Below are 56909 nucleotides of genomic sequence, written 5' to 3' on the forward strand. Positions count from 1 at the left end.
GTCGCTGTCCGAGCGCATGGGATCGCTGTCCGAGCGCATGGGATCGCTGTCCGAGCGCATGGGATCGCCGTCCGAGCGCATGGGATCGCCGTCCCGGCGTCCGGGGTCGCCGGCGGGGCGGGCGCGGGCGAGGGCCGCGGCGACCGGGCGCCCGGCGGGGAGCGACAGCAGCGCGGGCGGGGGCGGCGCGTCCCGGTGGCGGTCGCGTTCGGCGCGCCGCACCGCCACGATGCCGCGCAGCCCGCACGGGCCGGAGCCGGGCAGGGTGCCGTCGAACGCGCCGATGGCCTCCTCCACGGTGAGGTCGAGGACGTCCATCGGGTCGTCGAGCGCGCCCGCCTCGGCGAGGTCGGCGCCGAGCCGCCACAGGACCGTGCGGGACAGCCCGAACAGCTGGGTGCGGCAGAACCGGGTGTCCTCGCGCGTCCGGACGAGCCAGCGCATCATGGCCAGCAGCACGTGCAGGACGGCGCGGCGGGCCGGGTCGCGGCAGGCCGACCGGAGCCGCCGCCGGGCGCCGGCCGCCGCGCGCGCCTCGTCGGCGCGGTTGCCGGCGACGGTGGCGCCCTGCCGGACGAACGGCGCGAGCGTCCCGGCGAGCATCCAGGGCCGCTGCCGGGGCGTCGGCGCTTCGAGCTTGAGGTCGTGCACGGCGCGGTCGCCGTAGCGGCGCAGGTAGGCGCGGGCCTCGGCGGCCACGTGCGAGCCGTGCCGGCCGGTCGCGATGCCGTCCCACACGGCGCGCAGGCTCTCCTCGTCGGCCGGGTCGGCGGCGAGGAGCCCGGCCTTCAGGTCCGGGCTCTGCGCGGCGCGCTCGGCGAGGGCGATGGCGGCGCGCGCGGCGGCGAGCGAGCGGTTCTCGCGGCCCCCGCACAGCAGCCCGACGAGCAGTTCGGGCCCGGCGTCCGCCCAGCGGCGCAGCAGTGCCGTCCCGGCGCGCATGACGAGGAGTCCGTAGACGCCGTTCGCGAGCGTGACGCCCCAGCGCGCCGACGCCTCCGCCCACACCCGCCGGTACAGGGCGATCAGCTCGTCCGGGGGCCGCTCGGCGAGCGGGCGGGCCGCCGGGTCGTGGACGTCCGCCATCACGCCGTCCCACCAGCGCAGGAACCGCACGGTCGCGCGGCGGTGCCCGGCCGCGCGCCACGCGGTCGCGGGGAGGGCGGCGGCGGCCCGGACCCGCGACCGCGCACGCGGCATGCGCACCTCGCCGGTGATGCCCATGGCGTCCTCCCATCCGGCGCGGATCAGGTCGAACACGGGCAGCTGCCCGTGCAGCTCCTGCCAGTCGTCCAGCCGGTAGTGGACGCGGCCGTCGAGGTGCCCGACCATGCGCGGCAGCCGGTGCGCGTTCGCGCGGAGCCGCCGCGCGGGCACGCCCATCCGCCGGTACAGGTCGGTGAAGGCCAGCTCGTAGAACATGCGCGCCTGGGAGTAGGTGAGCGCGCCCGAGACCCCCGGGAAGCTCTCGGTGATGTTGTGGTCGCCCCAGTGGACGCGGGGGCCGTCGTCCCGCGCGCTCTTCGCGAGCGGCCGTGCCTGGACGAGGTGGACGGCGCCGTCGGGGGTGAACGTCCCCTCGATGTCCTGCGGGCAGCCGAAGTGGTCTTCCACGCGGGCGGCGAGGCCGGCCACCTGCTGCGCCTCCTCGTCGGTCAGCACGGGGGCGACCCTGAGCTCCTCCGGTACCTCGACCACTCGCGGATCCGTCTCGCCGTCGGCGGGCGGCCCGACCATGCGCCGCTTGGACACGACCTCGGTCCGGACGGTGCCCGTCACCGGGTCGACGAAGAAATGGTCGATGTCGGCCTTCTCCTGGACGACGCCCTCACCGATCCCGTACGCGGCGGCGATGATGTGGTGCCGCGTCCCGTCACGGGGATCGCGGGTGAACGCGACGAACGAGCGCGTCCCCGGCACCATGCGCTGGACGCCCACGGCGACCCTGGCGCTCGCCGGATCGACGCCCCTGTGCACCCGGTAGCGGACGGCCTCGGCCTTGAACGCCGACGCCCAGCAGCGCGCCACCGCCTCCAGCAGCCCGTCCCGCCGGACGTACAGGAAGCTGTCGCTCATCCCGGCGAACGGGTCGTCCGCGGAGTCCTCTCCCCCGCCGCCCGGGCCCGGCACGACGCAGCCGCGCACGGCCGCCATGCCGCCCTCGCCGATGCGCTCGTCGAAGGCGTCCAGCAGCCCGGCGGCGAGGTCACCGTCCGGGAGGGTCTTGGCCAGCGCCGAGGCCGCCGAGGCGCACCAGTCCACGGCCGGCGCCGGCGGGACGGGCGGGAGCCGCAGCGCGCCGAGCGCCCGGTCGAACTCGCCCGCCGGCAGGCAGAAGAAGCCCGGCACGGGGAACCCCGCCGCGCGCAGCGCCTCCAGCCGCGCGAACTTGTGCCCGATCTCGCTCATCGTCACCACACTCCCGGCAGCACGCGCGGCCTCCCGGCGGCGTACCGCGCATAGCCCTGGACACGGTCGAGCGCCCGCTCCTCCACCCGGATCCGGCGCACCACGGCGCCGATCAGCAGGACCAGCGCCGCCCCGGTCACCGGGCCGGGGAAGAACGCCGTGAAGCCGACGTTGGCGAGCAGCATCCCCGCGTACGCCGGATGCCGGACGATCCCGTACGGCCCGTCCGTGACGACCCGGTGGCCGTCCTGCCGCACCACGTGGTGCGAGTAGAGCCGGCCGAGCGCGCGGATCGCGGCCTGCCGCAGCGCCACCCCGGCCGCGAACACGGCGGCGGGGACGAGCAGCCACGGCGTCCAGCGGTCCCAGGGCACCGGGCGCAGCGACGCGCCGGCGACGAGCAGGAGGCGGGCCAGCGCGTACGGCACGAGGGTCCGGGTGTCGGCGGGCGGGGCGGCGGAGCGCCGGAAGGTCACCGGGACCTCCAGCAGCAGCCAGCCGAGGTAGGCCGCCAGCAGCCCCGCCGCGGCCGTCCCCGGCGCGTCGCCCCGCCCCGCGTGCAGGACGATCCCGCAGCTCAGCACCCCCGCGCCCGCAGCGAACAGCAGGCGCGGCGCGAAGGTCACGAATCCCATCGGGGTCACCGCGCCCGCGTGCGGGCGTACTGCTCCGGGTCCACCGCGTACGCCTCGTAGGTGAGCGACCCGAGGTCGGCGCCGGTGGAGGCGTCCGCCAGCCTGGCCGCGCAGCGGGACCGGCGCCCGGAGGCGCGGGCGACCGGCCAGCGCAGCTTGAGCGGGACGTCGCGGCCGACCCGGTACGGGAGGTCCAGCCGCAGCATCACCCACAGCAGCGTCGCGTCCAGCGGGCGGCCGTGCTCCTCGTGCTCCAGCATCGTCGCGAACTGCCGGCCCGCCTCCACGATCTCCACGGGGCCGCGGAACGCGGGACGCGCGCCGGCCGGCTGCAGGACCTCGGACTCGACCAGCCCGCGGCCGCGCCGCACCGGCTCGCCGACCAGGATGTTCTCGGGGCGGCGCCGGTGCACGAGCCGGGCCGGGGCCCGCCGCGCGGGGGCCGGCGTCGCGGGCGGGTCGCCCGGGTCCGCCGGGTCCGCGTCGGCGAACGCGATGGACCCGCCGCACACCTCCCGGCCGGACTGCCGCGCGGCGACCGTCCAGGCGCGGTTCCGGCCGGGGACGGGGCGGCAGGCCAGCGTCGTGCCCCGGTCCAGCTCGCAGAACCGGGTGAAGTCGAGACCGGCGACGACCCGCCCCGGCCGCCGCCCGCGCGCCCGCAGCCCGTCGGCGCGGGCGGTGAGCTCCAGCAGGCCGCTGAACAGCAGCATGCCCGGCACATGGTCGAGCGGGTGGTCGAAGTAGAAGGAATCCGACTCGTCGACCACCAGCTCGCGGAATCGCTCGATAACGGACGCGGTCATGCGCGCTCCCTCCAATTACCGGCCCCGGGCTCCTCGGCCCACCTACCGAAAACGACACCGGAGGCCCTTCTCGGAAGGGCGGATAAGCCGAGCGGACGGCCGTCATCTTGCTACAGAAATGCGCATGGCTGAACTGCACCCCTGGGCAGTCCGGGCCTGGCCGGGCTGCCCAGTCCGGCAGTGCGGCGTCCCCCGGGCACGCAGCGTGCAAGGTCGTCCGGCCTGGAAACCGCATGTCAGCGTCCGCTTGCAGGGGGCGGCCCGGCGGCCGGCGGGGCAGACCGCGCACGTCATCCGCCCACAATGCGGATTGACAGCAGCGCGTTTCGCCGGACGCTCAGCAGCTTTTTACCGCACCGGTCGCACAAGATATATTTTCAAAAGATCGTTCAAATCAGGACGGATACATCCGAGGCTGTGAGGTTGCCCACAAATAATTGGCAGAATGCGGCCAGGCGGGCGGGGCCCGGTCCGTCCCCCGATCCGTCCCGCTTCCCGGCGGGCCGCCCGTGCGCCGTCAGGCGGGCACGTGCGCCTTGTCCCGCGTCCAGTGCCGGTGCGCCTTCACCGCCTCGATCAGCTCGGCGGGGAACTCCGCGGAGGGCCCCTCGCCGGTGACGACGCCGCTGTCGCTGACCGTGTTCCCGTCGGCGAACTCCACGGCGGTGATCCCGGCGCGCTCCAGCAGGCCGATGCCTGCGTCGAGTGCCCCGATCGCCTTGCAGTGGACGAACGCCTCGGCGACGAAGTGCACGGCGTCGCCGTCCTGCGCGAGCGTCCGCACGCTCTCCTCGCCGCCCGGCACGAAGACGGCGTCGTAGAGGACGGACGCCACGGTCGGCATGGCCCGGGTGACCTCGACCCGGCCGCCGTCCTCGGACTGGACGACGCCGTCCGCGGCGGCGAGGATGTCGCAGACCGCGCCCGCGCCGGTGAGCGCGTCCGCGACCGCCGCGACGGCGCCCGAGTCGACGCCGTCCGCGACCAGGATCGCGATCTTGCGGCCCTGCACGGAGTCCGCCGGCGAGTTCGCCTGGCTGAGCGCGGGCGAGGTCCGCCCGTGGTTGGCGGTCACCGGCCCCTGCGGCGGCTCCACGCCGATGCCCTCGGCGACCCGGACGGCGAGGTCGTGGTCGACGTGGTCGAGGTGCTCGACGACGCCCCGCCGGATGCGCATGTGATCGCACTTGCCGAGCTCGAACCGGAACGCGCCGACGATGTGCTCCTTCTCCCAGTCCGCCATGCTGTTCCAGAACAGCGTGGCCTGGGAGTAGTGGTCGGCGAAGCTCTCGCTCCGCTTGCGGATCTTGTCGCCGTCCACCCGCTCCCGGTAGTGCCTGAACGAGCCGGCGCCGCCGACCGCCGGGCAGCCGCCCGACAGCGAGTTCTTGTGGTAGCTCGCCTGCGCCGGGTGGACGTCCATCTGGTGGTAGCCGTCGCGGTGGTGGTTGCGCACCGGCGCGATCGGCCGGTTGACCGGGATCTGCGGGAAGTTCGGCCCGCCCAGCCGGATCAGCTGCGTGTCCAGGTAGGAGAACAGCCGCCCCTGCAGCAGCGGGTCGTCGGTGAAGTCGATGCCGGGCACGACGTTGCCGATGTGGAAGGCGACCTGCTCGGTCTCGGCGAAGAAGTTCTCCGGGTTGCGGTCCAGCACCATCGTGCCGACCGGCCGCACCGGGACCTCCTCCTCCGGGATGAGCTTGGTCGCGTCGAGCAGGTCGAACCCGAACTTGTGCTCGTCCTCCTCCGGCACCAGCTGGACCCCGAACTCGTACTCGGGGAAGTCCCCGTCGCTGATCCGGTCCCACAGGTCGCGCCGGTTGAAGTCGGGGTCCTTGCCGCCGATCTTCTGAGTCTCGTCCCAGGCGAGCGAATGGGTGCCGAGCTTCGGTCTCCAGTGGAACTTCACGAACGTTCCGCGGCCCTCCGCGTTGACGAGCCGGAACGTGTGGACGCCGAATCCCTGCATCATCGCGTAGCTGCGCGGGATCGCCCGGTCCGACATCAGCCACATCATCATGTGCATGGTCTCGGGCTGGAGCTGGACGAAGTCCCACAGCGTGTCGTGCGCCGACTGCGCCTGCGGTATCTCGTTCATCGGCTCCGGTTTCACCGCGTGCACGAAGTCGGGGAACTTGATGCCGTCCTGGATGAAGAACACCGGCATGTTGTTGCCGACGAGGTCGAAGTTGCCCTGCCGCGTGTAGAACTTCGTCGCGAAGCCGCGGACGTCCCGGACGGTGTCGGCCGAGCCGCGCGACCCGGCGACGGTGGAGAACCGCACGAACACCGGCGTCGACAGCGAAGTGTCGGTGAGGAACTCGGCGGTGGTGTACTCGGCGAGCGACTCGTGCAGCGTGAAATGGCCGTACGCGCCCGAGCCGCGCGCGTGCACGACCCGTTCCGGGATCCGCTCGTGGTCGAAATGCGTGATCTTCTCGCGAAGGTGGAAGTCCTCCAGCAGGGACGGGCCGCGCTCGCCCGCGGAAAGCGCGTTGTCCGTGTCATCGATCCGGAGCCCGTGATCGGTGGTGAGCTCCGTCCCCTCAGGGCTCACCCGCCGCTGGGCCATTTGCTCCTGTTTCGGATCCTCGCGTCCGGCGGCGTCGGCCATGGTCCAGCTCCCTCGACGATGAATGGGCGTTTCCGGGCGGCTACCCCCCGGCCCGAGCGGCATGCGCTGTTTGACCGGAACTTGAGTTCGGTCCGGGGCACCCGTTCCGCGGCGGCGCCCTCGCCTTGCGGCCCCGCGCTTGTCAGCGCGCTGACAAACGCAGGGCCGCGTGGTGAGGGCAGCTGAGTGTCGCGGATCACGCGCTCTGCCTAAATTGATACGACCGGACGCCTAGCCGCCCGGAAACGGCGTTTTCGGATCGGGCGATCGGAGGTGGCACCGTGACCGCTGCGTACGAGGACGCGCATTCCGCATCACAGGTCCTGGAAGGCCTGACGGAGGAGCCGTGGCGGGACGTCCCGGCGGAGGAGGCGCGCTGGATGCGCCCCCGCCTGCCGGACCTGCTCGGCGTGATGGTGAAGGGCGTGCTGCGGCACGTCCCCGAGTACGACCGGCCGGGCGACGCGGCCTACTGGCGGGTGGCCGAGGCCGCGGTCGCGCACGCGATGGAGCACTTCGTGCAGATGATCGCCGACCCAGACGCCTCGTGGAAGGAGGTGTACCAGGTCTTCTTCGACGTCGGCTACGGCGAGGCCGTCGAGGGCCGCAGCCTGGAGCACCTGCAGAACGCGATGCGCGTCGGGTCGCGGATCGCCTGGCGGCACCTCGCGGTCGAGGCCGAGCGGCTCGGCCGGCCCCGGGCGCTGATCAGCGTCCTCGCCGAGGCGAACTTCGCCTACCTGGACGCGCTGGCGTCCGCGGCGGCGCACGGCTACGCGCGGGCCAGGGAGAAGGCGGCCGGGGAGCGCGAGCAGCGCCGCGGCCGGCTGCTGGCGCTGCTGCTGTCGGACCCGCCGGCGCCGCCCGAGGTCGCCCGCGAGCAGTCCGCCCGGGCCGGCTGGCCGCTGCCGCGGCGGCTCGCGGTGATCGTGCTGCGGCCGCGGCCGGGCAGCGGCGGCGAGGGCCCGGCCGGACTGCCGCCGTCCCTGCTGACGGGCCTGGACCACGGCCGTCCCTGCCTGGTCATGCCCGATCCGGACGGCCCGGGGCGGATCGACGAGCTGACCGCGACGCTCGCCGGCTGGACCGGCGCCATCGGCCCGTCGGTGCCGGTGGAGGAGGCCGGGACGTCGCTGCTGTGGGCGCGGCGCGCGCTCGACCTCGCGCCCGCCGCGCCGGCCGGCCGGGGGGCGCGGCGCGGCGGCGTGCTCGTCCGGGCCGAGGAGCACCTGCCGGACCTGCTGCTGCGCGAGGGCGGGACGCTCGCCGCGATCGTGGCGTCCCGGCGGCTCGCGCCGCTGGACGAGGCGGGGCCGCGGCAGGGCCTGCGGCTCGCCGTGACCCTGCTGGAGTGCATGAAGCACGGCTTCAACGCCACCGGCGCCGCCGAGGTCCTGTGCGTGCACCCGCAGACCGTCCGCTACCGGCTGGCGCAGCTGCACGACATGTTCGGCTTCGACATCGAGGACCCGGAGATCCGGCTGGAGATGATGCTGCTCCTGCACACCTGGATCAAGCGCCACGGCGGCTGACCCCGGGGTCGCGTCCTTCCTCGTGAGCCCCCGGAATCCGCTACGGTCGGGGACGCCGCGTAGGCGAGGGGAAGGAAGACACAGAGCACATGGCCGAGAAGGTCATTCGCGTGGACGACATCGACGGCTCCGAAGGGGACGATGTCGTAAAGCGAGACTTCGAAGTCTTGGGTCGGACGTTCACGATCGACTTGAGCGATGACAACTACAAGCGGCTGAACGAGATGCTGGACGCGCTCGCGCCCTTCATCGAGAAGGCCGCGGAGGTGAAGCCCGCGGGGAAGGGCCGCAAGTCCCGCGTCGCGAAGATCAAGGGCTACACGAACGGCGATGTCCGCGAGTGGGCATTGCGTCAGGACATCGAAGTCTCCGAACGTGGCAAGATATCGGATGAGGTCTATGCTGCATTCATCGAGGCACATCCGGACGCCAAGCCGGACGCATAGCTAGAGGGAGTCCCCGCATGGCACAGAAGGTCGAAGTCCTTCTCGTGGACGACATCGACGGTGGAGAGGCTGACGAGACCGTCAGCTTTTCCCTCGATGGCACCACTTACGAGATCGACCTGAGCAAGAAGAACGCCGCCAAGCTGCGCAACGGCCTGGAGCCGTTCGTGGCGAGCGCCCGCAAGGCGCGCAAGACCCCGGGCCGCGCCGGCCGCGGGTCGCGCACCGCGGGCAGCCGCGAGCGCTCCGCCGAGATTCGCGAGTGGGCGAAGAACCGGGGCATCAAGGTCAATGAGCGGGGCCGTATCCCCGCCAATGTGATCGAGCAGTACGAGGCCGCGCACTAGCGGCCCCGCGGCCGGCGGCGTTCCGGCACGGCACCGAGGGGCCGGGGTGGAATTCTCACACCCCGGCCCCTTGCGTGCGCACTGGGCAAATCGCTTTAGTCGATATTGCCCGGAATGGTGTAAGACACGTAATAGGCGGGCTACGGCGGAGGGGGCGGACCGGTTGGCACCTGTGAGGCGACGGGACCGGGTCCGGTACTGGTTCGACCGGACGATGTCGAAAGGGACGCCCGCGCTCATCGGCTGGCTCGGGCTCGCCTCGGTGGCGCTGGTGCTCGTGGTGGCGTCCGCGGCGGTCGTCCTCGCGCCGCGCGACAGCGAGGAGAACGGGCACTGGCCCGGCATGGTGTGGCGCAGCCTGCTGCGCACCCTGGACCCCGGGACGATGGGCGACGACACCGGGACGGGACCGTTCCTGGCGCTGATGCTGCTGTCCACCATCGGCGGCATCTTCATCGTCAGCGCGCTGATCGGCGTGCTCACCACCGGACTGGAAGCGAAGATCAGCGAGCTGCGCAAGGGCCGGTCGCGGATCGTCGAGCAGGGCCACACGGTGCTGCTCGGCTGGTCGGAGCAGGTCTTCACCGTGGTCGCCGAGCTGGTGGAGGCCAACCAGAGCAAGCGCAGGTCGTGCGTGGCGATCCTCGCGAACCGCGACAAGGTCGAGATGGAGGAGGCGATCCGCGCCCGGGTCGGCGACCTCGGCCGCACCCGGATCGTGTGCCGCACCGGCGACCCGCTGAAGGTCGCCGACGTGGAGCTGGTCAGCCCCGGCACCGCGCGGTCCATCCTCATCGTCACGCCGGAGCTGGCGGACGCCGACACCCGCGTCATCAAGGTGCTGCTGTCGCTCGGCGCCCGGACGTGGGGACGGCACCGCCCGCACGTCGTCGCCGCCGTGCACGACTCGGCGAACCTGCCCGCCGCGCGGCTCGCCGGCGGCGACCGCGCGCACATCATCGACGCCGACGACGTCACGATCCGGCTGATCGTGCAGTCGCACCGCCAGTCCGGCCTGTCGCAGGTCTGCACCGAGCTGCTCGACTTCGCCGGGCACGAGTTCTACATGCGGCCCGAGCCGTCCCTCACGGGCGTGCCGTTCGGGGAGGCGCTGGCGGCCTACGACCTCGGCGTCCCGTCCGGGCTGCGGCGCGGGGACGGCACCGTGCTGCTCAACCCCCCGATGGACACCGTGATCAGCGCCGACGACGAGGTCATCATCCTGGCCGAGGACGACCTGCTGATCAGTCTCGCCGGCGGTTCCGGCCCGGCCGTCCGGGAGGCCGCGATCGGCACCGCCACCGTCCGGGAGCCGGTGCCCGAGCGGACCCTGATGCTCGGCTGGAACCACCGCGCTCCGAAGATCATCGAGCTGCTGGACGAGTTCCTCGCGCCCGCGTCCGAGCTCGTCGTGGCCGCGCCGCGCGAGGACCCGACCGGGGAGCTGGCCGCGCCCGCCAACCTCAAGATCGACTTCATCCGGGCGGAGCCGACCGAGCGGCCGTCCCTGGAGTCCCTGGACGTCGGCTCCTATCAGAAGGTCATCGTGCTGTCGGACGCCGGCCACGAGCCCGACCACGCCGACGCCCGCACCCTGGTCACGCTGCTGCACCTGCGCGACATGGAGGACGCGCTGGGCCCTCCGCCCCCTCCCGGAGGGACGCCGCCGCACGCCCCCCGGAACGACCCGTTCGCGATCGTCAGCGAGATCAACGACGACGCCAACCGGGAGATCGCGCAGGTCACCAAGGCCGACGACTTCGTGGTCAGCGAGAAGCTGATCAGCCTGATGCTGACCCAGCTGAGCGAGAACCGGCACCTGTACGACGTGTTCGTGGACCTGCTCGACCCGGCCGGGTCGGAGATCTACCTCAAGCCCGCCTGCGACTACCTGGTCCCGGCCGTGGAGGCGAACTTCGCGACGCTGATCGAGTCGGCGCGGCGGCGCGGCGAGGTCGCGCTCGGCTACCGGCTGACCGCGCGGTTCCACGAGCCGCCCGGCTACGGCGTGGTGCTCAACCCGGACAAGGCGGCGCCGCTGACGCTGTCGGCCGACGACCGCGTCATCGTGCTCGCCGAGAACTGACCCCCGGCCCGCCGGCCGGGCCCCCGCCGGGCGGGGTGAGGTCGCGGCCCGCGCGCACCGCGCTCGTGACCCGTGCGCGCAGCGCCAGCTCGGCCCGGTGGGCGTCCTCGGCCATGCCGCGGATCTCCGCGCCCGCCAGCTCGTCCCCGACGGTGCTCGCCAGCAGATCGCGGTACCGGGCGTTCTGCTCGGGGAGCCCCTGCAGCACCCGCGACTCGTGGTAGGCGTCGTCGGCCTCGCCGGCCCGGCGCGCGTACGCCTCCAGCGCCTCGATCCGCCCGGTGACCGAGCGGACCGACAGCTCCAGGGCGCGGTCCTGCGGGTCCAGCAGCGCCCGGACCCGCGCCGAGAGCCGCTCGGGCTGCTGGGCGAGGCGTTCCCGGCGCAGCCGGGTGTGCTCGGCGAGGGCGCCCGCGACGGCCCATTCCTGCCGCGGCAGGACGACCGTGTTGTTGATGTCGTCCAGCAGCCCGGCGCCGTGCGCCCGCGACCGCAGGACCGCGTCGATGGCGCCCTGGGCGCGGACGAGCAGCCCCGCCGCGGGCCCGTCGAAGTCGGCGGGCAGCAGGTAGGAGCCGTGGTGCTCGCGCGCGGCGCGGGCGGCGGCAGGCTCCCGCACGTGCCGCAGCGCGCCGATCACCCAGCCGGCGAAGCTCACCGCCGCGAGGACCGCGACGGCCGGCAGCTGGCCGAGCAGCAGCAGGAGGACCTGCAGGGCCGGGGTGAGCATCATCGCAAGGACGGGCAGCCGCCCCCAGCGCACCGCGCCGCCCAGCAGCTCGTCGTCGTCCAGCGAGGCGATGAAGCACATCCGCAGCCAGCCGCCGGGCAGGACGCCGTAGAAGACGGCGAACGCGGGGATCCACACCAGCCGCGCCAGGACCGTGGCCGCGCGCAGCCGCGGTGGCGGCGGCGCCGGCAGGCACGCCGCGACCAGCCGTTCCGGCGCCGCGGCGAGCAGCGCGCGGTCGTCGCCGCCGATGGCGGGATCGAACACCGGACGGGGACGGTTCTCGACGTTCATGGCGACTCCCGTACTCCCGGCGTCATGGCCGTGCTGGGGTTCATTCCACCCAGAGCGGTCGATAACCGTCCCCGAATCGGGAGAGACACCGTCCCGCCGGGGTAGGAGGATCTTGAGCGGAGGGCAGGCGGAGGCGCCGGCGGGAGGCGCGGGCGGAGGGAGGCCGGGTGAACGGCGCGCTCGGGCTGCTGGCCGTCCTGCTGCTGACGGCCGCGACCGGCTACTTCGTGGCGCAGGAGTTCGCGTTCGTCACCGCGGACCGGCCGGCCCTCGACCAGCGGGCGGCCGAGGGCGACCGGGCGGCGGCGCGGGCCGTGCGGGTGATGGGCCGGCTGTCGTTCATGCTCTCCGGCGCGCAGCTCGGCATCACGGTGACCGCGCTGGTCGTCGGGTTCATCGCCAAGCCTGCGCTCGCCGACCTGATGGACCCGCTGCTGCGCGCGGGCGGGGTCCCGGACGCGGCGGCCGGCGGCGTGGCGGTCGCGGCCGGGTTCGCCATCGCCACCGTGATCCAGATGGTGCTGGGCGAGCTGTTCCCCAAGAACCTGGCGCTGGCGAGGGCGGAATCGCTGGCCCGCGCGCTCGCCGCGTCCACCCTCGTGTACCTGATGGTCGCGGGGCCGCTGATCAGGCTGTTCGACGCGTCCGCGAACCGGCTCGTGCGCACGTTCGGCATCGAGCCGGTGGAGGAGCTGCACCACGGCGCGACGCTGGAGGAGCTCGGGCACATCATCGGCGAGTCCGGCGAGCAGCTGCCCGAGGGGCATGTCGACCTGCTGGAGCGCGCCCTCGCCTTCTCCGAGCGCGACGCCGAGGAGGTGATGGTGCCGCGGGTGGACGTGGTGACCGTCCCGGCGTCGGCGCACGCGGCCGAGCTGAGCGACATCATCTCCGCGAGCGGGCACACCCGCTACCCCGTGCTCGGCGCGGGCGTCGACGACGTCGTCGGCGTCGTCGGGCTGGAGGAGCTGATCACGCTCGGCCCGGCGGAGGCCGAGCGCACCGCGGTCGGGGCGATCGCCCGGCCGCCGCTGCTGGTGCCGGCCTCGCTGCCGCTGCCGGACGTGGTGCTGCGGCTGCAGGGCGCGGCCGAGCCGATGGCCTGCGTGGTGGACGAGTACGGCGGCTTCGCCGGCATCGTGACCTGGGAGGACGTCGCCGAGGAGCTGGTCGGGGAGATCGCCGACGAGAACGAGCCCGGCGAGGAGCTCGCGATCAGGTCCGGCGAGTGGTGGACGACCGACGCCGGGCTGCGGATGGACGAGGTCGCCCACGAGACCGGCATCGCGCTGCCGGAGGGCGACTACGAGACCGTGGCGGGGCTGCTGCTGAAGCTGCTCGGCCGGGTCGCGCGGCCCGGCGACGTGGTCAGCGTGGACATCCCGCCGGACCGGCTGGACGAGCCGCCCCGCACGGCCGTCGTGGAGGTCCTGACGATCCACCGGCACGTGCCGGAGCTGATCCGTGTCCGCACCGTCGAGACCACCCGGGGGGACCGGTGAACCTCGCCCTCGGCGTGCCCGTCACGCTGGCGCTGCTGGCCGGCAACGGGTTCTTCGTCGCCACCGAGTTCGCGCTGGTGGCGGCGCGGCGGCCGCGGCTGGAGCGCGCCGCGGCGCGCGGCGGGCGGGCCGCGGGCGCCGCCGTCGCCGGGATCGACGAGCTGTCGCTGACGCTCGCGGGCGCGCAGCTCGGCATCACGATGTGCTCCCTCGGCCTCGGCCTGGTGTCGGAGCCGGTGTTCGCGGGGGCGCTCAGCCCGCTGTTCCACTCCGCCGGGCTGCCCGGCGGGGCCGCGCACGCGGTCGCGTTCGTGCTGGCCCTGGCGCTGGTGACGTTCCTGCACATGGTCGTCGGCGAGATGGCGCCGAAGTCGTGGGCGATCGCCGACCCGGAGCGCTCCGCGACCGTGCTCGGGCTGCCGTTCCGCGCGTTCACGACCGTCGCCCGCCCGGTCCTGGCGGCGCTGAACGGCACGACGAACCTGCTGCTGCGCGCGGTGGGCGTCCGGCCCGCCGACTCCCGGGCGGTGGCGCGCACCCCGGAGCAGCTGCGCAGCATCGCGGAGGACTCGCGGCGGCTCGGGCTGATCGACGAGAACGAGCTGACGCTGCTCACCACCGCGCTGGACGCGCCGCGCGCCCCGCTGGCCGGCCTGGTCGTCCCGGTCTCCGGCATCGTGTCGGTGCCGCCGGAGGCGTCCCCGCAGGAGGTCGTCGACGCGGCCGCCCGCACCGGCCACACGCGGATCATGCTGCGCGGGTCCGGCCGGCCGGGCGCCGCCCGCATGGTGCACGTCCGCGACGCCTACCTGGCCCGCGCGCGGGGCGCCGCGACGCCGGCCGGGGAGCTGGCGCATCCCGTCCCGGCGATGCCGGTCGGGACCCCGGTGGGCGAGGCCGTCGCCATCCTGAAGTCCCACCACAGCCATCTGGGCCTGGCCATCGGCCCGGAGGGCGGCATCGCCGGCCTGGTCAGCCTGGACGACCTGCTCACCACCCTGCTGGCCGTCCGCTGAGGCGCAGCGCGTCAACGTTGGTTGACATCGCGTCTGTGTCAACCTACATTGACGTCATGAGCGATGGAGTGAAGCTCGCCGAGGAGGCGAGCAGCCGGGACCCGGCGGTGGGCCTGCGGGCCGTGCGGGCGCTGCGCGAGCTGGCCGAGCGGCTGGAGGCGCTGCAGGTGGCCAGCGCCCGCGACCAGGGCTGGTCCTGGCAGGAGATCGCGGTCTGCCTCGGCGTGAGCCGGCAGGCCGTCCACAAGAAGCACGGCGGCGGGCGCCGCCTTCTCAAGAAGGAGCAGTGAGGGGATGTTCGAGCGTTTCACCGACAGCGCACGGCGGGCGGTCACCGGCGCCCAGGCGGAGGCGCGGGCGCTGCACCACCACCACATCGGCACCGAACACCTTCTGCTCGCCCTCCTGGACGGCGGCGACGCCACGGCGCGGATGCTCGCCGGCCACGGGCTGGAAGCGTCCGCCGTCCGGGCGCTCATCGTCCGGAAGAGCCGGGATCCGCTCGACCCCGAGGCGCTGAGCATGCTCGGCATCGACCTGGAGGCCGTCCGGGAGGCCACCGAGCAGGTCTTCGGCGAGGGTGCCCTCGACGCTCCCGCCGCCCGGTGCCGGCGCCCGCCGAAGGGACACATCCCCTTCACGCCAAGGGCGAAGAAGTCACTGGAGCTGAGCCTGCGGCACGCGCTCCGGCTCAAGCACAAGCACATCGGAAGCGGTCACATCCTGCTCGGCGTCCTGCACGACAAGGAGTCCATGGCCGTGCGGCTGGTGATCGAGGCGGGGGTGGACGCCGGCGCACTGCGCGACCACATCGACCGGCTGCTCACCGCCGAGGCGGCCTGATCAGCGCCCGAACTGGTCGGTGAGGACGGCGACGCAGGCACGCCTGCGGAGCGGATCGTCCGGGAAGCGCCGCCCGCACTCCGCCGTGATCCACGACGGGGGCGCGGGGCGTCCGGTACGCGTCTTCTGCTGTGCGGGCGGGCGGGGACGCGGCCTGCGCGGTGCGGCGGGGCGGTGATGCGCGGGCTCCGGGACGGAATGCCCGCTGCGGGGAGCGCGCTTCCGCGGATGCGCGGCGGACGCCCTGTCCCCCGGCTCGGGCCGCGGTGGCGGTGGCGCGGACGTCTCCGCGGACGGTGACGGGGTGGCGGCATCCGGCGTCACCGTGCGAACGGGGGCCGGGCGCGTCGTCCCGTAGCCGATGGCGAGGACGAGACCGGCGCCGAGGACGAGCGCCAGCGCGGGCAGGAGCGGCGACCGGAGCGCGCGGGGCCCGGCGGGCGGGCTCGGCTCGGCACGGGTGAATCCGGCGGGCGGGAGGCTGGAGGAGAGGCGCACCCTCCGATGCTCACGCTGAGCGTCCGCCCGGACACGGAGAATCGCCGCGACCGTTGTCACCTTGATACACGGGTGTCACCTTGATACACGGGTCACCGCCCGGTGAGCAGTTCCACCACGGGCGCGAACTCCTCCACGAACGCCGACGCGACCGATACGTACGACACGCCCAGCTCGTCCCGCCGCCGGGCGAGCACGTCGGCCATCTCGCGGGGCGTCCCGGACAGTTTCGCGATCGCGTCGGAGTTCGCCATGGCGGCGGGGTCGACGCCCATCTGGCCCTGAAGCCATGCGGGCACCTCGTCGCCGACGACGTGCACCTGGGTGCACAGCTCCAGGTCGTCGAACCGCTCCCCCGCCGCCTTCCGGACGATGCCGACGTATCCGGCGAGTTCCGCTTCGCCGGTCAGCGGCGGGACGCCGAACGCGACCGTGCCGGCCCGCCGCGCGGCCAGCTCCAGCATCCGGGGCCGGGACGCGGCGACGAGCACCCGCGGCGGGCGTCCCGTCCCGGCGAACAGGCCCTCGGGCGGCCGCTCGACCGCGTCGATCACCCGCCCCACCGCGTCGATCCGCTCGGCGGGCGTGCCGTAGCGGACGCCGAGGAGCGCAGCGTCGTCCTCGCCGCCCGGCCGGCCCGCGCCGATGCCGAGCTCGAAGCGGTCGCCGGTGGCGAAGGCCATCGAGGCCGCCTCCCAGGCGATCATGTGCGCGGACCGGGTCGCCGCGGACAGCACGAACGTGCCGACCCGCAGCGTCGTCGTCGCACCGGCCGCGGCGGCGAGGGCCGCCGCGGGCATGGCCGTGCCGGACGTGTCGGGGGTCAGCAAGGTCGCGTACCCGAGCTCCTCGGCGCGGCGCGCCTGCGCCGCCCACTGCGCGCCGTCGCGCGCCCACGCCGCCATCACTCCGAACCGGAACAGCCGATCCGCCATCGTGCCTCCCGTGCCGCGGTCTCCTCGTCATCCCAGTTTGAGTGAGCACTCACTCAAACGTCAAGGGACGCTCTCCGAAGCTCGGGCCTCGCGTGTTCTCTAGCCGGCCTGGGTGACCGTGAAACGGCGCAGGCGGAGCGCCGGGTTCTTCTCCCGGACGGCGGCGACCCGCTCGGGCGAGACCTCCGCGGACGCGACGCCCGGCCCCTCCCCCAGCCCCGCGACCACCACGCCCATCGGGTCGACGATCATGCTGTTGCCGGCGCCCGCCGGCGCGCACTGGCCGGCGGCGGCCACGTAGATCGTGTTCTCGATCGCGCGGGCCCGGACCAGCGTCCGCCAGTGGTCCTCCTTGAGCGGGCCCGGCACCCAGTCGGCGGGCAGCGCCAGGACGTCGGCGCCCGCGTCCACGATCCGCCGCGTCACCTCCGGGAACCGGACGTCGTAGCAGGTCTGCATGCCGAACGCGACGCCGTCGACGAGGAACGTGTCCGGGACGCCGATCTCGCCGGGCCGGACGACGTCCGACTCCCGGTACCCGAACGCGTCGTACAGGTGGAGCTTGCGGTACTCGGCGACGATCTCCCCGCCGGGGCTCACGGCGACGAGCGTGTTGGAGATGCGGCACGGGTCGTCCAGCCGCTCGTTCAGGCCCGCGACCAGGTGCACGCCGTGGCGCCGGGCCAGGTCGCCGAGGCCGCCCGCGAACGGGCCGTCCAGCGGCTCGGCCGAGTCGACGAACCGGCCGTCCATCTTCGGCGCCGTGAACATGGCGAACTCGGGGAACACCACGACCTTCGCGCCGCGCCCCGCCGCGTCCCCGGCGAGCTCGCCGATCACCGCGAGGTTCGCGTCCTTGTTGACACCGGGCGCGAACTGCGCCACCGCGACCTGCACCATCCGCCGCCTCCCTCTACATCCGGTCGACGCCGGTCACCCGGATCACGGCCTCGCCCTCCTGGTCCGAGCCCGCGAGGTCGACCTCGGCGCTGACGCCCCAGTCGTGATGCCCCTCCGGGTCGTCGAACACCTGCCGGACCCGCCACAGCGCGTCCTCCGGAACCTCCTCGATCTGCAGCAGCTTCGGCCCCCGGGCGTCGGCTCCGGTGAGCAGCTCGTCGTGCTCGGCGAAGTACCCGTCCATGGCGTCCTCCCAGGCGCCGGCGCCGAAGTCGGGGTCCAGGTCGCCCAGCTCGCGGTACCGCTCCAGCGCGGCCAGCTCCACCCGCCGGAACATCGCGTTGCGGACCAGCACCCGGAACGCCCGCACGTTCGCGGTGACCCTCGTGACCCGCTCCTCGATCGGCTCGTCCACATCCTCGTCGGACGGGTTCGCGAGCTGCTCCCACTCGTCCAGCAGGCTGGAGTCGACCTGCCGGACGAGCTCGCCCAGCCACTCGATCAGGTCGATCAGGTCATCGGTCTTGATCGACTCCGGGACCGTCTGCTGCAGCGCCTTGTACGCCCCCGACAGGTACCGCAGGACGAGCCCCTCCGTGCGGGCCAGCTCGTAGAACCCGATGTACTCGGTGAACGTCATCGCCCGCTCGTACATGTCGCGCACGATCGACTTGGGACGCAGCGGATGGTCGCCGACCCACGGGTGCCCGGCCCGGTAGATCTCGTACGCGGCGTCGAGCTCGTCCTCCAGCGGCTTCGGGTGGTCGACGTCCTGGAGCAGCTCCATCCGCTCCTCGTACTCGATGCCCTCGGCCTTCATCTCCTGGACGGCCTCGCCCCGCGCCTTGTTGACCTGCGCCGCGAGGATCTGCCGCGGATCGTCCAGCGTCGCCTCGATCACCGACAGGACGTCCAGCGCGTAGGACGGCGACGCCGGGTCGAGCACCTCGAACGCCGCCAGCGCGAACGTCGACAGCGCCTGGTTGAGCGCGAAGTCCTCCTGCAGGTCGACGGTGACCCGCGCGTAGCGCCCCAGGTCGTCGGGCTGGGGCAGCACCTCCACGACACCGCCCGCGAGCAGCGACCGGTAGATCGCGATGGCCCGCGAGATGTGCCTCCTGCGCGCCGTCGGCTCCTCGTGGTTGTCCGTCAGCAGCCGCTTCATCGCCTGGAACGCGTTGCCCGGCCTGGCGATCACCGACAGCAGCATCGCGTGGCTGACCTGGAACCGGGACCGGAGCATCTCCGGCTCGGCCTCCTGCAGCTTCTTGAAGACGTCCTCGTCCCAGCCGACGAACCCCTCGGGCGGCTTCTTGCGCTGCACCTTCCGCCGCTTCTTCGGGTCGTCCCCGGCCTTCGCGAGAGCCTTCTCGTTCTCCACCACATGCTCGGGGGCCTGCGCCACCACGAACCCGACCGTGTCGAACCCGGCCCGCCCGGCACGTCCGGCGATCTGATGGAACTCCCGCGCCCTGAGCCTCCGCACCCGGTGCCCGTCGTACTTGCTCAAGGCGGTGAAGACCACGGTCCGGATGGGGACGTTCACACCGACGCCCAGCGTGTCCGTCCCGCAGATGACCTTGAGCAACCCGGCCTGCGCGAGCCGCTCCACCAGCCGCCGGTACTTGGGCAGCATGCCGGCGTGATGCACCCCGATCCCGTGCCGCACGAACCGCGACAGGTTCCGCCCGAACTTCGTCGTGAACCGGAAATTGCCGATCAGCTCGGCGATCCGGGCCTTCTCCGCCTTCGTGCAGACGTTGATGCTCATCAGCGACTGCGCCCGCTCGATCGCCGCCGCCTGCGTGAAGTGCACCAGGTAGACCGGCGCCTTCTGCTCGGCCAGCAGCTCCTCGATCGTCTCGTGCAGCGGCGTCACCCGGTAGTCGTAGATCAGCGGGACGGGCCGCTCCGCCGAGGTCACCAGCGCCGTCGGCCGTCCCGTCCGCCGGGTGAGGTCCTTCTGGAAGAACGCGACGTCCCCCAAGGTGGCCGACATCAGCAGGAACTGCACCTGCGGCAGTTCCAGCAGCGGGATCTGCCATGCCCACCCGCGCTCGGGCTCCGCGTAGAAGTGGAACTCGTCCATCACCACCACGCCGATGTCGGCGTCGGCCCCGTCCCGCAGCGCGATGTTCGCGAGCACCTCGGCCGTGCAGCAGATGATCGGCGCGTCCGAGTTCACGCTCGCGTCGCCGGTCATCATCCCGACGTTCTCGCGCCCGAACATCTCGCACAGGTCGAAGAACTTCTCCGACACCAGCGCCTTGATCGGCGCCGTGTAGAACCCGACCTGCTCCTTGCCGAGCGCCGCGAACAGCGCCCCCGCCGCCACCAGGCTCTTGCCCGACCCGGTGGGCGTCGAAAGGATCACGTTCGCGCCCGACACCACTTCGATGAGCGCCTCCTCCTGCGCCGGATACAACGTGATCCCGCGCCCCGACACCCACCGCTCGAACCCCTCGAACAGCGAATCGGCGTCGGCGTCGTTTCCGGAGGGAAGCTCATCGATAAGACTCACTCCTCCATCCTGCCCTTTCTCCCGACCGCCCGCGTCACCGAACGGGCGCGGACGGGGCCCGGCCTCAGACCAGGGCCTGGCCGTGCTCGGCCGCCGGCGGCTTGAGATCCGGCTCCCCGAACAGCGCGCGCATCGCCTCGAACGCCGCGGCCTTCTCGGCACCGAACCGCCGCACATGGACGGCGTAGGTCTCCGCGGACACGAACGTGGGCGGATCGGTCTTGCTGTGGAACTTGTCGGCGTACATGACGAGCCGCTCCTCGTCGCTCTCGGCCACATAGTCGCCCGGAGGCACGGGCAGCCCTTGCCGCTCGATGTCCTCCCGCGTCAGCCCCATTCCGGTATGGCAGGAACAGAACCGGCAGATCTCCTCGGGAAACCCTTCCTCGCGCAGCAACTCGTGTCCGAGCACCCCATGCCGCACATACTGCCTGAAATCGATTCTCCCGTTCGCGTCGTAGAGCCGGTAGACCCCGATGTCGTGCAGCAGGCACCCGGCCCGCACGAGATCCCGGTCGACCCGCGGCCCGGTGCGCGCCATGATCTGCTCGGCGATCTCGCCCACGATCACGCAGTGCGTCCAGACGAGTTCGAACGCCTCCCGGCCCGGCGCGTGCTTCCGGTGCAAAGCCCGAATCTCGTCGTCCGCCGGAATCCGCATCCCGCGAGTCTATTGACGGGCCCGGTGCGCGGTTAGGGCCGAGCCGTCGGGCAACAACGTGCGGCGGACGAGCCGTGAGCCATGCCCGGACATGCCCGTGTCCCCGTGAGCACTGCCCCGGGGGCACGGGCATGTCGGTTACTGCATCACGCCTTCGGACCTGGCGACCAGGCGGGCCAGCGTCCCGGCCATCTCCTCCTGGCGAGCGGACATCTTGCCGAGCTCACCCATGATCAGATTCACCGCCGAGCCCAGCTCCTGGTGGAGGTAGTCCTTGGTGACGAGGTCCTTCAGGTCGTCCTTGGTGGCCAGGTCACCGAGGGTGACCTCTTCGAGGGGCTTGGGCGACATGACGGGCATGCTACCTCTCCTTCTGGTCCTGTGTTCCGGGGGAAGCGACACCCTCAATCTGGCACCCCCCGAGGACTCTTGGTCGTCATTCGATCACGTTTAGCCACAACGGACCACCAGCGAATCACCCCACCCTCCGGTCGTCTTCCCTTGGGTGCTCCCAGGGGCCGGTGTAGCGCGCTGCTACCGGATGGGGACCGGGAAGCGCTGGTCTCAGGTAGTCACTTCGGTCCGGTCACCGCCCCAGAGGGTGTGGAAGGAGCCTTCGCGGTCGGTGCGGCGGTAGGTGTGGGCGCCGAAGAAGTCCCGCTGGCCCTGGGTGAGCGCGGCCGGCAGGCGGTCGGCGCGCAGGGAGTCGTAGTAGGCGAGGGCCGTGGAGAAGCCGGGCGCGGGGATGCCGAGGCGCGCGGAGGTCGCGACGACGTCGCGCCAGGCGTCCTGGGCGTCGCCGACGGCTTCGGCGAAGTGGTCGTCGGTCAGCAGGGTGGGTGTCTGCGGGTCGGCCTCGTAGGCGGCGCGGATGCGGTCCAGGAACTGGGCGCGGATGATGCAGCCGCCGCGCCAGATGGCGGCCATCGCGCCGAGGTCGATGTCCCAGCCGTATTCGGCGCTGCCGGCCTGGATCTCGTGGAAGCCCTGCGCGTACGCGACGATCTTGGACGCGTAGAGCGCCTTCTCGACGGCGTCGGCGAAGCCCGAGTCGGCGACGGCGCCGCGGGACGGGCCCGGCAGGTTCCGCGCGGCCTCACGGAGCGCGGCGTGGCCGGAGACCGAGCGGGCGAAGACGGCCTCGGCGATGCCGCCGACGGGGACGCCCAGGTCGAGGGCGGTCTGGACGGTCCAGCGGCCGGTGCCCTTCTGCTCGGCCTGGTCGAGGACGACGTCCACGAACGGCTTGCCGGTGGACGCGTCGGTGTGCGCGAGGACCTCGGCGGTGATCTCGATCAGGTAGGACTCCAGGCGGCCGGTGTTCCAGGTGCGGAACACCTCGGCGATCTCGGCGGGCGCGAGGCCGGCGGCGTGCCGGAGCAGGTCGTAGGCCTCGGCGATCAGCTGCATGTCGGCGTACTCGATGCCGTTGTGCACCATCTTCACGAAGTGCCCGGCGCCGTCGGGGCCGACGTGGGTGCAGCAGGGCGTCCCGTCCACCTTGGCGGAGATGTCCTCCAGCAGCGGGCCGAGCGCCGCGTAGGACTCGGCGGAGCCGCCCGGCATGATGCTCGGGCCGTGCAGGGCGCCCTCCTCGCCGCCGGAGATGCCGGCGCCGACGAAGTGGAGGCCGCGTTCGCGGAGAGCGGACTCGCGGCGGCGGGTGTCGGCGAAGTTGGCGTTGCCGCCGTCGACGATCATGTCGCCGGGCTCCAGCAGCGGGGCGAACTCGTCGATGACGGCGTCGGTCGGGCCGCCCGCCTTCACCATGATCACCAGCCGGCGTGGCCGCTCCAGGGACGCGACGAACTGCTCCGGCGTCTCGGCGGGCAGGAACGTCCCCTCGTCGCCGAACTCCTCCACCAGCGCCTTGGTCCGGCTGGACGTGCGGTTGTGGACGGCGACGGGATGCCCGTGCCGGGCGAGGTTGCGGGCCAGGTTCCGGCCCATCACCGCCAGCCCGGTGACACCGATTCGCGCCTTGTCCATTGGCTCACTCCTCCTCGTGTGCGACCCTGACCGAGGGGTTGTACGCGGGGCATGATCCCGCTCGTTCGAGCGTCCGGGCATGCCCGCGCTCAGCGCGGGAACGGGTCGCGCGGTACTGATCATGGTCAACCTTCACTTCGATGGTGACATTCCAGGGGGTGCGGATGCTGGGACTGCCGGACGAGGCGGCGGCGTGTCTCTTCGATCTCGACGGGGTGCTGACCCGGACCGCGTCCGTCCACGCCGCGGCGTGGAAGGAGATGTTCGACGGCTACCTGCGGGAACGTTCCGGGCGGACGGGTGAGCCGTTCACCCAGTTCGATCCCGTGGCCGACTACGGCCGGTACGTGGACGGCAAGAAGCGCGAGGACGGGACGCGGTCGTTCCTGGAGTCGCGCGGCATCGCGCTGCCCGAGGGCGACCCGGACGACCCGCCGGAGAAGGAGACGATCCGCGGGCTCGGCAACCGGAAGAACGCGCTGGTGCTGAAGATCATCGAGGAGAAGGGCATCGAGACGTTCGACGGCTCGATCGGCTACGTCCGCGCGGCGCGGGCGGCGGGGCTGAAGACGGCGGTGGTGTCGTCGAGCGCCAACACCGTCCAGGTTCTGCGGACGGTCGGCATCACCGGCCTGTTCGACGCGCGCGTCGACGGCGTCGTCGCGGCGGACCGGCACCTGCCCGGCAAGCCGGCCCCGGACATGTTCCTCGCGGGCGCGCAGGAACTGGACGTCCCGGCGGCGAAGGCGGTGGTGTTCGAGGACGCGCTCGCCGGCGTCCAGGCGGGCCGCGCCGGCGGGTTCGCGTACGTGGTGGGCGTCAACCGGGTGGGCGAGGCGCACGCGAAGGCGCTCGCCGAGCACGGCGCCGACGTGGTGGTCGACGACCTGTCCGAGTTGCTGGAGGGTGCGTGAAGGGGCGGGAGGGCCAGAGCGCCGCGGAGCGGCCGGTGTTCACGGTGGAGCCGTGGTGCGTCCGGGAGCCGGAGCTCCGGCTGGACCGGCTGGCGCAGAGCGAGTCGGTGTTCGCGCTGTCCAACGGGCATCTCGGCATGCGGGCCAACCTCGACGAGGGCGAGCCGCACGGGATGCCGGGCACGTATCTGAACTCGTTCTTCGAGCTGCGCCCGCTGCCGCACGCCGAGACCGCGTACGGCTACCCCGAGTCGGGGCAGACGGTCATCAACGTCACCAACGGCAAGGTGATCCGGCTGCTGGTGGACGACGAGCCGCTCGACGTGCGCTACGGCCGCGTCCACCACCACGAGCGGATCCTGGACATGCGCGCCGGCACGCTGACCCGGCACGTCGAGTGGACGTCCCCCGCCGACAAGACGATCAAGGTGACGTCGGTGCGGCTGGTGTCGCTGACCCAGCGGGCCATCGCGGCGATCTGCTACGAGGTCGAGCCGGTGGACAGCGCGGTCCGGGTGGTCGCCCAGTCCGAGATCGTGGCGAACGAGGCGCTGCCCGGCGGCGGCAAGGACCCGCGCTCGTCCGCGATCCTGGACAGCCCCCTCGTCAGCGAGGAGCACTTCGCCAACGGCACGAAGGTCCTGCTGCTGCACCGGACGCGGCACAGCGGGCTGCGGATGGGCGCCGGCATGTCGCACGACATCGAGGGCCCCGAGTCGATGCGGGTGGAGACCGAGAGCGCCCCGGACGTGGGGCGGCTGACGGTGGCGACCCGGCTGGAGCCGGGGCAGAGGCTCCGCATCGTCAAGTACATCGCGTACGGCTGGTCGAGCCGGCGGTCCCGGCCCGCGCTGCACGACCAGGTGGTCGGGGCGCTGGCGGGCGCGCGGCAGACCGGCTGGGACGGGCTGCTGGAGGAGCAGCGCGCGTACCTGGACGACTTCTGGGAGGGCGCGGACGTCGAGGTCGAGGGCGACCCGGAGATCCAGCAGGCGGTCCGGTTCGGGCTGTTCCACGTCCTGCAGGCCGGCGCGCGCGCGGAACGCCGCATGATCCCGGCCAAGGGGCTGACCGGCCCCGGCTACGACGGGCACACGTTCTGGGACACCGAGACGTTCGTGCTGCCCGTGCTGATCTACACCTCCCCCGGCGCGGCGGCGGACGCGCTCGCCTGGCGGCACATGACGCTGCCGCTCGCCTGCGAGCGCGCCCGGCAGCTCGGCCTGCACGGCGCCACGTTCCCCTGGCGGACGATCCGCGGCCAGGAGTGCTCGGGCTACTGGCCCGCCGGGACCGCGGCGTTCCACATCAACGCCGACATCGCGGACGCCATCGTCCGGTACGTCGACGCCACGCAGGACGAGCAGTTCGAGCGGGAGACCGGCCTCGACATCCTGGTGCAGACCGCGCGGCTATGGCGGAGCCTCGGCCACCACGACGTCGGCGGCGTGTTCCGCATCGACGGCGTCACCGGCCCGGACGAGTACAGCGCGATCGTGGACAACAACGTCTACACCAACCTCATGGCGCGCCGGAACCTGCAGGAGGCCGCCGAGATGGCGATGCGCCATCCGGACGTCGCCGACCGGCTCCGGGTGAACGCCGAGGAGGCGGCGTCGTGGCGGGACGCGGCGGCGGCCATGCTGATCCCCTACGACGACCGGCTCGGCGTCCATCCGCAGAGCGAGAGCTTCACCAACCACGCCCGGTGGGACTTCTCGGCGACCAAGCCCGACCACTACCCCCTGCTGCTGAACTTCCCCTACTTCGACCTCTACCGGAAGCAGGTCGTCAAGCAGGCCGACCTCGTCCTCGCGCTGCACCTGTGCGGGGAGGCGTTCACCGAGGAGCAGAAGGAGCGCGACTTCGCCTACTACGAGGGGCTGACCGTCCGGGACTCCTCGCTGTCGGCGCAGACGCAGGCGGTCGTCGCGGCCGAGGTCGGCCAGCTCGACCTGGCGCACGACTACCTCGGCGAGACCGCGCTGATGGACCTGCACGACCTGAACCACAACACCCGCGACGGGCTGCACATCGCCTCGATGGCGGGGGCGTGGAGCGGGCTCGTCGCCGGGTTCGGCGGGATGCGGGCCCGCAGGGGCGAGCTGAAGTTCGCGCCGCGGCTGCCGGGCGGCATCAGCCGGCTGGCGTTCCGGATGCGCTACCGGGGCAACCTGATCAAGGTCGGGGTGGGCGCGGAGGAGGCCCGCTACGAGCTGCTGGACGGCCCGGGCCTCAAGCTGTGGCACCACGGCGAACAGTTCACGCTGGGCGAGGAGCCGGTGGAGCTGCCGATCGAGCCGGTCCAGCCGCGGCCGGCGCCCACCCAGCCCGCCGGGCGCGAACCGGCGCCGCGCCGCTTCGAGCCGCACCTGCGCGCCCCCCGCCGCACGTAGCGGGCGGTCAGTCCCCCGGGGTGCAGACGGTGGCGCACTCCGGGGCCCGCCCGTCCCCCGCCGCACGGGACGGGGCGGCCGCGCGCTCGGTGAGGAGCCTGCGCGGCCCCGGGCCCTCGTCGCCGAGCCGGTCGTAGGGGTTGGCCAGCGCGCACTTGCTGATCGACAGGCAGCCGCAGCCGATGCAGTCGGTGAGGTCGTCGCGCAGCCGTTCGAGCTGCCGGATCCGCTCGTCGAGGTCGCCGCGCCACGTCTCCGACAGGCGCGCCCAGTCCGCGACCGTGGGGGTGCGCTCCTCGGGGAGGGTGGCGAGCGCGTCCCGGATGGCGCTGAGCGGGATCCCGACGCGCTGCGACACCTTGATGAACGAGACCCGGCGGAGCGTGTCGCGGCTGAACCGGCGCTGGTTGCCGGCCGTCCGGCGGCTGCTGATCAGCCCCTTGGCCTCGTAGAAGTGCAGCGCCGAGACGGCCACGCCGCTCCGCTCGGCGAGCTGCCCGACCGTCAGTTCGTGTACCCGGTGCTCCAGCCGCGTCATGGCCCGCATCCTACCCGACCTCAACTCCACTTGAGGTTTGCCCGGCCGCGGCGCCCGGCGGCTAGTAGCGGGCGGCCGGGCTCGTCCTGCCGTGCCGCCGGGCCTGGTGGCCGAGCCGGCGCAGCCGGAAAGCGGCGCCGAGCATGGCGGCGCCGGAGAGGATCGCGAGCAGCCCGATCAGCCAGACGACCGCGATGGCGCCCGACACCGGCCACGTGAACAGCAGGATCCCGAACAGGACCGAGATCGCGCCGGTCAGCACGTACGCCCACTCGCCGCGCAGCTCCCTGTGCATCGCGAGGGCGACCACGATCTCCAGGACGCCGGTGGCGACGGCCCACGCGGCGATGAGCATGAGCAGGACGAACGCGGTGATGCCCGGCCACACGAGTGCCGCGATGCCGAGCGCGATCCCCGCGAACCCGACCAGCATGAGCAGGCCGCGGGGCCCGCCGGTCGCCCCCCGGATCGCCTGCGTCACGGCGATCACGCCGTCCGCCAGGGCGTACGCGCCGAACAGCAGGACCAGCGCCCACACGGTGATGCCGGGCCAGGCCCAGGCGACGATGCCGAACAGGATCGCGAACGCGCCGCGCAGCGCCAGGACCCACCAGTGACGGGTCATCGACTCGAACATTCCGGCCTCCCGGGGACAGGACTTCCCCCATCCCTGCCCCCGCTCCGCACGGGAAAGGCCAAGGCCGGTCGCGGACTCGGCAAAGTCCGCGACCGGCCCCGTGCGTCACGCCGGCACTACACCCGGATCAGTGCTCCAGGCGCCGCACCAGGTCGTGGTACTCGTCCCACAGCGCCTTCGGCATGTGGTCGCCGAACTTCTCGAAGAACTCCGGCACGAGGGCGGCCTCCTGCTTCCACACCTCGGTGTCGACCGACAGGAGCATCTCCAGGTCGGCGTCGTCGATGGTGAGGCCGTCGGTGTCGAGCGCCTCCTTGGTCGGCAGGTGCCCGATCGGGGACTTGGCCGCGTCGGCCTTGCCGTTCAGCCGCTCGACGATCCACTTGAGCACGCGGCTGTTCTCGCCGAAGCCGGGCCAGACGAACTTGCCGTCGGCGTTCTTGCGGAACCAGTTGACGTAGTAGATGCGCGGGAGCTTCTCGGCCTCGGTCGCCTTGCCGATGTCGAGCCAGTGGCCGAAGTAGTCGCCCATGTTGTAGCCGCAGAACGGCAGCATCGCGAACGGGTCGCGGCGCAGCTCGCCGACGGCGCCCTCGGCGGCGGCGGTCTTCTCGGACGCGATGTTGGCGCCGAGGAACACGCCCTGCTGCCAGTCGAACGACTCGGTGACGAGCGGGACGGCGGACGCGCGCCGGCCGCCGAACAGGATCGCCGAGATCGGGACGCCCTTCGGGTCCTCCCACTCGTCGGCGATGATCGGGCACTGCCCGGCCGGGGTGGTGAAGCGGGCGTTCGGGTGGGCGGCCGGGGTCTGCGACTCCGGCGTCCAGTCGTTGCCCTTCCAGTCGGTCAGGTGCGCGGGCGGCTCGTCGGTGAGGCCCTCCCACCACACGTCACCGTCGTCGGTGAGCGCGACGTTGGTGAAGATGCTGTTGCCCCACAGCGTCTTCACGGCGTTGGTGTTGGTGCTCTCGCCGGTGCCGGGCGCGACGCCGAAGAACCCGGCCTCCGGGTTGATCGCGTAGAGGCGCCCGTCGTCGCCGAAACGCATCCAGGCGATGTCGTCGCCGATGGTCTCGACCTTCCAGCCGGGGATGGTCGGCTCCAGCATCGCGAGGTTGGTCTTCCCGCACGCGGACGGGAACGCGGCTCCGACGTAGCGGGTCTCGCCGGTGGGCGGCGTCAGCTTCAGGATGAGCATGTGCTCGGCCATCCAGCCCTCGTCGCGGGCCATCGTCGAGGCGATGCGCAGCGCGTAGCACTTCTTGCCCAGCAGGGCGTTGCCGCCGTACCCGGACCCGTACGACCAGATCTCCCGGGTCTCGGGGAAGTGGGTGATGTACTTGGTGGAGTTGCAGGGCCACGTGGCGTCGGCCTGGCCGGGCTCAAGCGGCGCGCCGACGGAGTGGACGGCCCGGACGAACGAGCCGCGCTCCTCGATGAGCCGCAGCGCGCCCGCGCCCATCCGCGTCATGATCTTCATCGACACGGCGACGTAGGCGGAGTCGGTGATCTCGACGCCCAGCTGGGAGATGTTGCCGCCGAGCGGGCCCATGCAGAACGGCACCACGTACATGGTGCGGCCCTTCATGCAGCCGTCGAAGAGACCGTCCAGGGTCTCCTTCATCTCGGCGGGAGCGACCCAGTTGTTGGTGGGACCGGCGTCCTCCTCCTTCTCGGAGCAGATGAACGTGCGGTCCTCGACGCGGGCGACGTCGGTGGGGTCGGACGCGGCGTGGAAGCTGTTCGGCCGTTTGGCCGGGTCGAGCCGCGTGAGCGTGCCCTGCTCGACGAGGAGGCTCGTCAGCCGCTCCCACTCCTCGTCCGAGCCGTCGCACCACTCCACGCGGTCCGGCTTGGTCAGCTCGGCGATCCCGCGTACCCACTCAATCAGTTCGGTGTGGCCGGTAGGGGCCTGGTCGAGGCCGGGGACCTGGATGGACACGGGCTACTCCTTCAGCTGTTCGCAGGATGTTTGCATGATGAACAACACCCGTCGTTTTTGCCATTTGGTCTGGACCAATCCCGTCCGCATTTGGGGGTTCTTGCCCGTTTTGTGATTGTTATCACGCGGGGACGGACGTGACGCCCGCCACCCGCGTGTGGTTCCGTATGGGCGCGTTCAAGCTGGGTAAACGTGGGTTTCGGTGGCCTTCACGGCTGCCCAGATCACGCTGCCCTCCGACAATTGGAGCTCCGCGACGGCGGCCGGAGTGACGTCCGCGACCGCGTCGAAAGGCGGTCCGGAGAGCTGCACCCGGACGCGGTCCCCCTGCCGTTCGACCGCCGCCACGCGGGCGCGCCAGAGATTGCGGGGACTGCCGTCGGGACGCGTCCGGTACAGCGCCACCGCGGATGGCGCGAAGGCTATGAACACCTCACCGTCCGGTGAGTCCACCGTGTCCAGGGTTCCGGTGCCGTCGCCGACCACCACGGTCCCGCCCTCGGCCCGCCCCCGGTACAGGTTCAGCCCGACGAGCCGCGCCACGTAGCCGGTGCGGGGATGGCGGGCGACGTACGCGGGCGCCCCCTCCTGGACGAGCCGCCCGCCCTCGATCACCACGATGCGGTCGGCCAGCACCATCGCGTCCAGCGGGTCGTGCGTGACGAGCACGGCCGCGCCCGCGAACCCGGCGAGGTGGCGGCGCAGCGCGGCCCGGATCTCCAGCCGGGTGTGGGCGTCGAGGGCGGCGAGCGGCTCGTCCAGCAGGAGCAGCCCCGGTTCGACGGCCAGCGCGCGTGCGAGCGCCACCCGCTGCGCCTGCCCGCCCGACAGCGCGCGGGGCCGGGCCGGCGCGTACTCCGCGAGGCCCACGCGGCCCAGCCACTCGGCGGCGGTCCGCCGGGCGGCGCGCCGGCCCGCGCCCCGGCAGCGCGGCCCGAACGCGACGTTCTCCAGCGCGCTGAGGTGCGGGAACAGCAGGTAGTCCTGGAAGACCATGCCGATGCCGCGGCGGTCGGGCGGCAGCGGGCGCAGGTCCTCGCCGTCCACCCGGACGTGCCCGCCCGCCATCGGGACGAGCCCGGCCAGCGCCCGCAGCGCGGTGCTCTTGCCGGCGCCGTTCGGGCCGAGCAGCGCGACGACCTCCCCCGGCGCGGCGGTGAGCGGCAGGTCGAGATCGAACGCGCCGCGCCGCACGACGAGCCGCGCGTCCAGCCCCTGCCCCGTCCCCAGGTTCGCTCCGCCCTCGCCACTCATGTGGTGCTCACCCACCGGTCGCGGAGCGCGGCCAGGACGATCACCGAGACGGCGAGCAGGACGAGGCTGAGCACGATCGCGGCCTGCGGGTCGGTCTCCAGCGCCAGGTAGACGGCGAGCGGCATCGTCTGCGTCCGGCCCGGGAAGTTGCCCGCGAACGTGATCGTCGCGCCGAACTCGCCCAGCGCCCGCGCCCAGCACAGCACGGCGCCGGCCGCCACGCCGGGCGCGACGAGCGGCAGCGTGACCCGGCGGAAGATCGTCCAGCGGCCGGCGCCGAGGGTGGCGGCGGCCTCCTCGTAGCGCAGGTCAGCGGCGCGCAGCGCGCCCTCCACGCTGATCACCAGGAACGGCATCGCCACGAACGTCTCGGCCAGCACGACGCCGGCGGTGGTGAACGGCAGCGTGATCCCGAACGTGGCGTCCAGCCACTCCCCGACCAGGCCGCGCCGGCCGAGCACGAGCAGCAGCGCGACGCCGCCGACGACCGGAGGCAGCACCAGCGGCACCGTCACCAGCGCCCGGACGAGGCGGACGCCCGGAAACCGGACGCGGGCCATCGTCCAGGCCAGCGGAACGCCGAGGAGGACGCACAGGCAGGTCGCGAGGGTCGCGCTGAGCAGCGAGAGGCGCAGCGCGTCCAGCACCTGCGGCTCCATGAGCCGCGTGCCGAGCGTCGACCACGGCGCCCGGACGAGCAGCCCGACCAGCGGCAGCACCAGGAACGCCAGCCCGGCCAGCGCGGGCAGCAGGAGCACCCAGGGGGGCCGCCCCGGAAGCCGGTCGGCCTCCCTCGCCGGCCTCACGGCGCCTCGAAGCCCGCCTTGGCCAGCACGGCTTTGCCCTGCTCCCCCAGCACGAGCTTGAGGAAGTCATTGGCGAGCGCGCTGTTCGGTGCCCTCTTCTTCGGCGGGGCGACCGCGACGATCAGGTAGTCGTTGACGGCCTTCGCCGCCTCAGGAAACTCGATCTTCGTGACCTTGCCATTCGCGGCCTCGACGTCGGTGCGGTAGACGAGCCCGGCATCCGCCTCCCCCAGGCCGACCTTGGTGAGGACGGCCTTGACGTCCCTCTCCCGCGACACGGGCTCGACCTCGACCCCCGCCGCGCCGAGCGCGGTCTTCGCGGCGGCCCCGCAGGGCACCTGCACGGCGCACAGGACCACCTTCAGGCCCGGCCTGGATAGATCGCCCACCTTGGCCACCTTGCCGGGGTTGTCCTTCGGCACGGCGATGACCAGGCGGTTCTTGGTGAACACCTGCGGCCGCCCGGATGCTTCGCCCGCGTCGGTCACCGTCTTCATCGTGGCCGGGTTCGCGGACGCGAACACGTCCGCCGGGGCGCCCTGCGCGATCTGCTGCGCGAGCGTCGAGCTGCCGCCGAAGTTGAACCTGACCCGGACGCCGGGGTGCGAGCCCTCGAACGTCCTCCCGAGCGCGGTGAACGTCTCCGTCAGCGAGGCCGCCGCGAACACGGTCAGCGTCCCGCCGCCGCTGCCACCGCCCGTCCCCGGCGAGGCGTCCCCGACGTCGCCGCAGCCGGTGAGGGCCGTGAGCAGGAGGACCGCTGCGGCCGCGGAGCGCTTGATCATGGCGATCCCCTCTCCGCGACCTCGACCACGACGTTCGTCGACTTCACGACGGCCTCGGCGACCACGCCCACCTGGAGGCCGAGGTCGTCGGCGGCCTCCCGGCTCATCAGCGACACGACCCGGAACGGGCCCGCCTGGATCTCCACCTGCGCCATCACGCCGTCCCGGACGACGTCGGTCACGATGCCCCGCAGCCGGTTGCGCGCCGAGGAGAAGCGCTCGGACTGGTCGGGCGGCCCGGCTCCGCGTGCCTGGTCGCGCACGAACGCGGCCAGCTCGGCGCCGGGCACCAGCCGGTGCCCGTGCCCGTCGCGGGACGCGGGGAGCCGCCCGCCGTCCACCCAGCGGCGGACGGTGTCCGCGCTGACCCCGAGCAGCGCCGCCGCCTCACTGATCCTGAACGTCGTCACGGGGCAAGCCTAGCCAACCGCAGATACAAGGAGAAGTAGGAATTATGCCCAGAGAATACGAGCCTTCGATCGATGCACGATTTGCAGATGCGGTCAGGGCACGTCCAGCAGCGCCTCCGCGATCATCCCCAGGTTCGCCCAGTCCACGAGCCGCTCCAGCAGCGGGGCGTGGGTCCGGCGAGGAAGACGGCGGCGTCCCACCGGTCCGGCGGCTCCTCACGCGCGTGGACGACCGTGATGTCACCTTCCATGGAAATGCTCCCTTTTGGGCCATGTGTGGGCCTTCCGGCCGCGTAGATCGGCCCGCTCCGGGTAAACGGTGTCTCAAAACAGAATCAGACGCCCGGTCAGGAGGAATGATCATGACTGGGACCATGCGAGCACCGCGCACCCGGGGCGTCCTCAGCGGATTTCTGCTGATCCTGCTGGGGCTGTGGGGCGGCCTGCTGCCGTTCGTCGGACCCTACTTCGGCTTCGGCTTCGCGCCCGACGACACCTGGGTCTACAACACCGACCGCCTGCAACTCAGCATCGCCCCCGGCGCCGCCGCCGTGCTGGGCGGGCTGATTCTGCTCTTCAGCGCCAACCGCGCCGCCGCGATGTTCGGCGGCTGGCTGGCCGCGCTCGGCGGCGCCTGGTTCGCCGTCGGGCCGTTCCTCGCCACCCTGTGGGACGTGCCGGGGATCGGCTCCCCGCTCGGCACGAGCGAGGGCCAGGTCATCTCCGAGCAGCTGTCCGGGTTCACCGGGCTCGGCGTCGTCATCGTGTTCCTCGCCGCGTTCGCGCTCGGCCGGTTCGCCGTCGTCGGCGCGCGGGAACGGGCCTGGGCGGACGAGCCCGGACCGGCGAACGCCGGCACCACCCAGCCGATCGTGCACGGCCGCTACGCGCGGGAGAACCAGCCCGGGCAGGCGGCGCCGCCGAGGGACGGCGACCAGCACGTCGCGGGCGAGCCGCGCTACGACCGCTGACAACCGCTGCGCGGCGGGCGCGGCGGGCGCCCGGCCGCGTCAGCGGCGGTCGCGGCTGCGCATGTTGCGGACGGCCTTGGTCGTCTCGTAGCTGGTGCGCTCGTCGTCCGTCCGGACGTCGTCGCGATCGGTGAACATGGCGACGAACGCGATCAGCAGCCCGACGCCGCCGATCCACGGCTCCCGCCAGGCGAAGCTGAGCGCCACGCATGCGGCAGCCACGGAGAGCAGTAGCAAGAGCTTCACGTCGCACCCCTCGACCCGCGCCCTGAGGTCCGGAGACGGGGGCCTCCGGACGAAACCGGTGTCCGTCCCGGGATTGCCGAGTAATGGAAGACTTACTCGCGTCCCGTAGAAGGCATCCTGACATGCCGCGGCCCGTCCGGGAAGAACCTGGACGGGCCGCATGCCGAATATTTCCGTTACTTCCGGCCCTTGCCGCGCTTCTCGCGGATCTTCATCGCGATGTCGAGCGGGGTCCCCGCGAAGCCGAACTCCTCCCGCAGCCGCCGCTCGATGAACCGCCGGTAGCCCTCCTCCAGGAACCCGGAGGTGAACAGCACGAACCGCGGCGGACGCACCCCCGCCTGCGTCGCGAACAGCACGCGCGGCTGCTTCCCGCCCCGCACCGGGTGCGGGTGGGAGTTCACCAGGTCGGCGAAGAACTGGTTCAGCTTGGACGTCGGAACGCGGGTGCCCCAGCCCTCCAGCGCCGTCTCGATGCCCGGCACCAGCTTCTCCATGTGCCGGCCGGTCTTCGCGGAGACGTTCACCCGCGGCGCCCAGCGCGCGTTGTGCAGCTGCCGGTCGATCTCGCGCTCCAGGTAATGGCGGCGCTCCTCGTCCAGCAGGTCCCACTTGTTGTAGGCGATCACCAGCGAGCGGCCTGAGTCGATCACCATCGAGATGATCCGCAGGTCCTGCTCGGCGAGCGGCTGGTCGGCGTCCACCAGCACGACCGCGACCTCGGCGCGCTCCAGCGCCGACTGGGTGCGCAGCGTCGCGTAGAAGTCGGCGCCCTGGTTCTCCCGGTGCCGCCGCCGGATCCCGGCCGTGTCGATGAACCGCCAGGTCTTGCCGCCCAGCTCGATCAGCTCGTCCACCGGGTCCCGGGTGGTCCCCGCCACCGAGTCGACGACCGCGCGCCGCTCCCCCGCCAGCTGGTTCAGCAGGCTCGACTTGCCGACGTTCGGACGGCCCAGCAGCGCCACCCGGCGCGGCCCGCCCTCCGCGCCGAACGTCTCCGCCGGCGGCTCCTCCGGCAGCGCCTCCAGCACCGCGTCCAGCAGGTCGCCGCTGCCGCGCCCGTGCAGCGCGCTGACCGGGTGCGGCTCGCCGATACCGAGCGACCACAGCACGGCCGCGTCCGACTCGGCGCCCATGTTGTCGACCTTGTTGGCGACCAGCACCACCGGCTTGCCGGACCGGCGCAGGATCTCCACCACGGCCTCGTCCACGTCGGTGGCGCCCACGGTCGCGTCGACCACGAACATCACCACGTCCGCCAGGTCGACCGCCAGCCGGGCCTGCTCGGCGATCGCCGCGGCCAGGCCGGACGAGTCGGGCAGCCAGCCGCCCGTGTCGACGACGGTGAACCGGCGCCCGCTCCACGTCGCGTCGTAGGCGACCCGATCCCGGGTCACGCCCGGGACGTCCTCCACGACGGCCTCGCGGCGGCCGAGGATCCGGTTGACGAGGGTGGACTTGCCGACGTTCGGCCGCCCCACCACCGCCACGACCGGCGCCGGGCCCGCCTCGTCGGCGACGTCGCCGGCGACGTCCACCGTCTCGATCTCATATTCACTCACTGCGATGCTCACTCAATGCTCTTTGGCGAGGCGGACAACCGCCTCGATGACCTCGGCGAGGCTCAGCTCCGTCGAGTCGATCTCGTGCGCGCCGGCCGCCTTGGTCAGCGGCGACGCCTTCCGGGTGGAGTCGAGCCGGTCCCGCCGCGCCTGCTCGGCCTGCGTGACCGTCACCGACGCGCCCGGGTCGGCCGCCAAGTCCTTCGCGCGGCGCGCGGCGCGCGCCTCCTCGCTGGCCGTCAGGTACACCTTCACGGCCGCGTCCGGCGCGACGACCGTGCCGATGTCGCGGCCCTCCACCACGATCCCGCCGGCCCCGATGATCTCCCGCTGCAGCTCGACCAGGCGGCTGCGGACCGCCGGGACGGCGCTGACCGCGCTGACCGCGTTCGTCACCTCGCGGGTGCGGATCGGGCCGGACACGTCCGTCCCGCCCACGGTGATCGCGGGCGCGTCCGGGTCGGTGCCGCAGGCGATCTCCGGGTCGAGGGCGCGGGCCGCGACCGCGACGCCGTCCTCGACCGGCACGCCGTTGTCCAGCATCCACCACGTCATGGCGCGGTACATCGCACCGGTGTCCAGGTACCGCAGCCCGAGCGCGCGCGCGACGCCCTTGGACGCGCTGGACTTGCCCGAACCGGAGGGTCCGTCCATGGCGATGACGAGCGGCACGATCGCTCCCTCTCTTCTTCGTCGGAGCACCCGCCGGCCACGGGCCGGGCGGGCGAAGCGGGCGGCGCTCGCCGCCGCACCGGCGCACAGGTGTCCCCCCGGACAAGCCCCGGCGAACCAGGCTACCGGTCTCCGGGACTAGCCGGGGACGGACCAGCCGCGGGCGCGGAGTTCGGCCGCGAGGCGTTCGGCGGCCTCCGGGACGACCGACAGCTCCAGCACGCCGAGCGGGCGGCCCGGCGAGTGCTCGATCGTCACGTCCTCGATGTTCACCCCCGCGATCCCCGCCGCCTGGAAGATCATCGCCAGCTCGCCGGGACGGTCCGGGATGACCACCTGGACGGTCGCGTACGCGGGCTGGTCGCCGCCGTGCTTGCCGGGGATGCGGGACCGGCCCGCGTTGCCGCGCAGCAGCAGGTCCGCGACATGCGCGGCGGCCTCCTCGCTGCCGTCGCGCAGCAGCGACGCCGCCACCGCGAGGTCGGTGGCGACGGCCTCCAGCACGTCCGCGACGGGCTGGGAGTTCGCCGACAGGATGCCGATCCACAGCCGCGGGTCGCTCGCCGCGATCCGGGTCACGTCCCGGACGCCCTGCCCGGACAGGCCCAGCGCCACGTCGTCCGCGCCGGTCAGCCGGGCCGCGACGGCGGCCGACACCACATGCGGGCCGTGCGAGACGAGCGCGACGGCGCGGTCGTGCTCGGCGGCGTCCACCTGGACCGGCATCGCCCCGCACGCCTTCGCCAGGCCGGTGACGACCTCGACGGTCTCCGGCGTCGCCTCCGGGGGCGCGCACAGCGCCCACGGGCGGCCGAGGAACAGGTCCGCGCGGGCGGCGCTCGGGCCCGACCGCTCGCTCCCGGCGAGGGGATGCCCCGCCACGAACGTCGTCAGGTCGCAGCCCAGCTCCGCCGCCTGCGCCAGCGGCAGCGCCTTCACGCTCGCCACATCGGTGTAGGCGGTGGCGAGGCCGCGCTTCTGCGCGTCCAGCAGCGTCACCGCCACGGCGGCCGGCGGCACCGCCAGCACCGCCAGGTCGGCGGGCTCCTCGTGCGCCCCGTCCGGCAGCGCCGCACCGGCGCCCAGCTCCACGGCCAGCGACAGCGCCGCCGAATCCCGGTCGGTCAGCAGCACCTCGGCGCCGCGCTCGCGCATCGCCAGCGCGATCGACGTCCCGATCAGGCCCGTCCCGACCACGACGATCCGCCGCGCCGCCCTCCCGTGCCCACTCACGTCCGAAGCCTCACTGTGCACGTCCGAAGCCTCACTGTGCGATGTCGAGGCGCAGCGCCGTCGCGCCGCGCAGGTACACGTGCTGGACGCCGGAGCGGGGGCGGCCGGTCTCGATGTGCGCCATCAGCCTGATCACCCGGGGCAGCGCGCCGGGGACGCCGATCTCGGTCGCGCACAGCAGCGGCACCTCGTGGAAGCCGAGCTTGCGGGCGGCGAGCGCCGGGAACTCCGCCGTCAGGTCCGGCGTCACCGTGAAGATGACGCTGATCACGTCGTCGGTGGTCAGCCCGTTGCGGGTCATCACCTCCGAGACCAGCTCCGTCGTCGCCTCCAGGATCTGGTCCCGGTCGTCGGCGTCGATCTGCGTGGCCCCGCGGACCGCCCGTACCGCCACAGTCGTCCTCCCGTCTCCTCGCGTCCGGCGTCCTACAGCCCGACGGCCTCGTACAGCTCGCCGATCTCCCGCACGGTCAGCGCGCGCATCCCGCCCGGCTTCAGCGACCCCAGCTTGATCGGCCCGAACTCTATGCGGGCGAGCTGCTGGACGGGGAACCCGACCTCCTTCAGCAGCCGCCGGACGATGTGCTTGCGGCCCTCGTGGAGGGTGATCTCCACCAGCACGCGGCGGCCGACCTGGTCGAAGATGCGGAACTTGTCGGCCTTGGCGGGCCCGTCCTCCAGCGTCACGCCCGCCCTCAGCCGCTTGCCGAGGTCGCGCGGGACCGGTCCGTGGATCTCCGCCAGGTAGGTCTTGTAGACCCCGTAGGACGGGTGGGTGAGCCGGTGCGACAGCTCGCCGTCGTTGGTGAGGAGGATCAGGCCCTCGGTGTCGGTGTCGAGCCGGCCGACGTGGAACAGCCGCTCGGGCACCTCCACGTAGTCGGCGAGGGACTTGCGGCCCCGCTCGTCCGACATCGTGGACACCACGCCGCGCGGCTTGTTGATCGCGTAGTAGCGCATCTCGGCGCGGGTCTCGACGCGCTTGCCGTCCACGTGGATGACGGCGGTCCGCGGGTCGACGCGCTCACCGAACCGGAAGACCTTCTCCCCGTTCACGGTGACGCGGCCCTCGCCGATCAGCTCCTCGCAGTGGCGGCGGCTGCCGATCCCGGCCTCGGCCAGGACCTTCTGCAGCCGCACGCCCTCGTTGTCGCTCACGAATCCTCAGCTATCCACTATGTCGTCTGGCAGGTCATCGGGCAGGTAGGGGGCGAGCTCGGGCAGCTCGTCGAGGTCGCGGAGGCCGAGGCGCTCCAGGAAGTACCCGGTGGTCCGGTAGAGGTGCGCCTGCGACTCCGGGTCCTGCCCGGCGTCCTCGATCAGGCCGCGCAGCGTCAGCGTCCGGATGACGCCGTCGCTGTTGACCCCGCGGATCGCCGACACGCGGGCACGGCTCACCGGCTGCCGGTAGGCGACGACGGCGAGCGTCTCCAGCGCGGCCTGCGTCAGCCGCGCCTGCTGCCCGTCGGTGACGAACCGCTCCACGACCGGGGCGCACACGTCCCGGGTGTAGAACCGCCAGCCGCCGGCGACCTCCCTGAGATCGAACCCGCGGCCCTGCCCGGTGTATTCCGCGGCCAGCTCCCGCAGCGTCTCGGTGACCTCGCCGCGCGGGCGCTCCAGCAGCTGCGCCAGCGTCATCACGGTGACCGGCTCGTCCACGACCAGCAGGATCGCCTCGATCGAGGCGCGCAGCCCCGGGAGCTCCGGCGCGTCCGCGGCGGTTTCCTCAGTCATCGTCGCCTTCCCCGTCCTTCTGGCCGTCGTCCTTCTCGGCAGGATCCTTCTCGGCAGGGTCCTTCTTCGGGGCGCCCTCGTAGTCGTCGCCGACCTCGACGTCGCCGTCGTCGGCACCGGTCCAGGTCACGTGCAGCTCGCCGAGGGGCTCGTCCTGCTCGAACGTGACGGCCTGCTCCCGGTACAGCTCCAGCACCGCCAGGAACCGCGCGACGACCTCGTAGGTGCCCTCCGCGTCGGCGGCGAGGACGCGGAACGTCGTCCGGCGCAGCCTGCGGAGCATCTCCACGACGATCGCGGCCTGCTCCTTGACGCTGGCCTTCGGCTGGTACATGTGCTCGACCGACACCGCGGGCGGCGCCTTCGGCGCGAGGGCCCGCGCGGCGAGCCGCGCGAACTCCTCCGGGCCGAGGCCGAGCAGCACCTCCGGCAGCAGGTTCGCGAACTTCGGCTCCATCGGCACGAGGCGCGGGAACCGCCGGCTCGCGTCGGCGATCCGCGCGGCGAGGACCTGCGCGACCTCCTTGTAGGCGCGGTACTGCAGCAGCCGCGCGAACAGCAGGTCGCGGGCCTCCAGCAGCGCCAGGTCGTCCTCGTCGTCGACCTCGCCGGACGGCAGCAGCCGCGCGGCCTTCAGGTCCAGCAGCGTCGCGGCGACGAGCAGGAAGTGGCTGGCCTGGTCGAGGTCCCAGTCCCGGCCGTAGGAGCGGATGTGCGCGATGAAGTCGTCGGTGACCTTGTGCAGCGACACTTCGGTGATGTCGAGCTTGTGTTTGGAGATCAGGCCGAGCAGCAGGTCGAACGGGCCCTCGAAGTTGTCCAGGTGGACGCGGAAGCCCTGCTCCTGCCCGTCCTCCTGCCCGTCGGCCCGCTCGGGCTCCGGCGACGTCTCGTCCACGTCGCTCACGGTAGCGGAGTGCTCCTCCCGCGCTGTGCTCACCGGCCACATCGTCCCACGCCCGGCGCGCGGCCCGCACGGGCCGGCCACCGCCCGGCCGGCGGCGGACGAGGCTCTCCGCGCCGCAGGGGGCCGGCGGGGGCGCCCTCAGTCAGGAGACTCCCGGGCGGCTCACTCGGTCTCGGCCCAGCGCACGAGGACCTCCCGTGCCAGGCTCCGGTACGCGTTCGCGCCCATCGAGCTCGGGTCGAAGAACGTGATCGGCTCCCCGGCGACCGTCGCGTCCGGGAAGCGCACCGTCCGGTTGATGACGGTGTGGAACACCTTGTCGCCGAACGCCTCGACGATGCGGCCGAGGACCTCGCGGGTGTGCAGCGTCCGCGAGTCGTACATGGTGCCGAGGACGCCGTCGATGACCAGGTCGGGGTTGATCCGGCCCTGCACCTTCTCGATGGTCTCCATCAGCAGCGCGACGCCGCGCATCGCGAAGTACTCGCACTCCAGCGGGATCAGCACGCCCTCGCTCGCCGCCAGCGCGTTGATGGTCAGCAGGCCGAGCGACGGCTGGCAGTCGATGAGGATGTAGTCGTAGTGCGGGATCGCCGACTTCAGCGCCCCCTGCAGGATGTACTCGCGGCCGACCTCGTGGACGAGCTGGACCTCGGCGCCGGACAGGTCGATGTTGCTCGGCAGGAGCTCCATCCCGTCGACGCCGGTCTCGATGACGATGTCCTCCCACTCGGTGTCGCGTTCGAGCAGCATGTTGTGGATCGTCAGCTCGAGCTGGCGCGGGTCCCCCTTGCCGAGGCCGACCGAGAGGGCGCCCTGCGGGTCGAAGTCGACGAGCAGGACCCGGCGGCCGTACTCGGCGAGCGCCGCGCCCAGGTTGATCGTCGTCGTGGTCTTGCCGACGCCGCCCTTCTGGTTGCAGACGGCCACGATCCGCGCGGGGCCGTGCTCGGGCAGCGGCTCCGGCTCCGGGAACACCGGCACGGGTCGCTGCGTGGGCCCGAGGGCGCGGCTCGGGTCGGTCTCTATGGTGGCGGAGGAGAGGACCCCCTCCGTACCGTTAGTGCTGGTCACCAGATCCCTCCCCGGCGGCCCGGAAATGCCATCCAGAACGGGGACTCTAGGGCCGTCCACCCCGTCGCTCAAGCCGACGCGCGACGAACGTCGCGATTTGTCGGCGTGCCGGTCCGTCCGATTCGTCCCGCGATGCACGCCCCTCGGGTCAGCTTCGCGCTCGCGGGTGCGACGTCGCGTACACCTCGCGCAGCAGCTGGACCGTCACCAGAGTGTAGACCTGCGTCGTCGTCACGGACGCATGCCCCAGGAGTTCCTGGACGACGCGGACGTCGGCCCCGCCGTCCAGCAGATGGGTCGCGAACGAGTGCCGCAGCGTGTGCGGGGACACCTCCGACAGGTGCGCCCGGTCGGCCGCGGCGCGCAGCACCATCCAGGCGCCCTGCCGCGACAGCCGCCCCCCGCGCGCGTTCAGGAACAGCGCCGGGCCGCCCCGCCCCGTCCCCGCGAGTTCCGGCCGGGCGCGCACCAGGTAGGCGTCCACCGCGTCGCGGGCGTAGTCGCCGATGGGCACCACCCTGGCCTTGCCGCCCTTGCCGGCGACGCGCGCGAACCCGTCGCGCAGGTCGAGGTCGTCGACGTCCAGGCCGACGGCCTCGGAGATCCGCGCGCCCGACCCGTACAGCAGTTCCAGCAGCGCGCGGTCGCGCAGGCCCCGCGCCGTGCCCGGATCGCCGGCGGCCACCGCGAGCAGCCGCTCCACGTCCGCCGCCGAGATGGCCTTCGGCAGCCGGCGCGGCGGCGTGGGCGGCTTGACGCCGTGGGCGGGGTCGCCGGCGGCGAGGCCCTCCCGCAGCGCGAACCGGTGCAGGCCCCGCACGGCGACGAGCGCCCGCGCCGCCGACCCCGCCGACAGCGGCGGATGGCCGGCGTCGCCCTCCCGGAGCCCGGCCAGGAACGCGCGGACGTCGTCCTCGGTGATCTCGCCGATCGCCGCGCGCCCCCGCGCGTCCTGCACCTCGACGTAGCGGCGCAGGTCGCGGCGGTAGGAGCTGAGCGTGTTGGCGGCCAGGCCCCGCTCGACGGCCAGGTGCCCCAGATACGTCCGCACGGCCGAGCCGAGCGCGGAGACCGTGCCCGCGTCCTGTGCGGCACTCCGGGGGGACGGGCTCGGGGACAGTGCGGCACCTCTTCCGGCCGTGGACTCCGCGGACCCGCCCATCATGCCCCCTCCGCCGCCGGAGGGGGACCTCATCGGGCCTCAGTCCTCGGGCGCGTCGGCGGGCCGCAGGTCCCGGAAACCGGAGTCGCGCGCCGCCCGCACCGCGAGCACCCCCATGCAGGCGGTCATGTTGTGCAGCTCGCCGCCGAGGACCTTGCGGACCGCCTCGTCCAGCGGCACCCACACGACCGGCATGTCGGCCTCCTCGTGGACGCGCTCGAAGTCGATCTCGTCGGCGGGCACCTCGGCGAGGTCGCGGGCCAGGAAGATCCGGACGCGCTCGTCGGCCATGCCGGGCGAGGTGTACACGTCGACGAGCGTGTCCCACCGCCCGGCCCGGTAGCCGGCCTCCTCCAGCAGCTCGCGCCCGGCGAGCCTGTGCAGCGGCTCGCCGTCGACGTCCCGCAGCCCGGCGGGCGCCTCCCACAGCAGCCGCCCGACCGGATGCCGGTACTGCCGCAGCAGCAGCACCCGGTCGCGGTCGTCGAGGGCGAGGACGCCGACGGCGCCGATGTGCTCGACCACGTCGCGGCCGACGGGCTCGGTGCCGTCGCCGCGCGGCATCTCCACCTGGTCGCGCCGGACGGAGAACACCGGCCCCTGGAAGGCCGTGGACGACTCCAGGACCTTCCAGCGCTCGGGGCGGTCGCGGACGTCGCCGGGGCCGAGGTCCCCGCTCACGCGTCGCCCGCGCGCTGCTCGGCGTAGTCCAGGGCGGCGGCGATCAGCCCGGTGAACAGCGGGTGCGGGCGCGTCGGGCGGGACCGGAACTCCGGGTGCGCCTGCGTGCCGACGAAGAACGGGTGCCGGTCGCGGGGCAGCTCCACGTACTCGACGAGCCGCCCGTCCGGGGACAGGCCCGAGAACCGCAGCCCCGCCTCCTCCAGCTGGTCGCGGTAGGCGTTGTTGACCTCGTAGCGGTGCCGGTGCCGCTCGGACACCTTCGCCTCCCCGTACAGCTCCCGCACGACCGAGCCGTCGGCGAGATCGGCCGGGTACAGGCCGAGCCGCATCGTCCCGCCCATGTCGCGCTCCCCGGCGACGACGTCGAGCTGGTCGGACATCGTCGCGACGACCGGGTGGGCGGTGGTGGCGTCGAACTCGGCGCTGCCCGCGTCGGCGAGCCCGCCGAGCGTCCGGGCCGCCTCGATGACCATGCACTGCAGGCCGAGGCAGATGCCGAGCAGCGGGATCCGGTTCTCCCGGGCGTGCCGGACGGCGCCGAGCTTGCCCTCGATGCCGCGCACCCCGAACCCGCCGGGGACGAGCACGCCGTCGACGCCGTCCAGCTCCTGCTTGGCGCCCTCGGGGGTCTCGCAGTCGTCGCTCTTCACCCAGCGGATGTGCACCTTGGCGTCGTTGCCGAACCCGCCGTGCCGCAGCGCCTCGGTGACCGACAGGTACGCGTCCGGCAGGTCGATGTACTTGCCGACCAGCGCGATCGTCACCTCCCGCGCGGGCTTGTGGACACGGCGGAGCAGCTCGTCCCACGCGCCCCAGTCGACGTCGCGGAACGGCAGGTCGAGGCGGCGCACCACGTAGGCGTCCAGTCCCTCGGAGTGCAGCACCTTCGGGATGTCGTAGATGGACGCCGCGTCCACGGCCGACACGACGGCCTCGCGGTCCACGTCGCACATCAGGCTGATCTTGTGCTTGAGCCCGTCGGTGATCGGCCGGTCGGACCGGCACACGATCGCGTCGGGCTGGATGCCGATGGAGCGCAGCGCGGCGACCGAGTGCTGCGTCGGCTTGGTCTTCAGCTCCCCGGACGGCCCGATGTAGGGCAGCAGCGACACGTGCAGGAAGAAGCAGTTCTCCCGGCCGATCTCGTGCCGGATCTGCCGGACCGACTCCAGGAACGGCAGCGACTCGATGTCGCCGACCGTGCCGCCCACCTCGGTGATGACGATGTCGACGTCGCCGTCCTCGGCCATCCCGCGGATCCGGTCCTTGATCTCGTTGGTGATGTGCGGGATCACCTGGACGGTGTCGCCGAGGTACTCCCCGCGCCGCTCCCTGGCGATCACGCTGGAGTAGACCTGGCCGGTGGTCACGTTCGCCGACCCGTGCAGTTCGGTGTCGAGGAACCGCTCGTAGTGCCCGATGTCTAGGTCGGTCTCGGCGCCGTCGTCGGTGACGAACACCTCGCCGTGCTGGAACGGGTTCATCGTGCCGGGGTCGACGTTGAGGTAGGGGTCGAGCTTCTGCATGGTGACCCGGAGGCCGCGAAGCGTGAGAAGCCGCCCCAGGCTGGACGCCGTCAGTCCCTTGCCGAGGCTGGAGGCGACACCGCCGGTGACGAAGAGATGCTTGGTAGGACGTGGTCTACCAATGGCTGCCGATGGCAAGAAGGCGCTCCCGTGGTCGTGATGAGGCGGACGAGTCTCACTGTCCACGGGCCACCAGGATAACAAGTGAATCGCCCAGGCCGGACGCCGCCCGCGGCAACCGCGGCCGCCGCCGCCCTAGAGGCGGGGGGTCGCGGCGCTCGGCATGATGGTGCGCAGCTGGCGGGTCAGCTCGTCGATCAGGGAGCGCGCCTGGTCGGCGGCCTGCCGGGCCGCGTCGCGCTCCTGGGACAGCTCGGCGATCTGGGCGCGCTGCTCGGTGACGGCCTGGGCGAGCTGGTCGACCCACTGGTCGCGTTCGGCGAGCTTCTCGGCGATGGCGTCGCGTTCGGCGGCCATCTGCCGCATCCCGGTCACCGCCTTGTCGCGCTCGCGGCCGGCCTGGTCGGCGCGGCCCCGGGCGAGGGTGAGCTCGGACTCGGCGCGGGCCTGCGCCTGGACGGCCCCCTCCCGGGTCCGCTCGGCGGCCTCCCTGGACTTGGCGTTGGCGTCGCGCTCCCGCTCGGCCTTCTTCGCGGCTTCGAGCGACTGGGCGGCGGTGTCGAGGGCCTGCTGGCGCTCGGCCTCGGCGACGTCCGCGCGCTGGGACGCCTCCTGGAGGCGGCGCTCGGCGTCCTGCGCCCGGCGCTCGGCCTCCTGGGCGCGGCGCTCGATCTCCTGCGCCCGGCGCTCGGCGACCTCGGCGCGGCGCCGCGACTCGTCGACCTCCTGGCCCGCGGAGACGACGGCGTGCTGCAGGTTCTGCGCCGTCATCTCGGCGTCGGTCACCTTGGCGCGCAGCTGCGCGAGCTCGCCGTGCGCGGTCTCCAGCGCCCGGGACAGGTCCGCGGCCTGCTCGGCGACGCGGTCGCGCTCGGACTCGGCGGCGCGGCGGCCGCCGGTGGCGTCCTCGACGGCGCGCAGGGCGTCGTCGCGGGCCTCGCTCATGGCGTCGCGTTGCTGGATCGCCTGGCGGACGGTGGCCTCGGCCTCGGCGGCGCGGCGCTCGGCCTGCTCGACCTGGGCCTGCACCTGCTCCATCTGAGCGCGGGCCTGGTCGGCCTGGGCGCGGGCCTGGTCGGCCTGGGCGCGCCCCTGCTGGGCCTGGTTCCAGGCGGCGGCGGCGTCGCGCTGCGTGTTCTCCTTCTCGGTCTGGAGCGCGGCGATCTGCGTGACGGCCTCGTTCTGGACCTCGGCGACGCGGCGTTCGGCCTCGGCGAGCTGCCGCTCGGCCTCGACGGCGCGGCGGTCGGCCTGCTCGGCCTGGCCTCGGGCGCGCTGCACCTCGCCCCAGGCGGCCGCCGCGTCCCGCTGCGCCGCCTCCTTCTCCTGCTGGACGACCGCGACCTGCGAGGCCGTCTCGTTCTGGGCATCGCCGAGGCGCCGCTCGGCCTCGACGGCACGGCGCTCGGCCTGCTCGGCCTGGCCTCGGGCGCGCTGCACCTCGCCCCAGGCGGCCGCCGCGTCCCGCTGCGCCGCCTCCTTCTCCTGCTGGACGACCGCGACCTGCGAGGCGATCTCGGTCTGCGCCTCGTTGACCTTGCGCTCCCCGGCGGCGAGCGCGTCGCCGATGAGGTCGGCCATCTGGCGGAGCCGCTCGACCATGTCCCACGGCTGGGCCTCGGGCTGCCCCTCGGAGGCGAGCACCAGCTCGCCGCCCTGCCCGTGCCGGCCGTGCTGCCCATGCTGGCCGCCCTGGCCGCCCTGCGGGTGCTGCGCGGGCTGCGCGCCCTGGGCATGCTGTCCGGGCTTGGCCATCTGGATCGGCTGCTGGGCGGCCGGCAGCGCGCCCTCGGGCGCGCGTCCCGGGTCGCGGCCCATGGCGGGCCAGGGCGCGGCCGCGTCCGGGACGCCGCGGTTGCCGCCCGATCCGTTCAGCTCGCTCACCGTTCTCCTCGCCTCACGGCCGGGAGCCCGGCGGCCGGCATCGCGCCGCCCGGCCCGCTCGCCGCTTTCCTCGGACGGCTCGTCACTTGACTCACGTGTCTCCTCGCCCGGCGGCGCGCGGCCGCGTTCGCGGGGGTCGTTGTGCACATCTCGTTCGCTCCGCTGCCGGCCCTGTGGCTCCTCGCTTCGCTCACTAGAGGCACTCTAGTCCCGACCAGCGGAGCGTTTGCCCAGTTTGGGGTTTACTCTCTCGACTCCCCCGAGGCGTTCGCGCATGCCGGACGCCTGATGGCGGCCGGTACGGGCCGCATCACGGTGCCGCGGGTCACATCCGGCCGGCGGACGCGGCGGGTGGGACAATCGCGCCCCATGGAGCTTCGCACCCTGTATCCGCCGATCGAGCCGCACGAATCCGGGCTGCTCGACGTCGGCGACGGCGATCAGATCTACTGGGAGGTCTGCGGGAACCCCGCCGGCAAGCCCGCGGTGATGGTGCACGGCGGGCCGGGGGCCGGCTGCAGCCCGGCGCACCGCCGGCAGTTCGACCCCGAGGCGTACCGGATCGTCCTGTTCGACCAGCGCAACTGCGGGCGCAGCCTGCCGCACGCGAAGGACCCGGAGGTGTCGCTCGAGGCGAACACCACCTGGAACCTCGTGGCGGACATGGAGCGGCTGCGGGAGCACCTGGGCATCGACCGCTGGCTCGTGTTCGGCGGGAGCTGGGGCAGCGCGCTGTCGCTGGCGTACGCGCAGACGCATCCGGAGCGGGTGAGCGGGCTGGTGCTGCGCGGCATCTTCACGCTGCGGCCGTTCGAGCTGTACTGGTTCTACCAGGAGGGCGCGTCCCTGCTCTTCCCCGACCTGTGGGAGAAGTACGTCGAGCCGATCCCCGAGGACGAGCGGGAGGACCTCCTCTCGGCGTTCAACGAGCGGCTCAACTCCAAGGACCGGGACGTGCGGGTCGCGGCGGCGAAGGCGTGGTCGACGTGGGAGGGCTCGACGATCACGCTGCGGCCGGACGCCGAGCTCGCCGGGGCGTTCGGCGAGCCGGACTACGCGGTGGCGTTCGCCCGCATCGAGAACCACTACTTCGTCAACGAGGGGTTCTTCGAGGACGAGCAGCTCATCCGGGACGTGGACAGGATCCGCCACATCCCCGCGGTGATCGTGCAGGGCCGCTACGACGTCTGCACTCCGGTGGCGACGGCGTGGGATCTGCACCGCGCCTGGCCGGAGGCCGATTTCCATATCGTCGACGACGCGGGCCACGCGTTCAGCGAACCGGGCATACTTCATCATCTGATCGAGGCCACCGACCGCTTCGCCGCCCGGTAAATCCGGACACGCCATAAAGCGTATTCCAGAGGTCCGGAACAGAGCCGGGGTTCGGCGGCGACGCCGGGCCCCGGCCGGCTCGTTCCGGCCCGAAATTCCCATTTTCTTACTCCCCGGCAACCTGCGGCTTACCGTCCGGCCAGTGAACCTGCCCCTTGAAGGCAAGCAAGCCGGGGCTCCCAGAACGCCCGTGAACGCCGTGGTTCCCACCCGTCCCAGGCCGACCGCGACCGGACGACCTCGCCCGATGCGACGTGACGCTCGCCGCACCGGCACCGTTGACAGGCAATCTGAGTGACTTACCTCACACAACCGATACACAGAACTGCTCGCCAAGCGATGTCAGAACATTAAGCTGACGTTCAGGAAGCGTCCCGGCGCCCTCTCCCGCGCATTCGGCAGTACCTCCTGCGTATCAACGGGAAAGGCGGACCACCGCCCGCACGGACGCCGCTCGAATTGCACCGAATTCGGCAAAGCGTTTAACCCTACCCAGTGCACCGCGCCGCTAAACATCTCCCAGATAACAATCATCTGCGATCACGGCGCGAGATTCGCTAAGTTGCCTGGACATGGCAGCGCAACCCCTGGAATCACCGACTCGACGCCCCGACAGGAACGAGACGAACGCGGAAGTGCAACTCCAGGAGCCGAGCCTCTCCGACGGCCCGGGGCTGTGGCGGATCGCCCGGGACTCACAGGTTCTGGACGTCAACTCGCCGTACAGCTACACGCTTTGGTGCCGCGATTTCGCGGACACTTCCGTGGTGGCGCTCGACGGCGGCGTCCCGTGCGGTTTCATCACCGGCTACGTCCGGCCGGCCAGCCCCGACACGTTCTTCGTGTGGCAGGTCGCCGTGGACCGCGGCCACCGCGGCCAGGGCCTCGCCCGCCGCATGCTCGACCGGCTCGCCGACCGGCTCGCCCCCCGCGGGCACCGGTACATGGAGGCCACCGTCACGCCGGGCAACACCGCTTCCACCGCGATGTTCGCCTCGTTCGCCCGGGACCGCGGGTGCGAGCTCGCCCGCAGCCCGCTGTTCGGCGCGGAGCACTTCCCCGATGGGGGACACGAGCCCGAGGTGCTCTTCAGGATCGGCCCGATCGCCGCCGCGAACTGACCCAAGCACTCCCCCACCCGCTCCCCACCCCGACTGCCTGGAGGCAGACATGGACGTTTTCGCCCGCCTGGAATCGGAAGTCCGCGGCTACTGCCGAGGGTGGCCCACGGTGTTCACCACCGCGCAGGGCAGCCACATGACCGACGAGAACGGCAAAACGTATCTTGACTTCTTCGCCGGCGCAGGGACGCTCAACTACGGGCACAACAACCCGGAGCTGAAACGCCGGCTGCTGGACTATCTCGCCAGTGACGCGATCGTGCACAGCCTCGACATGTACACCGCGGCCAAGCGGGAGTTCCTGGAACGATTCAACGAGTACGTACTGGAGCCGCGCGGGCTCGACTACAAGGTCCAGTTCCCCGGCCCCGCGGGCAACAACTCGGTCGAGGCGGCGCTGAAACTCGCGCGGAAGTACACCGGCCGGGAGACCGTCGTCAGCTTCACCAACGCATTCCACGGGATGACGCTCGGCGCGCTCGCCGTCACCGGGAACTCGATGAAGCGCACCGGCGCGGGCGTGCCGCTCGGGCACGGCGTCGCGATGCCCTACGACAACTACCTCGACGGGCGCACGCCCGACTTCCTGCTGTTCGACACGATGCTGGACGACAGCGGCAGCGGCCTGGACAAGCCCGCCGCCGTCATCGTGGAGACCGTGCAGGGCGAGGGAGGCATCAACGTCGCCACTGCCGAGTGGCTGCGCGGCCTGCAGGACCTGTGCCGCCGGCACGACATCCTGCTCATCGTCGACGACGTCCAGATGGGCTGCGGCCGCACCGGGTCGTTCTTCAGCTTCGAAGAGGCCGGGATCACCCCGGACATCGTCTGCCTGTCCAAGTCCCTCAGCGGCTACGGGCTGCCGTTCGCGGTCACGCTCATGAAGCGGGAACTGGACGTGTGGGAGCCGGGCGAGCACAACGGCACCTTCCGCGGCTTCAACCCGGCGTTCGTCACCGCCGTCGCCGCGCTGGAGGACTACTGGACCGGCGACGACTTCGAGAAGCAGACCCTCGCCAAGGGCCAGCAGGTCCAGGCGGCGCTGGAGGAGATCGCGCTCGCGCACGCCGGCGCGATCGACGGCGTCCGCGGCCGGGGCCTGGCGTGGGGCCTGGTGATGAAGGACCCGGAGACGGCTCCCAAGGTGTGCGGGGAGGCGTTCGCGCGCGGGCTGCTGATGGAGACGTCCGGCCCCGAGGGCGAGGTCGTCAAGCTGCTGCCGCCGCTCACCACGACGGAGGCCGAGCTGGCCCGCGGCCTGGAGATCATCGCGGACTCGGTCGAGGCCGTCCGGGCGAAGGTCACGGTCTGAGCCGCCGCCCGGCACCACAGGAAAGAGGAGATCAATGATCGTTCGTTCCCTTGACGAGATCGTCGGCACCGAGCGCGACGTCCAGGCGCCCACCTGGTGCAGCCGGCGGTTCGTGCTCGCCAAGGAGGGCGTCGGCTTCTCGCTGCACGAGACGATTCTGTACGCGGGGACCGAGACGAAGATGTGGTACGCGAACCACATCGAGGCCGTCTACTGCATCGAGGGCCACGGCGAGCTCACCGACGACGAGACCGGTGAGAAGCACGAGATCCGGCCGGGCGTGATGTACCTGCTGGACGGCCACGAGCACCACACGCTGCGCGCGCACACGGACGTCAAGACCGTGTGCGTCTTCAACCCGCCCTGCACCGGCCGGGAGGTCCATGACGAGAACGGTGTCTATCCGCTGCTGACTGAGGAGGACGCATGAGCATCATCGAGTCCCATCCGACGATCGACGACGCCTACCCCACCCGGAAGGCCGCCGAGGCGGCGCTGCTGTACCGGCAGGACCCGGTCGTGTACGGCACGCCGCAGGACGGGCCGATCGATGGCGCCACCCTTGACTCGTTCGAGGCCAACGGCTTCCTGTCCGTCGACCAGCTGCTCGCGCCGGAGGAGGTCGAGGACTACCGCGCCGAGCTGCGCCGGCTGTCGTCCGACCCGGAGATCCTGGCCGACGAGCGCACGGTCACCGAGCGCGGCTCGAACGAGGTCCGCTCCATCTTCGAGGTCCACCGGATCAGTGAGGTCTTCGCCGGGCTCGTCCGCGACCCGCGCGTCGCCGGCCGCGCCCGGCAGATCCTCGGCTCGGACGTGTACGTCCACCAGAGCCGGGTCAACTACAAGCCGGGGTTCACCGGCAAGGACTTCTACTGGCACTCCGACTTCGAGACCTGGCACGCCGAGGACGGCATGCCGCGGATGCGCGCGGTGAGCATTTCCATAGCGCTCACCGAGAATTTCGTGCACAATGGCGGGCTAATGATTATGCCTGGCTCGCACAAGACCTTCGTGGCGTGCGTGGGACAGACCCCCGACGACCACTACAAGGAGTCCCTGCGCGGCCAGGAGATCGGTACGCCCGACCCCAACAGCCTCTCGATCCTGGCAGACAAGCACGGGATCGAGCTGTTCACCGGCTCGGCGGGCTCCGCGACCCTGTTCGACTGCAACTGCATGCACGGCTCCAACGGCAACATCACTCCCTTCCCCCGATCCAACGTGTTCATCGTGTTCAATAGCGTTGAGAACACGTGCGGCGAGCCGTTCTCGGCGCCCGCGCCCCGTCCCGCGTTCATCGGGGCACGCGATTTCACCCCTGTGGCCGGCTGACCGGGTGACAACAATTCGATAACCCCGACCGCTCGCCCCGCGCCCGCGGGGGCCCTGCCAGGCCCTCGCGGGCGCGACGGCACACCGACAGGAGTTCAACGATGACTTCTTCGAGAAGAGACTTCCTCCGCACCGCCGTGCTGCTGTCCGCCGCGGCGCCGCTGGCCGCGGCGGGCTGCTCCACGACGGATCCGGAGACGGAGAAGTCGGGCGGCGGCACGCTGCAGAAGGCCAAGGACGCCGGCTCGATCACGGTGGGCTTCGCGAACGAGGCGCCCTACGGCTACACCGACAAGTCCGGGAAGCTGACCGGTGAGGCGCCCGAGCTGGCCCGCGCCATCTTCAAGAACCTCGGCATCGACGAGATCAAGGGCGTCCAGGTCGACTTCGGCGGCCTGATCGCCGGGCTCAACGCCAAGCGGTTCGACGCGATCGCCGCCGGCATGTTCATCACGCCGGAGCGGTGCGCGTCCGCGGCGTTCGCGAACCCCGAGTACGTCGCCAAGAGCGCGTTCATGGTCAAGGAGGGCAACCCGAAGGGCCTGAAGAACGAGAAGGACCCGGCCGCGAAGGGCGCCAAGGTCGGCGTCCTCACCGGCGCGGTCGAGGCCGGCTACGCCGAGAGCACCGGCGTGAAGAAGGGCGACATCAAGACGTTCGCCGACCAGGCGAGCGCCTTCGAGGGCCTCAAGGCCGGGCGCATCGACTGCATCTGGCTGACCCGCATCTCGCTGGCCGACCTGCTGTCCAAGCACAAGGGCGAGGGCTTCGAGGTGACGGACCCGTTCACCCCGGTCATCGACGGCAAGGAGCAGCTGGGCGCCGGCGCGTTCGCGTTCCGCAAGGCCGACTCGGACCTGGTCACCGCCTGGAACGGCCAGCTGGACAAGCTCAAGCAGCAGAACGGGCTGCTGCCGATCCTGCAGCCCTTCGGGTTCACCCAGGACGACATGCCGGGCCCGGACGACACCTCCGCCAAGTTCTGCAAGGGCTGATCCCGCGTGTCCGACGTCCTCGACAGCTACCCCCAGTGGCTGGACGGCGCGTGGGTCACGGTCCGGCTCACCCTCCTCGGTGGCGCGCTGGCGCTGGTGCTCGCCTTGCTGTTCGGCATGGCGGGCACCTCGCGCCACGCGTGGGTGCGCGTGCTGAACCGGGTGTACGTGGAGTTCTTCCGCGGCAACGCCACGCTGGTGCTGCTGTTCTGGTTCTTCTACGCGCTCCCGCTCATCGGCCTCCGGTTCTCCACGATGTTCGCGGCCGTGCTGGCCCTCGGCCTGAACGTCGGCGCCTACGGCGCGGAGGTGGTGCGCGGCTCGATCAACGCCGTCCCGAAGGCGCAGTACGAGGCGACGGTCGCACTGAACTTCACGCCGTTCCAGCGGCTGCGGCGCGTGCTGCTGCCGCAGGCGTTCGCGCTGATGCTGCCGCCGTTCGGCAACCTGCTCATCGAGCTGATGAAGGGAACGGCCATCGTGTCCCTGGTCGGGCTCGTCGACCTGACCCGCGTCTCGAAGAACATCCAGGGCAGCACCGGCGAGACCGTCGCGGCGTTCTCGGTGGTCCTGGTCCTGTACTTCATCATCGCGCAGGTGCTGCAGCTGTTCGTCCGCTACGCCGAGCGCCGCGTGGACCGCATGCTCGGCCGCAGGCTGCCCAGTGAGCCGTCCCTCGGGACGGTCGCGGCGGGCGCCCCGGGAGCGGGGGTGGCCGGCTGATGAGCTGGGACTGGCAGTACTCCGGGGACATCCTCCCCGACCTGCTGAGCGGCCTGCGCTACACGGTCACCGCGACGCTGGCCGGCTACGTGATCGCGATCGTCCTCGGCCTGGTGTGGACGCTGCTGCGCCGCACGCCGAGCCGGGTCTTCAACCAGGCGGTCCGGTGGGTCACCGAGTTCATCCGGTCGACGCCGCTGATCCCGCAGCTGTACTTCGTGTTCTTCGTCCTGCCCGCATGGGGCATCACGATCGGGTCCCTCACGGCGGGCATCATCACGCTGGGGGTCCACTACTCGACGTACACGGCGGAGGTCTACCGGGCCGGGATCGCGGACGTGCCGAAGGGGCAGTGGGAGGCGTGCACCGCGCTGAACCTGCCGAAGTCGCGGGTGTGGCTGGACGTGATCCTGCCGCAGGCGATCCGGCGCGTCATCCCGACGCTCGGCAACTACCTGATCGCGATGTTCAAGGACTCGCCGATGCTGCTGGCGATCAACGTCCCGGAGCTGCTGTTCTCCGCGTACAAGGTCGGCGCGCAGAGCCTGCAGTTCCTGGAGCCGATCACCATGGTGGGCCTGTTGTTCGTCGTGGTGAGCGTCATATCCTCGATACTCGTCCGCCGCTTGGAGAGGCGCTATGCCACCACCTGAGACCACACCGGAAGCACCCAAGGACGCCGCGGCGGACTCCGCGGACGACGCCGTCACCGAGAAGGGCGTTTCCACGCAGAAGGGGGACGCGCCCAAGGGCGGGCACGCGGCGCCGCTGCCGCACGGCGCCGCGCCGGGAATCCGCTTCGAGAAGGTGGTCAAGCGGTTCGGCTCCAACGTCGTCCTCCGCGAGCTCGACTTCACCGTGGCGCCCGGCGAGCGGGTGACGCTCATCGGGCCGAGCGGGTCGGGCAAGACCACGATCCTGCGGCTGCTGATGACGCTGGAGACGCTCGACGAGGGCGTCATCTGGATCGGCGACGAGACGCTGTGGCACATGGAGCGGGGCGGCAAGCGCGTCCCGGCGAACCAGAAGCACCTGCACGAGATGCGCAAGCAGGTCGGCATGGTGTTCCAGCAGTTCAACCTGTTCCCCAACATGAACGTGCTGCGCAACCTCACCGAGGGTCCGGTGCGCGTGCTGGGGGTGCCGAAAGACGAGGCGGTCGAGCGCGCCAAGGACCTGCTGGACCTGGTGGGCCTCGCCGACAAGGAGAACGCGCACCCGACGCAGCTGTCGGGCGGCCAGCAGCAGCGGGTGGCGATCGCGCGGGCGCTCGCCATGCAGCCGAAGGTGCTGCTGCTGGACGAGGTCACCTCCGCCCTGGACCCCGAGCTGGTCGTCGGCGTCCAGGACCTGCTGCGCGACATCGCCCGGCAGAGCGACCTCACCATGCTGTGCGTCACGCACGAGATGGCCTTCGCCAAGGACATCTCCAACCGGGTCCTGATGTTCGACCAGGGCCAGATCGTGGAGGAGGGCCCGCCGGACCAGATCTTCGGCGAGCCGTCCGAGCAGCGCACCCGGGACTTCCTGCAGGCCGTCCTGGCCTCCTGAGCGATCCCCGGCACGTCGCCCGCGTCCCCGTCGCCCCGGGGACGCGGGCGACGCTCGTCCCGGCCGTTCCGGGCCCGCTACTGATCACCCCGCCCCGTCCAGCACCGAACGTCGTTCTGTACCGTGGCACTTACGGACGAGAAGAGCGAGGCGATGAGCATTCCCAGGGGCACTTCGATCGCGGGACTCGGCATGACCGAGCTCGGCAAGGTGTACGGGCGCAGCCCGCGACGGCTCGCGGCCGACGCGGTGCGGCTCGCCGCGCGGGACGCCGGGCTGGCGCTCGGCGACCTGGACGGGCTGCTGGTCAGCCACGGGATGGGCGGCTCCCCCGGCATCGAGCTGGCCGGCACGCTCGGGCTGCGCGATCTGCGGCTGCTGTCCCAGGTCAACTCCTTCGGCGCGACGGCCGGGGCGATGGTGTCCTACGCGGCGATGGCGGTGCTCAGCGGGACCGCGACCACCGTGGCCTGCGTGTTCGCGGACGCGCCGCTCAAGCCGAAGCGGTCGGCGGGCTCGGTCTACAACCGGGACGCCCCCTCGGGGTCCGGGGGCGCTCCCGGGAAGGCGGAGTGGTACGGGTTCGGCGGGATGACGGCGGCGCTCGGGCTGCGCAGCGTCAACTCGTTCTACGCGCTCGCCGCCCAGCGGCACATGGCCCGGTACGGGACGACCAGCGAGCAGCTCGGCGCGATCGCCGTCTCGACCCGCGACTGGGCGTCCCGCAACCCGCTCGCCCAGATGCGCGACCCGATCACGATCGACGACCACCAGAACTCCCGGTGGGTGTCCGAGCCGCTGCACCTGCTGGACTGCTGCCTCGTCTCCAACGGCGCCATCGCCGTCATCGTGACGAGCGACGACCGGGCCCGCGACCTGGCCCGCCCGCCCGTCCACCTGTGGGGGTGGGGGCAGGGGCACCCCGGGCACCGCAAGGAGCGCGGCAGCGACTTCGGCCTCACGACCGGCGCGGCGTCGTCCGGCGCGACGGCGATGAAGATGGCCGGGATCACGCCCGCCGACGTGGACGTGTGCGAGCTGTACGACTGCTACACCTACACGGTCCTGGTGTCGCTGGAGGACTACGGGTTCTGCGCGAAGGGCGAGGGCGGCGCGTTCGCCGCGTCCGGCGCGCTCGGGCCCGGCGGGTCGCTGCCGACCAACACCGGCGGCGGGCAGCTGTCGGCGTACTACATGTGGGGCATGACGCCGCTGTCGGAGGCCGTGATCCAGGCGCGCGGGGACGGCGGCGAGCGGCAGGCGCCGTCCAGGGACGTGATCCTCGTCAGCGGGAACGGCGGCATCCTCGACCACCACTCCACGCTGATCGTCAGCCCGCACCAGAAGGGGGCCTAGCCCATGGAGATCGGCGTTCTGCGGCGGGACGGGCGGACCGACCCGTTCTTCGACGGCACCGCCGCCGACCGGCTCGTCGTCAAGCACTGCCCGTCGTGCGACCTGTGGTTCCCGCCGGACGCGTCCGGCTGCCCCGAGTGCGGGGACGAGGACCTGGGCTGGGCGGAGGCGAGCGGCGCCGCGACCCTCGTGACCTGGACCGTCCTGCCGAAGGACCCGCCCGCCTACCTGGCGCTGGTCGAGCTGGCCGAGGGTCCGTGGCTGCACGCCCGCCTGGACGGCGTCACGCGCGAGGACCTGCGCGAGGGGCTGCCCCTCCGCGCGGCGTTCGAGCACCCGGACGAGGGCGAGTCGTACATCCTGTTCCGCCCCTAGACCGAATGACATTCGGTCCGTTAGCGTCGGAACCATGAACACCGAGGTCTGCAAGCGATTCGGCATAGAGTTCCCGCTCTTCGCCTTCAGCCACTGCCGCGACGTCGTCGCCGCCGTCACCAACGCGGGCGGCTTCGGCGTCCTCGGGGCCGTGGCCTACAGCCCCGAGCGGCTCGAAGAGGAGCTGCGCTGGATCGACGACCATGTGAACGGCCGCCCCTACGGCGTGGACGTCCTCGTCCCCGGCAAGATCGACAAGTCGGCGGAGGGCGGCGGCGGCCTCGACGCCATGCTCGCCGCGATCCCCGAGGAGCACTGGGCGTTCCTCACCGGCCTGTTCGACAAGTACGACGTCCCGCTGCCCGACTTCGAGAAGGCGAAGCGCTCGAACGCCCGCGGCGGCACGGGCGTCACCAAGCAGGGCGCGTCCGAGCTGATCGACGTGTCGCTCGCGCACCCCATCGGCCTCATCGCCAGCGCCCTCGGCACCCCTCCCCCGCTCATGGTGGAGAAGGCCCGCGAGGCCGGCGTCCCCGTGGCCGCGCTCGTCGGGACGTCCGAGCACGCCCGCCGCCAGGT

General features: G+C 72.3%; 55 protein-coding genes (1 of these 55 running past the window's edge). 23 read left to right on the plus strand and 32 right to left on the minus strand.

The features are described from left to right. The 4 genes from AL2_RS06350 to AL2_RS06365 form a co-directional block, all read right to left on the minus strand. Positions 1-2409, minus strand: a 2409-nt coding sequence (locus AL2_RS06350) for a PEP/pyruvate-binding domain-containing protein (protein WP_067630788.1), incomplete at its 3' end; no start/stop codon positions are given. Positions 2410-2411: 2 nt separating this feature from the next. Next, complete coding sequence (locus AL2_RS06355) at positions 2412-3044, minus strand: methyltransferase family protein (protein ID WP_157438040.1); 633 nt, start codon at positions 3042-3044, stop codon at positions 2412-2414. Between the two features lie 5 nt (positions 3045-3049). Then, entirely contained in the window at positions 3050-3850 is an 801-nt protein-coding gene (locus AL2_RS06360; protein WP_067630792.1) for an AfsA-related hotdog domain-containing protein, read from the minus strand. A 517-nt stretch (positions 3851-4367) separates the two neighbouring features. Further along, on the minus strand, positions 4368-6464 hold the full coding sequence (locus AL2_RS06365) for a catalase (protein WP_083946106.1): 2097 nt from the start codon (positions 6462-6464) through the stop codon (positions 4368-4370). Between the two features lie 281 nt (positions 6465-6745). Here AL2_RS06365 and AL2_RS06370 point away from each other — a divergent pair, with 281 nt between their 5' ends. The 4 genes from AL2_RS06370 to AL2_RS06385 all read left to right on the plus strand — a co-directional run bounded on the left by AL2_RS06370 (position 6746) and on the right by AL2_RS06385 (position 10875). Continuing rightward, positions 6746-7996 (plus strand): PucR family transcriptional regulator, encoded by a 1251-nt coding sequence (locus AL2_RS06370; protein WP_245666400.1) that lies wholly within the window; start codon positions 6746-6748, stop codon positions 7994-7996. 89 nt (positions 7997-8085) lie between these two features. Then, on the plus strand, positions 8086-8442 hold the full coding sequence (locus tag AL2_RS06375; protein ID WP_067630795.1) for a histone-like nucleoid-structuring protein Lsr2: 357 nt from the start codon (positions 8086-8088) through the stop codon (positions 8440-8442). Between the two features lie 17 nt (positions 8443-8459). Then, on the plus strand, positions 8460-8789 hold the full coding sequence (locus AL2_RS06380) for a histone-like nucleoid-structuring protein Lsr2 (protein WP_067630798.1): 330 nt from the start codon (positions 8460-8462) through the stop codon (positions 8787-8789). Positions 8790-8952: 163 nt separating this feature from the next. Beyond that, entirely contained in the window at positions 8953-10875 is a 1923-nt protein-coding gene (locus AL2_RS06385; RefSeq protein ID WP_439951356.1) for a CASTOR/POLLUX-related putative ion channel, read from the plus strand. On the opposite strand, the gene AL2_RS06390 is transcribed toward AL2_RS06385, so the two are convergent. Then, on the minus strand, positions 10853-11899 hold the full coding sequence (locus AL2_RS06390) for a hypothetical protein (protein ID WP_067630800.1): 1047 nt from the start codon (positions 11897-11899) through the stop codon (positions 10853-10855). The two genes, AL2_RS06385 and AL2_RS06390, sit on opposite strands and share 23 nt — an antisense overlap. A 167-nt stretch (positions 11900-12066) precedes the next feature. Here AL2_RS06390 and AL2_RS06395 point away from each other — a divergent pair, with 167 nt between their 5' ends. The 4 genes from AL2_RS06395 to AL2_RS06410 are packed head-to-tail and all read left to right on the plus strand — an operon-like array spanning position 12067 to position 15260. Beyond that, positions 12067-13401, plus strand: coding sequence for a hemolysin family protein (locus AL2_RS06395; RefSeq protein WP_067630802.1), 1335 nt, complete (start codon positions 12067-12069; stop codon positions 13399-13401). After that, on the plus strand, positions 13398-14417 hold the full coding sequence (locus tag AL2_RS06400; protein ID WP_067630804.1) for a hemolysin family protein: 1020 nt from the start codon (positions 13398-13400) through the stop codon (positions 14415-14417). Before AL2_RS06395 ends, AL2_RS06400 begins: the two co-directional genes overlap by 4 nt. 56 nt (positions 14418-14473) lie before the next feature. Further along, positions 14474-14707 carry a helix-turn-helix domain-containing protein gene (locus AL2_RS06405; protein ID WP_067630807.1) on the plus strand — a complete coding sequence of 78 codons (234 nt, stop codon included), beginning with the start codon at positions 14474-14476 and terminating at the stop codon, positions 14705-14707. A gap of 4 nt (positions 14708-14711) precedes the next feature. After that, on the plus strand, positions 14712-15260 hold the full coding sequence (locus tag AL2_RS06410; RefSeq protein ID WP_067630808.1) for a Clp protease N-terminal domain-containing protein: 549 nt from the start codon (positions 14712-14714) through the stop codon (positions 15258-15260). On the opposite strand, the gene AL2_RS06415 is transcribed toward AL2_RS06410, so the two are convergent. The 7 genes from AL2_RS06415 to gnd form a co-directional block, all read right to left on the minus strand. Then, complete coding sequence (locus tag AL2_RS06415; RefSeq protein WP_067630811.1) at positions 15261-15758, minus strand: hypothetical protein; 498 nt, start codon at positions 15756-15758, stop codon at positions 15261-15263. A 92-nt stretch (positions 15759-15850) separates the two neighbouring features. Then, positions 15851-16693 carry an LLM class flavin-dependent oxidoreductase gene (locus tag AL2_RS06420; protein ID WP_067630813.1) on the minus strand — a complete coding sequence of 281 codons (843 nt, stop codon included), beginning with the start codon at positions 16691-16693 and terminating at the stop codon, positions 15851-15853. A gap of 99 nt (positions 16694-16792) precedes the next feature. Further along, positions 16793-17593: a carbon-nitrogen hydrolase family protein gene (locus tag AL2_RS06425; protein WP_067630815.1), complete on the minus strand. Its 801-nt coding sequence runs from the start codon at positions 17591-17593 to the stop codon at positions 16793-16795. A gap of 13 nt (positions 17594-17606) precedes the next feature. Then, a complete protein-coding gene (locus AL2_RS06430) occupies positions 17607-20114 on the minus strand; it encodes a DEAD/DEAH box helicase (protein WP_067630817.1) in 2508 nt (835 codons plus the stop codon). A 64-nt stretch (positions 20115-20178) separates the two neighbouring features. Then, entirely contained in the window at positions 20179-20775 is a 597-nt protein-coding gene (locus AL2_RS06435) for an HD domain-containing protein (RefSeq protein ID WP_067630819.1), read from the minus strand. A gap of 138 nt (positions 20776-20913) precedes the next feature. Further along, positions 20914-21126, minus strand: a complete 213-nt coding sequence (locus AL2_RS06440) for a hypothetical protein (RefSeq protein WP_157438041.1) — start codon at positions 21124-21126, stop codon at positions 20914-20916. A 213-nt stretch (positions 21127-21339) separates the two neighbouring features. Next, positions 21340-22764, minus strand: a complete 1425-nt coding sequence (gene gnd, locus AL2_RS06445) for an NADP-dependent phosphogluconate dehydrogenase (RefSeq protein ID WP_067630825.1) — start codon at positions 22762-22764, stop codon at positions 21340-21342. Positions 22765-22904: 140 nt separating this feature from the next. Here gnd and AL2_RS06450 point away from each other — a divergent pair, with 140 nt between their 5' ends. Together AL2_RS06450 and AL2_RS06455 are read left to right on the plus strand one after the other, a co-directional pair. Next, positions 22905-23678, plus strand: coding sequence for an HAD family hydrolase (locus AL2_RS06450; protein ID WP_245666402.1), 774 nt, complete (start codon positions 22905-22907; stop codon positions 23676-23678). Continuing rightward, entirely contained in the window at positions 23675-26074 is a 2400-nt protein-coding gene (locus AL2_RS06455; RefSeq protein ID WP_067630830.1) for a glycoside hydrolase family 65 protein, read from the plus strand. The genes AL2_RS06450 and AL2_RS06455 overlap by 4 nt, the downstream gene beginning before the upstream one ends. 7 nt (positions 26075-26081) lie before the next feature. On the opposite strand, the gene soxR is transcribed toward AL2_RS06455, so the two are convergent. From soxR to AL2_RS06490, 7 genes are all read right to left on the minus strand, one after another. Then, complete coding sequence (gene soxR / locus AL2_RS06460) at positions 26082-26621, minus strand: redox-sensitive transcriptional activator SoxR (RefSeq protein ID WP_210748067.1); 540 nt, start codon at positions 26619-26621, stop codon at positions 26082-26084. 52 nt (positions 26622-26673) lie between these two features. Further along, complete coding sequence (locus tag AL2_RS06465; protein WP_245666404.1) at positions 26674-27237, minus strand: HdeD family acid-resistance protein; 564 nt, start codon at positions 27235-27237, stop codon at positions 26674-26676. A 139-nt stretch (positions 27238-27376) separates the two neighbouring features. Continuing rightward, a complete protein-coding gene (locus AL2_RS06470; RefSeq protein ID WP_067630835.1) occupies positions 27377-29194 on the minus strand; it encodes a phosphoenolpyruvate carboxykinase (GTP) in 1818 nt (605 codons plus the stop codon). A 177-nt stretch (positions 29195-29371) separates the two neighbouring features. Further along, positions 29372-30448 (minus strand): ABC transporter ATP-binding protein, encoded by a 1077-nt coding sequence (locus AL2_RS06475; RefSeq protein WP_067630838.1) that lies wholly within the window; start codon positions 30446-30448, stop codon positions 29372-29374. Next, a complete protein-coding gene (locus AL2_RS06480) occupies positions 30445-31254 on the minus strand; it encodes an ABC transporter permease (protein ID WP_067630840.1) in 810 nt (269 codons plus the stop codon). Before AL2_RS06480 ends, AL2_RS06475 begins: the two co-directional genes overlap by 4 nt. Further along, entirely contained in the window at positions 31251-32039 is a 789-nt protein-coding gene (modA, locus tag AL2_RS06485) for a molybdate ABC transporter substrate-binding protein (protein ID WP_067630843.1), read from the minus strand. The genes AL2_RS06480 and modA overlap by 4 nt, the downstream gene beginning before the upstream one ends. Then, positions 32036-32449, minus strand: coding sequence for a TOBE domain-containing protein (locus AL2_RS06490; RefSeq protein WP_067630845.1), 414 nt, complete (start codon positions 32447-32449; stop codon positions 32036-32038). The genes modA and AL2_RS06490 overlap by 4 nt, the downstream gene beginning before the upstream one ends. 362 nt (positions 32450-32811) lie before the next feature. On the opposite strand from AL2_RS06490, the gene AL2_RS06495 reads away from it, so the two are divergent. Continuing rightward, positions 32812-33420, plus strand: a complete 609-nt coding sequence (locus tag AL2_RS06495; RefSeq protein WP_157438042.1) for a hypothetical protein — start codon at positions 32812-32814, stop codon at positions 33418-33420. 39 nt (positions 33421-33459) lie between these two features. On the opposite strand, the gene AL2_RS06500 is transcribed toward AL2_RS06495, so the two are convergent. The 13 genes from AL2_RS06500 to AL2_RS06560 form a co-directional block, all read right to left on the minus strand. Further along, entirely contained in the window at positions 33460-33666 is a 207-nt protein-coding gene (locus AL2_RS06500) for a hypothetical protein (protein ID WP_067630850.1), read from the minus strand. A gap of 176 nt (positions 33667-33842) precedes the next feature. Further along, complete coding sequence (gene der, locus AL2_RS06505) at positions 33843-35228, minus strand: ribosome biogenesis GTPase Der (RefSeq protein ID WP_067632367.1); 1386 nt, start codon at positions 35226-35228, stop codon at positions 33843-33845. 12 nt (positions 35229-35240) lie between these two features. Further along, positions 35241-35900 (minus strand): (d)CMP kinase, encoded by a 660-nt coding sequence (gene cmk / locus AL2_RS06510; RefSeq protein WP_245666406.1) that lies wholly within the window; start codon positions 35898-35900, stop codon positions 35241-35243. Positions 35901-36038: 138 nt separating this feature from the next. Next, positions 36039-37133: a prephenate dehydrogenase gene (locus tag AL2_RS06515; protein ID WP_083946108.1), complete on the minus strand. Its 1095-nt coding sequence runs from the start codon at positions 37131-37133 to the stop codon at positions 36039-36041. Between the two features lie 31 nt (positions 37134-37164). Continuing rightward, entirely contained in the window at positions 37165-37527 is a 363-nt protein-coding gene (gene aroH / locus AL2_RS06520; RefSeq protein WP_067630852.1) for a chorismate mutase, read from the minus strand. Positions 37528-37559: 32 nt separating this feature from the next. Beyond that, positions 37560-38291: a pseudouridine synthase gene (locus AL2_RS06525; protein ID WP_067630854.1), complete on the minus strand. Its 732-nt coding sequence runs from the start codon at positions 38289-38291 to the stop codon at positions 37560-37562. A 6-nt stretch (positions 38292-38297) separates the two neighbouring features. Continuing rightward, the gene (gene scpB, locus AL2_RS06530; protein WP_067630857.1) at positions 38298-38870 is read right to left on the minus strand and encodes an SMC-Scp complex subunit ScpB; all 573 of its coding nucleotides are present in this window, start codon (positions 38868-38870) and stop codon (positions 38298-38300) included. Further along, on the minus strand, positions 38863-39768 hold the full coding sequence (locus tag AL2_RS06535) for a segregation and condensation protein A (RefSeq protein WP_067632373.1): 906 nt from the start codon (positions 39766-39768) through the stop codon (positions 38863-38865). The genes scpB and AL2_RS06535 overlap by 8 nt, the downstream gene beginning before the upstream one ends. Before the next feature lie 171 nt (positions 39769-39939). Further along, positions 39940-40806 carry a ParA family protein gene (locus tag AL2_RS06540; RefSeq protein WP_245666509.1) on the minus strand — a complete coding sequence of 289 codons (867 nt, stop codon included), beginning with the start codon at positions 40804-40806 and terminating at the stop codon, positions 39940-39942. Positions 40807-40999: 193 nt separating this feature from the next. After that, positions 41000-42013 (minus strand): site-specific tyrosine recombinase XerD, encoded by a 1014-nt coding sequence (locus AL2_RS06545; protein WP_083946114.1) that lies wholly within the window; start codon positions 42011-42013, stop codon positions 41000-41002. A gap of 39 nt (positions 42014-42052) precedes the next feature. Beyond that, positions 42053-42694: an NUDIX domain-containing protein gene (locus AL2_RS06550; protein WP_067630863.1), complete on the minus strand. Its 642-nt coding sequence runs from the start codon at positions 42692-42694 to the stop codon at positions 42053-42055. Further along, entirely contained in the window at positions 42691-44361 is a 1671-nt protein-coding gene (gene pyrG, locus AL2_RS06555) for a CTP synthase (protein WP_174550823.1), read from the minus strand. Before pyrG ends, AL2_RS06550 begins: the two co-directional genes overlap by 4 nt. Positions 44362-44478: 117 nt before the next feature. Next, positions 44479-46227, minus strand: coding sequence for a coiled-coil domain-containing protein (locus AL2_RS06560; protein WP_067630865.1), 1749 nt, complete (start codon positions 46225-46227; stop codon positions 44479-44481). A gap of 369 nt (positions 46228-46596) precedes the next feature. On the opposite strand from AL2_RS06560, the gene pip reads away from it, so the two are divergent. The 12 genes from pip to AL2_RS06620 all read left to right on the plus strand — a co-directional run. Continuing rightward, entirely contained in the window at positions 46597-47562 is a 966-nt protein-coding gene (gene pip / locus AL2_RS06565; protein ID WP_067630868.1) for a prolyl aminopeptidase, read from the plus strand. A gap of 572 nt (positions 47563-48134) precedes the next feature. After that, positions 48135-48683, plus strand: coding sequence for a diaminobutyrate acetyltransferase (gene ectA / locus AL2_RS06570; protein ID WP_083946116.1), 549 nt, complete (start codon positions 48135-48137; stop codon positions 48681-48683). A 49-nt stretch (positions 48684-48732) separates the two neighbouring features. Next, positions 48733-49995, plus strand: coding sequence for a diaminobutyrate--2-oxoglutarate transaminase (ectB, locus tag AL2_RS06575; protein WP_067630873.1), 1263 nt, complete (start codon positions 48733-48735; stop codon positions 49993-49995). A 34-nt stretch (positions 49996-50029) separates the two neighbouring features. Next, a complete protein-coding gene (locus AL2_RS06580) occupies positions 50030-50425 on the plus strand; it encodes an ectoine synthase (RefSeq protein ID WP_067630876.1) in 396 nt (131 codons plus the stop codon). Further along, on the plus strand, positions 50422-51330 hold the full coding sequence (gene thpD / locus AL2_RS06585) for an ectoine hydroxylase (RefSeq protein ID WP_067630879.1): 909 nt from the start codon (positions 50422-50424) through the stop codon (positions 51328-51330). The genes AL2_RS06580 and thpD overlap by 4 nt, the downstream gene beginning before the upstream one ends. A gap of 101 nt (positions 51331-51431) precedes the next feature. After that, positions 51432-52325, plus strand: a complete 894-nt coding sequence (ehuB, locus tag AL2_RS06590) for an ectoine/hydroxyectoine ABC transporter substrate-binding protein EhuB (protein WP_067630881.1) — start codon at positions 51432-51434, stop codon at positions 52323-52325. A gap of 6 nt (positions 52326-52331) precedes the next feature. Then, a complete protein-coding gene (gene ehuC, locus AL2_RS06595) occupies positions 52332-53048 on the plus strand; it encodes an ectoine/hydroxyectoine ABC transporter permease subunit EhuC (protein WP_067630883.1) in 717 nt (238 codons plus the stop codon). Then, positions 53048-53701: an ectoine/hydroxyectoine ABC transporter permease subunit EhuD gene (gene ehuD / locus AL2_RS06600; RefSeq protein WP_174550819.1), complete on the plus strand. Its 654-nt coding sequence runs from the start codon at positions 53048-53050 to the stop codon at positions 53699-53701. Before ehuC ends, ehuD begins: the two co-directional genes overlap by 1 nt. Beyond that, positions 53688-54599, plus strand: coding sequence for an ectoine/hydroxyectoine ABC transporter ATP-binding protein EhuA (ehuA, locus tag AL2_RS06605; RefSeq protein WP_083946118.1), 912 nt, complete (start codon positions 53688-53690; stop codon positions 54597-54599). Before ehuD ends, ehuA begins: the two co-directional genes overlap by 14 nt. 153 nt (positions 54600-54752) lie before the next feature. After that, positions 54753-55955 (plus strand): thiolase family protein, encoded by a 1203-nt coding sequence (locus AL2_RS06610; protein WP_067630888.1) that lies wholly within the window; start codon positions 54753-54755, stop codon positions 55953-55955. A gap of 3 nt (positions 55956-55958) precedes the next feature. After that, entirely contained in the window at positions 55959-56330 is a 372-nt protein-coding gene (locus tag AL2_RS06615) for a Zn-ribbon domain-containing OB-fold protein (RefSeq protein WP_067630891.1), read from the plus strand. A 34-nt stretch (positions 56331-56364) separates the two neighbouring features. Further along, positions 56365-56909 carry the beginning of an NAD(P)H-dependent flavin oxidoreductase gene (locus tag AL2_RS06620; RefSeq protein WP_067630893.1) on the plus strand. The gene runs 592 nt beyond the window's last position, so only the first 545 of its 1137 coding nucleotides appear in the window; the start codon lies at positions 56365-56367; its stop codon lies off the right edge, out of view.

The organism is Actinomadura latina NBRC 106108, assembly GCF_001552195.1.
Taxonomy (GTDB): domain Bacteria; phylum Actinomycetota; class Actinomycetes; order Streptosporangiales; family Streptosporangiaceae; genus Spirillospora; species Spirillospora latina.

What these genes read in the sequence shown, in the direction of transcription:
- AL2_RS06355 (WP_157438040.1), bottom strand. Translation starts at nt 3,044, where the DNA reads ATGGGATTCGTGACCTTCGCGCCGCGCCTGCTGTTCGCTGCGGGCGCG.
- AL2_RS06360 (WP_067630792.1), bottom strand. Translation starts at nt 3,850, where the DNA reads ATGACCGCGTCCGTTATCGAGCGATTCCGCGAGCTGGTGGTCGACGAG.
- AL2_RS06365 (WP_083946106.1), bottom strand. Translation starts at nt 6,464, where the DNA reads ATGGCCGACGCCGCCGGACGCGAGGATCCGAAACAGGAGCAAATGGCC.
- AL2_RS06375 (WP_067630795.1), top strand. Translation starts at nt 8,086, where the DNA reads ATGGCCGAGAAGGTCATTCGCGTGGACGACATCGACGGCTCCGAAGGG.
- AL2_RS06380 (WP_067630798.1), top strand. Translation starts at nt 8,460, where the DNA reads ATGGCACAGAAGGTCGAAGTCCTTCTCGTGGACGACATCGACGGTGGA.
- AL2_RS06390 (WP_067630800.1), bottom strand. Translation starts at nt 11,899, where the DNA reads ATGAACGTCGAGAACCGTCCCCGTCCGGTGTTCGATCCCGCCATCGGC.
- AL2_RS06405 (WP_067630807.1), top strand. Translation starts at nt 14,474, where the DNA reads ATGAGCGATGGAGTGAAGCTCGCCGAGGAGGCGAGCAGCCGGGACCCG.
- AL2_RS06410 (WP_067630808.1), top strand. Translation starts at nt 14,712, where the DNA reads ATGTTCGAGCGTTTCACCGACAGCGCACGGCGGGCGGTCACCGGCGCC.
- AL2_RS06420 (WP_067630813.1), bottom strand. Translation starts at nt 16,693, where the DNA reads ATGGCGGATCGGCTGTTCCGGTTCGGAGTGATGGCGGCGTGGGCGCGC.
- AL2_RS06425 (WP_067630815.1), bottom strand. Translation starts at nt 17,593, where the DNA reads ATGGTGCAGGTCGCGGTGGCGCAGTTCGCGCCCGGTGTCAACAAGGAC.
- AL2_RS06435 (WP_067630819.1), bottom strand. Translation starts at nt 20,775, where the DNA reads ATGCGGATTCCGGCGGACGACGAGATTCGGGCTTTGCACCGGAAGCAC.
- AL2_RS06440 (WP_157438041.1), bottom strand. Translation starts at nt 21,126, where the DNA reads ATGTCGCCCAAGCCCCTCGAAGAGGTCACCCTCGGTGACCTGGCCACC.
- gnd (WP_067630825.1), bottom strand. Translation starts at nt 22,764, where the DNA reads ATGGACAAGGCGCGAATCGGTGTCACCGGGCTGGCGGTGATGGGCCGG.
- AL2_RS06450 (WP_245666402.1), top strand. Translation starts at nt 22,905, where the DNA reads ATGGTGACATTCCAGGGGGTGCGGATGCTGGGACTGCCGGACGAGGCG.
- soxR (WP_210748067.1), bottom strand. Translation starts at nt 26,621, where the DNA reads ATGCGGGCCATGACGCGGCTGGAGCACCGGGTACACGAACTGACGGTC.
- AL2_RS06465 (WP_245666404.1), bottom strand. Translation starts at nt 27,237, where the DNA reads ATGACCCGTCACTGGTGGGTCCTGGCGCTGCGCGGCGCGTTCGCGATC.
- AL2_RS06475 (WP_067630838.1), bottom strand. Translation starts at nt 30,448, where the DNA reads ATGAGTGGCGAGGGCGGAGCGAACCTGGGGACGGGGCAGGGGCTGGAC.
- modA (WP_067630843.1), bottom strand. Translation starts at nt 32,039, where the DNA reads ATGATCAAGCGCTCCGCGGCCGCAGCGGTCCTCCTGCTCACGGCCCTC.
- AL2_RS06495 (WP_157438042.1), top strand. Translation starts at nt 32,812, where the DNA reads ATGACTGGGACCATGCGAGCACCGCGCACCCGGGGCGTCCTCAGCGGA.
- scpB (WP_067630857.1), bottom strand. Translation starts at nt 38,870, where the DNA reads ATGACTGAGGAAACCGCCGCGGACGCGCCGGAGCTCCCGGGGCTGCGC.
- AL2_RS06545 (WP_083946114.1), bottom strand. Translation starts at nt 42,013, where the DNA reads ATGGGCGGGTCCGCGGAGTCCACGGCCGGAAGAGGTGCCGCACTGTCC.
- pip (WP_067630868.1), top strand. Translation starts at nt 46,597, where the DNA reads ATGGAGCTTCGCACCCTGTATCCGCCGATCGAGCCGCACGAATCCGGG.
- ectA (WP_083946116.1), top strand. Translation starts at nt 48,135, where the DNA reads ATGGCAGCGCAACCCCTGGAATCACCGACTCGACGCCCCGACAGGAAC.
- ectB (WP_067630873.1), top strand. Translation starts at nt 48,733, where the DNA reads ATGGACGTTTTCGCCCGCCTGGAATCGGAAGTCCGCGGCTACTGCCGA.
- AL2_RS06580 (WP_067630876.1), top strand. Translation starts at nt 50,030, where the DNA reads ATGATCGTTCGTTCCCTTGACGAGATCGTCGGCACCGAGCGCGACGTC.
- thpD (WP_067630879.1), top strand. Translation starts at nt 50,422, where the DNA reads ATGAGCATCATCGAGTCCCATCCGACGATCGACGACGCCTACCCCACC.
- ehuB (WP_067630881.1), top strand. Translation starts at nt 51,432, where the DNA reads ATGACTTCTTCGAGAAGAGACTTCCTCCGCACCGCCGTGCTGCTGTCC.
- ehuD (WP_174550819.1), top strand. Translation starts at nt 53,048, where the DNA reads ATGAGCTGGGACTGGCAGTACTCCGGGGACATCCTCCCCGACCTGCTG.
- ehuA (WP_083946118.1), top strand. Translation starts at nt 53,688, where the DNA reads ATGCCACCACCTGAGACCACACCGGAAGCACCCAAGGACGCCGCGGCG.
- AL2_RS06610 (WP_067630888.1), top strand. Translation starts at nt 54,753, where the DNA reads ATGAGCATTCCCAGGGGCACTTCGATCGCGGGACTCGGCATGACCGAG.
- AL2_RS06615 (WP_067630891.1), top strand. Translation starts at nt 55,959, where the DNA reads ATGGAGATCGGCGTTCTGCGGCGGGACGGGCGGACCGACCCGTTCTTC.